The following is a 57,671-nucleotide window of genomic DNA, read 5'->3' on the forward strand; positions in this document are numbered from 1 at the left end:
GTTATTTTGTTGCAACTTGTATCATAACACGGTTAGAGCTATTCTCTTTTTTCATCCAACAAAAATTCTACACTAAGCGAGATCTCGGCAAGGAGTAGCTCAAAAGGTCTAGGTAATTTTCATACGTCTTTCATTTTTAGCTTGCCGAATAGAAAAAGGTCTGTTACACTAAGTAAGTGCTTACTAACATTAGGAGGATTACGATGAAGACATCGATACGCATGACCCGGGAAGACCGGCGAATCCAGATCATTGAGCGTGCCCTGGGGTTATTTCGGGAAAAGGGCTACCGGGGAACGACCACGGCGGAGATTGCTGAAGCGGCCAACATTAGTGAAGTGACACTCTTTCGATATTTTAAAAGTAAACAGGAAATTTTTCTGGCGGGGGTAGCGCCCATACTTCAGACCACCCTGGCTGAGGTGGAGATTGTCCCCGGAAAGAGTGCTCCGGAAGTTCGTCTGCAGGCGCTGCTGCTTAACCGCATCACCTTTCTTGCCGAGCATCATGAGACGATTCGCCTCATTCTGAATGAGGCCTCGGTGCTTCAGAGCATGGGACAGACGGATTTTACCCAAGAAATCCGTCGGCTCATCGGAAGTATTCTCGGCGCTTCCGGCATCCCCGAAGAACGGAGCGATGAAGCAGTACGGATGATCATGGGGACCCTGTTGTCCTATCTCTATCTTCCGGAAACCGATCCCCAGCGAATCCGGCGCCATGTGGAACATCTGGCCCTAATTCTCACCACTGCATACAAGGAGTGACGTATGAACAGAATTTTTACATTCATCGGAAAAAGTATAGAGAATCATCCTTTTCGGGTGCTCTTTGCCACCTTGGCCGTGGGCATCGTCATGATCGCTGGTGCCCGGGGAATCAGCATGGCCACGGGAAATGATACCCTGGTGGGCTCGGAGACGAAGGTGTACCAAAACCAAACGGACATGGAGGCTACCTTTGGCGGCGACTCTATCCTGGTCTTATTTCAGGAAGAACAGCCAGGAGCCATTCTCGCCGTGGATAATCTCGCCCGTATGTGGCGGGTGGAGAACCGGCTTCAGTACAAAGCGGGGATCTACTCCCTCATGAGCCCTGCTTCCCTGATCCATGAAATGACTGTAAAGCAGACGGAAATGATCACGGGTAAAATGGGAGAACTTACCCAAGGACTTACTGGCATGGGTGGTGCACTCACTGACATCGGAAATACTCTTCTGGAAAAGGAACTGCCTGATCCTGCGCTTTTGGAGGCGAAGATCCAGAGCCTTTCCTCCGCCACGGCGAACTTTGACCGGCTCATCCAGGGTCAGACCACCCTGGGGCAGGGCATGACAGGGATTTCCCAAGGTACAGCTGCCACAGCTGCTGGACTCCAGGAGATGGGCCAGAAGCTTAGTGATCTGGGACAGACCGCTACCGGAAATTCTGCTCTTCAGATGCAGCTGGGGGTTCTTTCGGAGAATCTGACAAAGAGCGCAGAAGGGCTTCAGAATCTGTCAGCCAAGGCCGCACTCCTGGTGGGGGGTACTCAGGATACGGCAACTGCCTTGGGCATCATCAAGGAAAAGATTGCCACAGAAACGCAGGGCATGGCCTCGAGCTTCAGTGGCGGGATCACAGTGACAGAGCTGCAGACCATGGCTGAAGGGTTCACCACTATGGGAGGCAATCTTCAAAATATCGCGGGAGCCCTCTCCACCTTCCAGGAAAAGTCTGCCATGTTGGAGCCGACCCTGCCGAAGACCCAGGAAGAAGCCGATCTTCTTCTCTATGAGGAGGGAGAGCTTCGTTCCGCCTTCACCAATGTGGTGCAGAATGAGGACACGGCCATGATGATCGTGAAACTGGAAGGGGGACTCACCGACGTCCAGAAGGAAGATGTCATCGCCTCGCTGAAGGAAGCCCTCACCGCTGAAAAGTTTGACACCTTGTCCTATGTGGTTTCGGGAAAACCCGTGCTGGATACGGCCTTGAAGTCGGAAATGAAGATCAACATGATGACCATGGTGTTATTTGCCCTCATGATCATGCTGGTAGTACTGGCCCTAGTCTTTAAGGTTCAGTGGCGGATGCTCAGCCTACTGGTGATCACCGTATCGGTCATCGCCACCCTAGGCTTCATGGGCTGGATCAGCGTGCCCGTCACCATGGTGTCCATGGCGGTGTTCCCCATTCTCATTGGTCTGGGCATCGACTACTCCATTCAGTTCCATAACCGGTACCAGGAGGAAGGATCTGTGGCCGACACGGTGAAGTATCTTGGAAAAGCGGTCTTCATCGCAGTTCTTGCCACGGTGCTGGGCTTCCTCTCCCTCTACATTTCTCCGGTACCCATGATCCGGGACTTCGGAAAGATGCTCACCCTGGGGGTGATAATCAGCTTCCTGGGCAGTCTCTTCCTGCTTCTTCCTATACTCCAGATCCGAAAAATCGTCACGGTTCCCCAGCCAAAATCCAGGATTAACCCGGGAAGTCAGTTAGCCGCTTTCCCGCAGAAAAAACGCCTTGCCCAAGGATTCACCCAAGGGATTCTGAAACTTCGATACCCTGTGATTCTCCTCATTGTTCTCCTCTCCACACTAGGTTTCCTCATGGATTCACGCATTGGAGTGGAGACGGATATGGAAGCTTTCATGCCCCAAGATATGCCTGCTTTGACGGATTTGAAGACTGTACGGGAGGTAATGGGTTCCACGGACCAGGTAGTGCTGTATTTTAAGGGCGATGATTTAAGCAGCGCTCATAGTCTGGCCTATCTGCTGTCTCTGGGGGAGGACCTGCAGATGGAGTACCCGGAAATCATCACTGATGTCCGTTCTCTGGCAGACTCGGCTATGACTTTGGCCGGCCCAGGAAGTCACACAGCTGAAGATTATGCCGAAACGGCAAAGACACTGCCGGAAGCCATGGCTCGTATGTTCATCACTGAAGATAAAACTCAGGGCGCCATGCTCCTCAATATTAAGCATCTCTCCACAGAGGAACTTTCCGCCTTTATCGACAGTCTGAAGGTGACGCTGTCGGAGCATAACTTCACCGGCGAAGTCGCTGGTAAGAGTGTTCTGGATGTGGAAATGGTGAAAGGGCTTACATCAGGGCGCATCGCCATGACAGGACTGGGACTTCTTCTCATCTTTGCCATCCTTCTTCTGATTTACCGGAATCTTGTGAAGGCCCTGATCCCTATCCTTCCGGTGGTCAGCATCATCGGCCTTTCCAGCGGCTTCATGTACCTATTCGGGATCCGTTTCACGCCCATCACGGCCACCTTGGGTGCATTGGTTCTAGGCATGGGCACAGAGATGACCATCATGCTCATGGAACGCTATGTGGAGGAACGAAATCGGGGCGTGGCAAAAGTGGAGGCCATGGGTATTGCCGTGGAGTCCATCGGAATGGCGATCCTGGCATCGGGCCTCACCACTGTGGGTGGATTCTCAGTGCTTCTCTTGTCGGACTTCGTCATCCTGAAGGATTTCGGGATTATGACGGTGGTAAATATTTCCCTGGCCATTTTGTCCACCTTTATTCTTCTTCCGCCCCTTCTCTACATTTTAGATCGATTCCTCTTTTCTAGAAAGGAGATGGCAGCCATGGAGAAATCCGCGGAACTGCAAACGGAGGACCGGGCAGAAAGCGCATAAACCAACTCGAAAGGCCGGCCTCACTCATGGACCGGATAAGTGTTTAGGAAAGGATCCTTCAGCAACTGATTCTATCAAAGTCAGAGGCGGGGTTCCTTTCGGCTGTTTGGGAAACCGTGGAGGGAGGAAAAAATGTTGGAATCAGGGGAAAAATGAAATGGATAAATGCTCATTATAGCGAAATAAGGAAATATTATTTCGATAATATATTGACTTTGCTGCAACAGAAGGTGTATTTTGACGAGAAGGCATGGGTTCCATGAACCTGAAGAATTCAACGACAACTTTGGAAAACGAAGAAAGGATGCGAAAAGATGAAGAATTTTGTGTATGACATTCCCACAAAAGTATACTTTGGGGAGAATCAGCTAGGCCATCTGGGTGAGGAGCTGAAAAAGTATGGAACTCGCGTTCTGCTGACCTATGGCGGAGGATCCATCAAGAAAAGCGGACTCTATGACAAGATTTTGGGGGAAGTGAAAAACGCCGGACTGGAGCTCTTTGAACTGTCCGGCATTGATCCCAATCCCCGGGTGGAGTCGGTGAATGCTGGGGCCAAGATCTGCAAAGACGAGAAAATCGATGTCCTGCTGGCAGTGGGTGGCGGTTCCGTCATTGACTGCACGAAGTTCATCGGAGCTGCCACCTACTATGAGGGCGACGCCTGGGATATTTTGGCGAAGAAAACTGCAGTGGAACAGTGCCTTCCTGTCTTCACCGTCCTGACGCTGGCCGCCACGGGTTCGGAAATGAATGCCAGCGGCGTTATCAGCAATCCGAAGACCCAGGGATCGGCCTGAACTTCCCCGTCATGCAGCCGAAGGTTTCTTTCCTGGATCCCACGCTGACCTATACTGTCCCACCCTACCAGACCGCCTGCGGATCGGCGGATATCATGAGCCATATCTTGGAAGTGTACTTCACTCCGGAAGAGGACCTCTTCATGCTGGATACGGTCATGGAAGGGCTGATGAAAACCGTCCTGAGATATGCCCCCGTGGCCATGAAGGAGCCGGAGAACTATGAAGCCCGGGCCAACCTCATGTGGGCATCCTCCTGGGCCATCAACAAGTTTGTCAACGGAGGGAAAACCCACACCTGGAGCTGCCACCCCATGGAACATGAGCTTTCCGCCTACTATGACATCACCCACGGCCTGGGACTGGCCATCCTCACCCCCCGCTGGATGGAGTACACCTTGAATGAAACCACGGTGAAAAAATTCCGGCAGCTGGCCGTGAATGTCTTTGATCTGGATGCTTCCTTGCCGGATATGGAGCTGGCCAAGGCCGGAATCCAGCACATGGGCGCATTCTTCTATGACACTTTAGGGCTTCAGCGTACTCTCACGGAACTGGGGATTGATGACGCTCTCTTTAAGACCATGGCCGAAAAAGCTGCAAAGATTGGGGGCACAAAGCAAGCCTTCCAGCCGCTCAATGCTGCGGATATCGAGAAGATTTACCAGATGTGCCTCTAAACTGGAAGCATTCATGTCTCCTCGCCTCCATAAAAATATGCGCAAGAGAATTTAGCATCATCGACGGGACAGAAAAAGATCGGGACCTCTTTTGGAAAGGGGCTCGATCTTTTGCGTTCAATTGGGAAATCTTTGGGTGGGAACATCTCCTGCTAAGCAAGGAAAGAGCGGGAGGGTCCTCCCTTCACGAACGCCAAGAGAGGAGATCCCCGATTCGTTATCCATGAGTTAGAGAGTCGCCCTTTAGAAGAATTCAGCATGAGGTTTGCGATAGAGGAAGAGTAAAATCAACGTTGTATTTGGAATCAAAAAAATGCAACAATACATAGTTTGAGAATCATGTGAGAAAATTCCCATACGATTGCTTCAGCTCATCGGGGTTAGAAACAAGATTTAGAGGGCAGGAATACCATCTATTCTGGTCCAGGGGGATGATGAGCTAAATAATCAAAACTTTTACAGCAAAAGATTGTTTAGTTAAAATAGTTTTGATAACATCAAACTATAAGTAGAAAAACTTAGTTTTGAATATAATATTTTGAAAAGGGGATCAAATGATGAGAGAAACGGTAACGATGGAGGAGAAATTTTTCGAGACGCTTTCGGAAAAGATGGTGAATGGGGGAGAACTGAGTCTAAGAATGATTTATTCGCTATTTCCAGAGACGAATCGAAAGACCATTTCCTGGAGGCTGTATTCTTTAGTCCAGCGTGGAAAGCTCTATAAAACTGGACACGGGATGTATTCTTTACGAAAAAATGTCGATAATGTATCCGCAGGCTACTCATATTTGCAGGAAAAATCCAAAGCGATTTATGATAGTTTGGTGGAGTATGGATACAACTTTTATATTTCAGGATTAGACTCCTTAGTTGGAGAAATTCTCCATATACCGGAAAGTTTCCCGGTGATTGTGATTATCGAAGAATCAGGCATGAAAGAAATTCAAGAAGTCTTAAATGGCAGAGATATGATCGCACTGACTGAAAAGCAACGGGATTTCTTTGAAAGCCCTGTTCTAAGGAATAAAGTGGATGTAATATTGCTGAAAGGCAAGGATTTCTCCTTAGCCACGAACAGTATCGCACAGAAAGAAAAGGGATTTATCGATTTGTACTATGCCATTACTCGTCTGGAATACGGTATTTCCGTTCCTGAATTATCTCGAGTATATGAAAGCTTGGAAAGAAATCACACGATCACTAGGACAAAAATCAAATCTGCTGCTAAAGACAGAGGGATTACAGTGGAGATAAACTGGCTTTTAGAACTGAATAAAGCCACTAAAAAAACCATTGAGTTTATGCGTTATCAGATGAAGGAGGCAGATGGTACTGATCAATACTAAAAATATTATTTTAGAAAAAGACGTCTTTTTGCGAAGTGAGATTGAAAAACGAATGGCAGAGTTTGGTTTCAACTCGCTCTCAAAGTTTGAACTTTTTATCTGGGATTTAGAGATATTCCTTCAACTGCAAAAGAAATTAGGCGACAATATTATTTTAAAAGGAGGAGCTGCGACACAATTTTATGTTCCTATGGCATCGCAGAGAACAAGTGTTGATATTGATATGATCTGCCAAGCCGATCGGGATGAAGTTCACCAAATTATTGCTGAAATTGAAGATGAGTTTGATGGTGTTGAGGATTACTTTAAGTTTCGATATTATGTTCCGAAAAATCCTAAACTGGGTTTGAATGCCCTTGAAACCTATTATCAGACAGTTCCTAGTATATGCAGTGAAAAAGAACTGTACGCCTCGAAAGGAAAACAGGAAGTAAAAATTGAGTTCAATTTTTCTAAGGACCAATATGACATCAACAAGATCAAAGAGCCAAAGCTCTTTGCGTTAGAAACGACGAAGGAGTTTAATATCTTAGCCTTCGAAACCCTCTTTGCGGATAAGCTGACGACGTTAGGTCCCAATACCATCGGGATTTCCGACGAAAGATCGGATGAACAAGTGAAGCAAATCTATGATGTGATCACGTTATTTATTTCTAATGTCGAACAAGTATTAAATCATAAAGAACAGATCAGAAAAATCTACGAGAGATTAGCCAAGGTCGAATGTCAAATTCATAACATCGCATATGATGAACAGATCCTCTTTGAGGATATGAAAGGATTGATCAATAGAGTAAAGAATATCGAAAGTGACCGACCACTGCTTCAACGAGCAAAAGATTTTCAAGCACTATACTTACGAAAATCTGTGAATCGAGACAAAACAGAATGGGCAATCGTGGGGTATCAACTTGATCTCCTGGCAGATTTTATTTTTTCGGATGACATGAAAATTACTCAGTTTAGAGAATTTGAGCAGCTCATTGGAAGGCTAAAATTTGAACTTATTCAGGGGGCGGAACGTCAACGGCTTATTCGTGAAGCCAGGTCGGTTCTAGAAGCTAATTTTAAAAGTACGAAGGGGTTAAGCCAAGATTTATTTAGAAAGCGAATAGATAGAATCCTATGGGAACTCGCAGTCGTTGTTGACATTCCGCAGATCCTGCACGTCCTTGGCGAAACGTCGATGGATGATCTAAATTTTAAAAGAGTTTAATTAGTCGGTTGGTCTTCTGATCTCGGATATATATAGAGTTCATTGACCAGATGAAAAGATGAGAAACTTAAGATCCTGAACAGTTTTTTCTATTGGTTTTACTTTCGAGTGGACTGCGAAAGTTGCTTTCGGTTATCGAACTTACTTATCTAAAAGATCATCAAAAGAGTTCACTGGGGAAAGACTTTTAGCCAGCGGAAGATAAAATCCAGGGGTCTTATGATGATGCAGTGGTTATGGAATGAAGTACCAAAAAGGAGCCTTGCCTCACATTTTAAGAGGGCAGGCTCCTTTTCGGTTTCAAAAAACACGCCGTATACCGGGCTTGGGCAAAGCCCTGGGCACCGGCGCTATCCAATTTGGGATTGGCACATTTAGGGTAGGGGATCAGGCGGAGAAAGCCTTCTTCAGACGAGTCTCCAGATGCTGCCGGATGAGGGCAATCATGTCCTCCGTGCGGGTGATTTCATAGGTTTCCCGGGTGTACTGCCGCTTCAGGTCCGGTGTGATGTGTCCTTCATCGACGGTGTCGATGACCGCGGACTTCAAGGCCTGGGCATAGGTCACAAGATCCGGCGTGGCATCCAGGTTTCCCCGCTTTTCCAGGGCATTGGCCCAGGCATAGATGAGGCTGGTGGGATTGACGTAGGTGGGCTTTCCCGACAGATGGTCCTGGTAGAGATCCGGCATGGTGCCGTGGGAGGCCTCATATTCATAGCTGTTGTCCATGCCGTAGAGCTCCGAAGACATCATGGCAGAGCTGCCAAAGCCCGAGGCAATGAGATCCCCCAAGACATCGCCCTCGTAGTTCTTGCAGGCCCATAAAAGGTTGCCGGGACTGCGAACGATCATGGATGAGGCTGCATCGATGAGCATATAGCGGTAGGTGAGATTTTTATCCTTAAAATCCTGAGCATAGGTGCTTTCATAGAGCTCCTGGAAGATTTCTTTGAAGCGGGCATCGTAGGTTTTGGAGACGGTGTCCTTGGTGGAGAAAATGAGATTAAGATGCTCATCCAGGGCATAGCGGAAGCAGTCATCGGCGAAACGGCGGATGGAGTCGTCCAAGTTCATCTGCACCATGACCACCCCGTCACCGGGGAAGTACTCAAAGGGGAGGACCTCCTGATGGCCATCGGCATGGTCCACCATGAGGGAGACCTTTGCGCCTTCCGGCACCACCCGGGAGAAGGATTTGTAGATATCTCCGAAGGAATGACGGGCTACCACGATGGGACTTACCCAGCTGGTCACCAGGGGCTTCACGTAGGGGGAGACCACGGGTCGGCGGATAATGGTGCCGTCGATGATTTCCCGAACCGTGGCGTTGGGGCTCCGATAAATGGCCTTCAGCCCATACCGCTCCATTTTCTCCCTGTTCACAGTAATGGTGGCACACTTGATGCCCACCCCGTTCTTCCGAATAGCCCATCCGGCTTCGGTGGTTACGGCATCCTCGGTTTTGTCCCGGTTCATCATGCTCAGATCATAGGTTTCGGTTTTCAGCTCCACATAGGGTTTCACCAGGTCTTCCCGGATCATGGTCCAGATGACCGCAGCCATTTCATCACCGGTGAGCTCCACCACAGGATTTTTCATTTCAATTTTTTTCATGCTCTTGCTCCTTCTGCTTGAAGTTTGTATTTCACCGCATTGACGGTCCCGCCATGCTTCAGGGCATCAATATCCTCCTGGAAGAGGGGAAGATTGACGAAGAAGGCGGTCCCCTGGGTCAGATTTCGTACGAGGACAAGCTGACCTTCCTGAAGCTCTCCCGTGTTTTCGATCTGGAGAACATCCTGGGGCAAAATTGCCTCATAGTCCTGGTCTTTCTGGAAGATCAAAGGGAGGACGCCCCAGTTGACGAGATTGGCCAGATGCAGCCGGGCAAAACTCTTGGCGAGGATGGCCTGGATCCCCAGATAGCGGGGGATGATGGCGGCCTGTTCCCGGCTGGAGCCTTGGCCGTAGTTGGCCCCGGTGACCAGGATACTTCCCTGAAGCGCCTTGGCTCGGTCATGGAAGGTGGGATCCACCAGGTGGAAGGACACCTTGGAGATTTCCGGAATGTTGGAGCGGATGGGCAGATAGAGCGCTCCCGCCGGGCAGATGATATCCGTGGTGATGTCATCTCCTGTTTTCAGGACCACGGGAAGGGACACGGTGTCCGGCAGGGTCCCAAACTCCGGAATGGGGGTGATGTTGGATCCCTTGATGATCTGGGCTTGGGGATTTCCGGGGAAATGGAGGTAGTCCTTTTGGTGATCATCAAACCGCTCCGGAAGGGTGTAGACGGCGGGCTTTTTCCCCAGATCCCGGGGATCCGTGATGACACCGCGCAGGGCAGACGCGGCGGCGGTTTCGGGAGCCGTGAGATAGACCTGGTCATTCTTGGTTCCGCTTCGCCCTGGAAAGTTCCGGGGTGTGGTGCGCAGGGATATTGCTCCTGTGGCTGGGGCGAAGCCGCAGCCATTGCAGCCTCCGCAGCTGGGTTCAAAGATCCGGGCGCCAGCCGTCACCAGGCTCCGGTAGGCAGGGCTTTTCAGAAGTTCTCGGATAACCGTGCGGGAGGAGGGGTAGATTCCCAGTTCCACAGAGGAAGCCACATCCATGCCTTCCAGGATCTTCGCCACCTGAAGAAGGTCCTGGGCAGAGGTGTTGGTACAGCTGCCGATCATGACCTGATCGATGGGGGTGCCTTCCACCTCCCGAACCCGGACCACCTTGTCCGGCAGGCTGGGGAGGGCGATGAGGGGCTCCAGGACCGTGAGATCAATATAAATGTCCTCATCATAGCGGGCATCGACGTCGGCGGATAGGGGCACATAGTCTTCCTCCCGGCCGAAGGCCTTCAGCCACTTCAAGGTTTCCTCATCGCTGGGGAAGAGGGAGCTGGTGGCTCCCGTTTCCGTACCCATGTTAGTGATGGTGGCCCGCTCGGACACATTGAGGGTGAGGACCCCTTCTCCGGAATATTCGAAGACCTTGCCCACACCGCCCTTGACGCCGACGCGGCGCAGAAGCTCCAGCACCACATTCTTGGCGGAAACAAAGGGCTGAAGCTCTCCCGTGAGGGTCACCCGGACGATTTTGGGCATGGAGATGTACACCGGTTCTCCGGCAATGGCCAAGGCATTGTCAAATCCCCCGACGCCCAGGCCAAAGCTGCCCACACCGCCGCAGGCGGGTACGTGGGAGTCACCGCCGATGAGCACCTTTCCGGGTTTGGCATAATGCTCCAGATGCATAAAGTGACAGATCCCGCTGCCGGACTTGGCCAGGGTGATCCCCAGCTTTTCTGCCATGCCTTGGATATAGCGGTGATCGTCGGCATTTTTAAAGTCCGCCTGGATCATGTTGTGATCCACATATTGGAAGGCCTCGGGAACTTTTTTCTTTTCCAGGCCCATGTTCTCTAGGGCCAGGTAGGTCATGATGACATTCAGGTCATGGGAGAGGGTCTGGTCGGCATAGAGGCCAATGCGGCTCCCCCTTGTTAGGTTTTCGTTCTTCACCGCATGCTGCAGTATTTTTTCTGTTAAGGTTAGTCCCATCTTTATTCTCCCTGCGCTCTTGATTTTGACTCGCTGACGAAAAACCGATTAAGAAAAGGAAATGGCGAAATCATTGACTGTTTTTCTTCTCTTTGTCATCGTACGCGATAAGCAGGAGTTTGACGAATACCCAGATTCAATGACCCCCATAAGGAAAACCTTATGACATGAAAAAACCGCCGATTTGTGTCGGCGGTTAGAAAAAACAGGTTACAGGGTGACGTCGGAGAATTCCTCCTGCATGAGCTGGATGAGATACTCTTCGGAGCGGGTGAAATAGTGGTCCTTCCGGGCGATGACATCCACATCCCAGGTCTCGTGATTTATTCCGATGGTGTAAGCCTGAAGCTGATCCTTCACCGCCAGGACATCGATGGTCCTTTTGGGTACAATGGCTAACCCCAGCCCCCGGGAAGCCATCTGGGCTGCGGTGAGGTTGCTGGCAGTTTCCAATAGAATTCTGGGGGTCACCCCACTGCGGCGGAAGATTTCATCGGTGCGAAGGCGGATGGCATGGCCTGGTTTCACCAGGATGAAGGGGTAAGCCGCCAGGTCCTTCATCTCCACATAATCTTTCCCCTGGGTCTCGGGGAGAGGTTTCTGGGCGAGGACAAAGATTTCCTCCGGGTAGATAAGGCGACGCTGGAATTTATCCTCCTGGGATTCTTCGCTTTTTGGCAGGATCACCAGATCCACGTCATGATTTTCCAAGAGATCCAGAATGCGTTTTCCGCCGCCTTCTTCCAGCAACAGGGAAACCTGGGGAAAGGTCTTCTGAAATTTGGCCAGAACCTCCGGAAGCATATAGCCGCTGCGCTCCACGGGAAGTCCCAGGGTGATTTTGCCCTCGTTGCCTTCAGCCACATCGGCCAATCGTCGCTTCATGGTCTCGTAGGAGGCGAGGATTTCTTTGGCCGTGGCCACATAGAGTTCCCCTGCATAGGTAAGGCGAAGGGGAGATTCCCTTCGGTCGAAGAGCTTCACCCCCACTTCCGCTTCCACCTGGGCCAGAACCTGGGAAAGGGCAGGCTGGGAAATGTAGAGCTTATGGGCAGCGGCGGTGACTGAGCGGGCTTTAGCCACTTCCACAATATAGGTGAGCCTTCGAAAATCCATAGGGAACCTCCTTCTCCAGCCCAAGGGCCGGCTGTTGAAGACAGTATAGCCTGAAAGAACGTTCAGGGGCAAGGGGAAGTGAAGAATGAAATATCCGTGAACGGCTTGAGATGGGCTCTGGGGAGACCTATAATGAAGCCAAATGAAGGGAAAGAAGGGAAACACCATGGAAAAGGAGCAATGGTCTTACTGGAGCCAGCCTGCCGAAGAAACGCTAAGGAGACTCAAGAGCGTTCCGGAAGGACTCCCATCGGGCGAAGCCCAGGAGCGTCTCGCGGCCCAGGGGGAGAATGTTCTCACCCAGGAGAAATCCACCTCCAAGCTCCTGGCCTTTCTCGCCCAGTTTAAGAACCCCATCATCCTCATCCTTCTTCTGGCCACTGGAATTTCCGCCCTCACGGGAGACTGGATCGATGCGGGGATCATTCTCCTCATCATTCTGGCCAGCTCCGTTCTGAGCTTTTTCCAGGAGTACAGCGCCAGCGAAGCCTTACAGGAACTGCGGGAAAAGGTCCAAGTGAAAACCCAGGTGCTGCGAGGCGGTCAGGTGGTGGAACTGCCCTCCCGGGAACTGGTGGCCGGGGATGTCATTCTGATCTCCACGGGGAGCCTCATCCCCGCTGACGGCCTTCTATTGGAGAGCCTGGAACTGCGGGTGAACCAGTCTATTCTCACCGGCGAATCTCTGCCCACGGAAAAGGCCCCGGGGGAGGTTCCGGAGGAGACGCTTCTGAAGGACCGGACCAACTGTGTCTACATGGGAACCAGCGTGCAGAACGGCAGCGGGAAAGTGCTCTTGGTGAAGACGGGAAAGGAAACGGCCTATGGCGCCATTGCCCAGAAGCTCACGCTGCGTCCGCCGGAAACGGAGTTTGAACGGGGAATCCGCCATTTTGGATATCTCCTCACCCAGATTATGCTCATCCTGACCCTGCTGGTCTTTGCCATCAATGTGCTCTATGCCCGGCCTGCCATCGACTCCCTGCTCTTTTCCGTGGCTTTGGCCGTGGGGATCACCCCCCAGCTTCTCCCCGCCATCATCAGCCTGACCCTTTCCCAGGGGTCCCGAATCATGGCAAAATCCGGCGTCATTGTACGTCGGCTCAACGCCATTGAGAATTTTGGCAGTATGGATATTCTCTGTACGGATAAAACCGGCACCCTCACGGAAGGGATCATCCGCATCGACGGAGCCAGCTCCGCCTGGGGTGAACCCTCCGATGGGGTGTTCCGTATGGCCTATCTCAACGCTGCCCTGCAGTCCGGCATGGCCAATAGCCTCGATGACACCATCAAGGAAGCCCAGACCCTGGATCTGTCCGGAGTGGTCAAGGTGGGGGAGGTCCCCTTTGACTTTGACCGGGGACGGCTCAGTGTGGTGGTGGAGGAATCGGGGAGGCAGCAGCTGATCACCAAAGGCTCCCTCAACGGGATTCTCCATCATTCCTCCCGGGTGGCCTGGAAAGGGGAGGAACGAGAGATGACTGCCGAAATCCAGGAGGAGATCCGAAAGCTCTTTGCCAGCTGGAGCGGCCAGGGGATTCGCGTCCTGGGGGTGGCCTCCAAGGAGGTTCCTGTGCAGCCCCGCTACACCGTGGAGGACGAAACGGAGATGACCTTCCAGGGATTTCTACTTCTTTTTGACCACCCGAAGCCTGATGTGCAAAAAACCATTGAGGATCTTGCCCAGAGCGGCGTGAGCCTTCGGATCATCACTGGAGACAATCCCCTCATTGCGGTCCATACGGCGCAGGCCGTGGGACTCCCGATAACCGGAGTCCTTACCGGCGAAGAACTCCGGTCCATGAGCGATGAGGCCCTGTGGCAAAAAATCGGGGAAACCACCATCTTCGCTGAGGTGGATCCCAACCAGAAGGAACGGATCATTTTGGCCCTGAAGAAAAAATCCCACGTGGTGGGGTACATGGGGGACGGCATCAACGATGTGCCGGCGCTCCATGCGGCGGATGTGAGCATCTGCGTGAATAATGCCGCAGACATCGCCAAGGAATCCGCCGATCTGGTGCTCCTGGAAAGCGGCCTCGATGTCCTTCACCGGGGAATACTCCTGGGCCGGACCACCTTCAACAATACCCTGAAGTACATCCAGGTGACCACCAGCGCCAACTTCGGCAATATGTTCAGCATGGCTGGGGCGTCGCTGTTCCTGCCCTTCCTTCCACTATTGCCCAAGCAGATACTGCTGCTCAACTTTCTTTCGGATTTTCCCGCCATGACCATCGCCCAGGACAGTGTGGATGCCGAAGTTTTAGCCAAACCCCGGCGATGGAATGTCCGCTTCATCCGGGACTTCATGTTCGTCTTTGGCTTCATCAGCTCCCTTTTCGACTACCTCACCTTCGGGGTGCTGCTTCTCTATTTCCGGGCCCATGAGGCCACCTTCCAAAGCAGCTGGTTCACCATTTCCGTCTTGACGGAGATCTTGATTCTTCTCGTCATGCGCACCCGAAAACCCTTCTTCCGGAGCCGGCCGGCGCCGCTTCTTCTTCTTTCCTCCCTGCTTGTGGGGCTTTTCACCCTCATCCTGCCCTTCCTCCCCTTTCGCAGCTTCCTGGGCCTGGAGCCCCTGAAACCCGTGGTGCTGCTGACACTTTTCGGCATCACGGCGCTCTATATCCTCACCACGGAAACGGTGAAAGTCTGGTTTTTCCGAAGGAAAGCCCAGGACTGAGAAGATTGAACACTAAAACCAAAAATCCCAGCGCTTCACAAAAAGCGTTGGGATTTTTCATGGGAGGATTAAAGCAAAGTGAGGCTCTCTTCCTGAAAAATCGTTTTGGAAATTTCGATGAAATCCCGGGCGGCATTGGAGAGGGCGTCCCGGTTGAGATATCCCGCAATGAGCTCCATCTCGGTGCGGGGACTTCCCACGGAAAAGAAGACGGCGTTTTTCTCCTGGACAATGTGGGCCGTATGGCATTCGGAGATGAAGGTGAGGCCGTAGCCGTTGGCCGCCAAATGGTAGGAGGCTTCCAGGTTCTTGGTCTCCAGCACCACATGGGGCTTCACCCCGGACTTTTTGAGCAGATCCCGTTCGATCTGCCCCGTATGCTGGCTGGGCAGATGCATGATGAAGGGCTCGCCCTGGCACAGGGAGAGGTCCATCCACAAATGGGAAAGTCCCGGGATCTTTTTTCCCTTTTTCGCCAGGGGGTTTTTCTTGTTCATGACCAGAAGCATCTCCTCCTTGTGGAGGGACTCATAGGGAAAGGGCAGCTCATGGGAAGGCTTGTTGTAGATGACCAGATCGCAGAGGCCTTCCCGGACATGCTTTTCCAGTTCCGGAGAGCTTCCCTCCGTGAGGAAGATTTCCACATTGGGGTATTTTTCATGGAATTTGGGAAGAATCATGGGGATGAGGTAGCTTCCCCGAAGGAGGGGAATGGCGATTTTCAGCCGGCCCCGCTGACACTGGAGGGAATCCAGCATGCGGTTCATGAGGTTATCCCGTTCCGCCAGGATTTTCTTGCCTTCTTCGATGAAGAGTTCGCCCTCATAGGACAGGGTGAATTTGTTGCCGTCGCGGTTGAAGAGCACGATCCCCAGGCGCTTCTCCATGTTTTTGAGATAGGTGCTCAGGGTGGGCTGGGTGATGTAGAGGGAGTCTGCAGCCTTGGTGATGGAGTGATACTTAGCCACAGCCAGAGCATACTCGATATCTTTGAATTCCATGATAATTCTCCTTTGGTCAGCAGGGATTGAATCAGCTTTAGCTTAGCGGAAAATCCCTAGAATATCAAACTTTTTTTAAGATTTTGCCTTTGAAATATTGATGAGACCTATGATTCGTATAAAATTCTGCAATTTGATTAAGGTTCGTTAAAGATTTATTATAAATACAGTTGAAAACGGTGACAGGAATTTTCAGGGCCCGAAAATTTTGCCCCGTCAACAAATTTAACCAATTTGGGATATTGGAGGAACAACATGTCATTAGAGACTATCTTAGGCGCCCTTATGGTGCTCGTCTTTATCTTCGCCATCTACAAAAGAGCGTTAAGCCCCTTTGCTGCACTGATTTCCATTCCCCTTATTTTTGGACTTCTCTACCTGGCTATCACCAAGCAGCCCCTCACCGATGTATTTGACTGGATCTATGAAGGTGTCTTCTACAAATCCGCCCTGGTGGACGGAAAAGTCAAGGTCACCGCAGGAACCATGCGTTCCGCCCTCATGGTCCTCTTCGCCTGCACCTACTTCACCCTCATGATGATGGCCGGACTTTTCGATCCGCTGGTTATCGCCATCATTAAGCTGGTGAAGGGTGATCCGCTGAAGATCATCGTGGCTGCTACCCTGACTGCTGCCATGGTTTCCCTGGACGGAGATGGAACTTCCACCGTTCTTATCACCACCGCAGCCTTTATGCCCCTCTTCAAGCGTTTCAACATCAAGGGCATTTATCTGGCGATCCTCATCGCGCTGCCCACTTCCGTCTTCAACATGACACCCTGGGGCGGACCTCTGGCCCGAGTCCTTTCCGCATTGGATCTGGACGTTACCCAGCTCTTCCCCAAGCTTCTCCCCGGCATGGCCATCGTCATGATCTACGCTGTGGTTGTGGCTTACTTCATCGGACAGAAGGAAAGAAAGCGTCTGGGCTATGATCTCAGCAAGGCAAAGACCATCACGGCCGAAGAAATGGAATCCATGTACGATGCCGTTCGCAACAACAATCCTGAGCTGAAGCGCCCCAAGGCCTTCTGGTTCAACCTTGTGGCCACCGCCATCATCATGTACATGCTGGTTGCCGGTGTGGCGAACTCCGCACTGCTCTTCCTCATCGGAATCGCTTTCGCTCTCGTGGTAAACTACGGTTTCAACTTCAAAGAGCAGAAGGATATGCTGGCTGATGCGCTTCAGGAAGGAATTCCTGCTGGTGCCATGATCATCGCTTCCGGATTCTTCATGGGAATCCTCAATGGCAGCGGCATGGGCAGCAACATCGCCCAGGGACTGGGATCCCTCGTGCCAAACGGCATGGGCAACTGGCTCCCCATCGTTACTGCAGTTCTCGGTATCCCTGGCCTGATCTTCCTCAGCTCTGACGGATACTATTTCGGAATCCTCCCCGTCCTGGCTCAGCTGGCTGCCACCTATGGTGTCACTGCCACAGCTATGGGTGTGGGCGCCATGATTCCGCTGGCTACCTACTATGCCACCCCGCTCATCGCCTGGATCTTCATCCTCTGCGAGCGCTGTGAAGTGGAATATGTAGATTATTCCAAGATGATTCTGGCTGTTGGACTTCCAGCATTCGTGCTCTATGTCCTCACCTTTATCATCACCGGAGCAATTCCGCTATAAAATTTTTGGAAGGGAGGGGCTTCCTTGGCGGACCGTCAAGGAAAGCCTGCTCCAATCCGAGTAATACAAGAGGGGGGAAGTTTCCCCCTTTTTTAAACAAAGGAGAAAGACCATGATTACACTGTATAATTCTGGGGTCTACCTGCTGAATGGACGGGAAATCCTTCCGGAAGGCCAGGGCGAAGTTCCCCATCACCTTTCTAAAGAAACCGCTCGGAAGAACACCATAGCTTATCGGATCATGGAAAAGCACAATACTTCCGGGAATATGAACAAACTGAAGTTAAAATTTGATGCCATGACTTCCCATGACATTACCTATGTGGGCATCATCCAGACAGCCAAGGCCAGCGGACTGGAAAAGTTCCCCCTGCCCTATGTGCTGACAAACTGCCACAACACCCTGGCTGCAGTGGGTGGGACCCTCAACGAGGATGATCATCGGTTCGGTCTTTCAGCCGCAGTGAAGTATGGTGGAATCTACGTTCCTCCCCATCAGGCCGTGATCCACACCTACATGCGGGAAATGATGGCCGGCGGCGGGAAGATGATTCTTGGTTCAGACTCCCATACCCGGTACGGTGCCTATGGCACCATGGCCATCGGCGAAGGCGGCGGCGAGCTGGTCAAGCAGCTGCTGAAGCAGACCTACGACATGAACTGCCCGGAAGTGGTGGCCGTGTATCTCACAGGAAAGCCCACCCACGGCGTCGGTCCCCAGGACATCGCCCTGGCCATCATCAAGGCAGTCTTTGCCAAGGGCTATGTGAAGAACAAGGTCATGGAGTTTGTGGGGGATGGCATCGCCCATCTGTCCATGGATTACCGCAACGGCATCGACGTCATGACCACGGAGACCACCTGCCTCTCCTCCATCTGGAAAACCGATGAGGTGGTTCGTCAGAATCTTCGCGTCCATGGCCGAGAGAAGGACTATGTGGAGCTTACACCCGGCGAAGTGACCTACTATGACGGAATGGTCCATGTAGACATGAGCACCGTAAAGCCCATGATCGCTCTGCCCTTCCATCCCTCCAACGCCTATGAGATTGACGAGCTCAACGCCAATCTGGAAGACATTCTCCGCCAGACGGAGCTGGAAGGCCAGAAGCTCTTTGAGAAAAATGTGGTGAAGTTCAGACTCCTGGACAAGATCGTCGATGGAAAGCTGAAGATCGATCAGGGTGTCATCGCCGGATGCGCCGGCGGCATGTATGAAAATGTCGTCACCGCGGCGAAGATCCTCCAGGGAAAGAGCCTGGGCAACGGAGACTTCTCCCTGTCCGTGTATCCTTCCTCCCAGCCCGTGAACATTGATCTCACGAAGAAGGGCTATGTGGCGGATCTCATGACCACTGGCGCCATCATGCGCACCGCCTTCTGCGGACCCTGCTTCGGCGCAGGAGACACCCCCTTCAACTCGGGACTCTCCATCCGCCACACCACCCGAAACTTCCCCAACCGGGAAGGATCCAAACCCGGATTCGGACAGATTTCCTCCGTGGCCCTCATGGATGCCCGCTCCATTGCGGCCACCGCAGCCAATGGCGGATTCCTGACCTCGGCCGCCCATGTGGACTATGAGGAAAGCATTCCGGACTATGAATTCAACAAAACCGTCTACGACAACCGCGTCTATAACGGCTACCAGAAAGAGGAGCTGTCCAAGGACCTGCAGTACGGACCCAGCATCATCGACTGGCCGGAAATCCCGGCCCTGGAAGAGCATGCGGTCATGAAGGTTGTCGCCTATATTGATGATGTTGTCACCACCACCGATGAACTGATTCCATCGGGCGAGACCTCCACCTACCGTTCCAATCCCTTGGGACTGGCGGAGTTCACCCTGTCCCGCAAGGATCCTTCCTATGTGGGCAAAGCCAAGGAAGTTCGCGCCCTGGAAGAGACCCGGCAAAAGGGTGAAAACCCCGAAGCCACCGACGAGGCGTTCAAGAAGGTCATGGACACCGTCCGTACCATCCCGGGATTTGAGTCCCTGGATACGCTGAAGACCGGCATCGGCAGCCTTGTCTATGCCAAGAAGCCCGGCGACGGCAGTGCCCGCGAGCAGGCCGCCAGCTGCCAGAGAGTTCTCGGCGGCAGCGCCAACATCGCCGAAGAGTACGCCACCAAGCGTTACCGCAGCAACCTGATGAACTGGGGAATGATTCCATTTATCCTCAAAGGGGAAACTCCATTTAAAAATGGGGACTACCTGTTCATTCCAAATATAAAAAATGCCATCTTGGAAGGAAAACCATCTGTCACCGCCTATGTCCTAGACGATCTAGCCCATGGATTTGAGCTGGGTATCGGCGAAATGACCGAGGATGAACGTAAGATTATCAGCGCAGGATGTCTGATCAATTTTAACCGGAAGTCATTAGGTTAGCATTACTTCACTGGAAGAACACCGCTGAATTGAAACACCAGCGGTGTTCTTCGCCTGTCCGGAAAAAGAAATTCTGGCGAAGCCCTGCTTTGCCAGGGGGACCTTGGGCAGAGTATAATAAGGAAAAAGAGGAGAAGGAGTGACACCATGGAGAAGGAAGAAAAAGTCCGGGGACTGGAGATGAAGATCATCGCCCGGATCCATACGGCCCTGCCCACCAAGTTCGGCGTGCCCCGCCAGAGCGGCCTGGTGGATGAGTTTGAAGCCACAGTGGTCTTTGAGCCGGAATACCGCAATGCCGATGCCGTAAGGGGGCTAGAGGAATACTCCCACATCTGGCTCATCTGGCAGTTTTCCGAAGCGGTGAAGGACACCTGGTCTCCCACGGTGCGGCCGCCTCGCCTGGGCGGAAACACCCGCATGGGCGTCTTCGCCACTCGTTCCCCCTTTCGGCCCAACGCCCTGGGCCTTTCCTCGGTGAAGCTGACCCGGATCACGATGGATCCCCAGCTGGGGCCGGTGCTCCATGTGCGGGGAGCGGACATGATGGACAACACCCCCGTCTTTGACATCAAGCCGTACCTGGCCTATGGGGACAGCCATCCCGAGGCCACGGGAGGGTTCACGGACCATGTGGCGGAGCGGAGGCTCTTAGTGGTGATCCCCCCGGATCTTCTGGAGGCCATTCCCCAAGACCAGCGGGAGACCCTTCGGGGACTCCTCGCCCACGACCCCCGGCCTTCCTATCAGAATGATCCCCAGCGGGTCTATGGCATGCGCTTTGGCGACTTTGACGTGCGGTTTTTGGTGGCCGAGGGGGTACTCACCGTCTGTGAGGTGACGAAGATCAGCTAAAAAGGGTGGAGGAGCTGGACGATCTCAGGCTCCGGTGGATCCGGGAAGCCCATGCTTTTTCGCAGCTTAAAGGAAAAAAGAGTAAGCTAGAATTCTGTCCCCAGATGAAGACAGCCCTTGAGTGCTGACGGATCTGGGGACTTTTCGCCGGTGGGATACATTCAAGAAAGAATCTTCGCGGCGTGGATCTCCCAGCTACGCTCCAGGGAAGGCGAAAGATTCGCTTCGTTCTTTATATGTTTTTCATGTTTTAGCGATAGGATGAAGGGAAAATGGGTGAGGAGGGATAGCTATGGCCGAAAAAATACTGGTGGTGGATGATGAGGAGAACCTGCTGGATGTGGTGGGGGATTATCTTCGGCTGAATTCTTTTGAGGTGTACACGGCAACCCGGGGGCAGGAAGCCCTTCGGCTCTTTCAGGAGCTGGAACCGGATCTGGTGATTTTGGATCTTAATTTGCCGGATCTCTCCGGGGAGGAGATCTGCACGGCCATCCGCCGCACTTCCGATGTACCCATCATGATGCTGTCAGCCAAGTCCGCAGAAGAGGACAAGGTGACGGGGCTTTATCTGGGGGCCGATGACTATATGACGAAGCCCTTCAGCCCCCGGGAACTGGTGGGTCGGGTCAACGCCATCCTTCGCCGTACCCGGAACAAGGGAAGTCTCTCCGAAATCTATGCCTATGGTGATGGGGATCTGATCCTCGACAATCAGCTTCGCACCGTGAAGAAAAGAGGAGAAGAGGTGAGCCTCACCCCTAATGAGTACCGAATTCTTCAGGTGCTGATGCAGTACCCGGAGCAGGTTTTTTCCCGGGGGCGACTCATCCATCTGGCGCTGGGCTATGATTTTGAAGGCTATGACCGGACGGTGGATTCCCACATCAAGAATCTGCGGCAGAAAATCGAGGATGATCTCAAGGAACCCCGCTACATTCTTACCGTGTATGGGGTGGGCTACAAGTTTTCCGGAGGTTCCCGATGATTCCCATTACGAAGCACCTGGGACGGTATTTTTCCCTGATTTCCCTGATTTCCGTGCTGATCATCACGATTTTGTCCAATGTGGGCATGAATATCTTTTTTACTCGATATCTGCAAAACGCCCAGCGTTCCCAGGACCAGACCATTGTCAGCTATGTGGAGGATCTGGCGGAGCAGGAAGGATTCACCCCGCTGACCCTCATGGGGATTGAACACTATGCCTTTACCATGTCTGCCGAGGTCATCCTGGAGGACCCATCGGGGAAGGTGATTTTGGGAACCAGCGATCCCCAGGGCGTGGAAAAGGGGAAGACGTCCCGGGAAGACTATATGGATTCCTCCAAGTACTTGTATCGGATTTATCCCATGGTCATAAAAGGGAGCTCCCAGGGGAGTCTTCTCATCGGTCGTCCCCAGAGCATCTTCGCAGTGAAGGAGGACCGGATGTTCCTCCTGACCATTAACGGGATCTACCTTTTGGCGGCTATGATTTCCCTCAGCATCGGTTTTCTTCTCCGGCATAAGGTATCGGGCAATTTTCTTCGGCCCATCTTCGCGATTCAAGAAAATACCCGAGTGATTGAACAAGGGGCCTATGATGCCGTGAAGCCTGTTTCGAGCCGGACCATTGAGCTCAATGCCCTGTCAGACTCCATTAACACCATGGCTCTTCAGCTGAAGGAGCAGGAACACCTTCGTCGAAGACTAACGGCGGATATGGCCCATGAGCTTCGCACTCCCCTTTCCACCATCAACAGTCACCTGGAAGCCATTATTGATGGGGTCTGGGAAGCCACACCGGAGCGGCTGGCCATCCTCCAGGAAGAAATCGCCCGCCTGACCGGACTCATGAAGGACCTGGGGGATTTAAACTACCTGGAAAGCGGAGAAATCCGGCTCCAAGTCCAGGAAGTGGACCTGACCCTCTTGGTGGGCTCTGTTCTGGAGAATTTTCACCCGATTTTTCATGCCCAGGGAAAGAAACTGGAGGCGGAGCTTCAGGAAGGGCTCATGATCAAAGGGGACAAGGACCGGCTGACGCAAATTCTGGTGAATCTCCTCTCCAACGGGCTGAAATACACCAACTCCGGAGGGCGCGTTCAGGTGATCCTGAAAAGGAGCCCCCAGGGAATCCTCCTGGAAGTGCGGGATGACGGGATTGGGATCAGCACCCAGGATCTGCCCTTCATCTTTGAACGGCTATACCGGGGAGACCGGTCCCGAAGTCGGGAGTCCGGAGGCAAGGGCATTGGCCTCACCATCACCCGGGCCCTGGTGGAAGCCCATGATGGGCGAATCTGGGTCACCAGTGAGGAAGGAAAGGGAACTTCAGTTTTTGTGGAACTGCCCGAAAAATAAGAGTAAAGAAACGGCAAGAATCCGGGACACGACGAGGTGTCCCGGATTCACTTTAGTTCTTCAGGTTAAAGGCGATGCGGATCTGGTCCGGATTGGGAACCATTCCTTCATTCCCTGAGGGGACGAACTCCCATCCCCCGGTGAGTTTCGTGAGATCCAGGCCTGCACTGACCAAAGGGGCAGCGTTCAGAACGAGGAGCATGTCTTTTTCATTGAGGGACAGATCCTCCGTCCAGATCACTTCATTGCCGTCTCCGAGATTCAGAATGTAGTGCTGACCTTCCGGGTGGTACATGATCAGTTCCGGATCCAGGGCCATGAGGGAGGAAAAAGCCTCTCCGGAGGATTTGGATTCGGTGGCCTTTTCGCTGAGTTCATAGGGGAAGATCAGCCGGTCGGCCTGGGCCATTCCCATGGAGTCTGTGCCCCCGGGTTCAAACAGGAAGATCGAAGGATCCAGCTGGTCCACCTTCAGGCCTGCACTGACCAGGGCTTCCGCCGGGAGTACCAGGGCAAAGTCGGCTTTATTCGCCGAAGCGTTGCTGCTCCATTCAAATTTATAGCCCTCTTCCGGAGTAAAGCCCCAGTGACTGAGCTCTTCATGGTATCCCACCTGTTTCGGATATTTCTCCAAAAGGGTTTGGAAGGCCTTCACCCCGTCCTCCAGGCCGGGAGTTTCGGGGGTGGCAGGGGGCGGCGACGCCTGTTTGGTGCAGGCGGTAAATACAAAGAGGGAGAAAAGGGTGAGCATGAGGATCAGGGGTTTGCGCTTCATAGAAAGTCTCCTTCATGGGATTCAGATTTCTCCCTTATTGTAGAGGGCAATTATGGAGAAATCATGGAGAGACTTTTCCAGATAAAAGAGGACACTTACTCCAAGGGCGTAGATGATCCCTCGGGGAGAATCTCCCCCTCCTTGGGATTTTCCGCGGGAAGTGGATGAAGCTCCTCTTTTGACAGGGAACGACATTCCCCTTCCGGAAGATTGTCCAATAAAATTTTGGCCATGCGCACCCGCTGAAGATCCGTCACCGTATACCCCAAGGCAAAGGCCATGCGGCGGATCTGGCGGTTCAGCCCCTGGGTGAGGATGATGGAGAAGGTGTGGGTCCCCGTGAGAGTAACGGTGCAGGGACGGGTTCGGGTTCCCAGAATGTCCACGCCCTCTGCCATGGCCAGGGCAAAGGATTCTGTCAGCGGACGATCCACCGTCACGGCATACTCCTTTTCCACATGGTGCTCATCGGAAAGGAGGTGATGGGCCCAGTCGCCGTCATTGGTGAGAAGAAGAAGTCCCCGGGAGTCCTTGTCCAGACGGCCCACGGGAAAGACATACTTGGGCAGGGACAAGTTCAAAAGAAGGTTGTCCCGGGCGAAAGGGGACAGGGTGCAGACCACCCCCGGCGGTTTATGGTAAGCCAGATAGATCTTCTCCTGGGGTTGTAGCGGGAGACCATCCAAAAGGAGATCATCTGTTTCCTCCACCCACTGGCCAGGTATGCCGGGGAGACCGTTGATGTTGATGCGCCCCGCTTCCAGAAGCCGGTTGGCTTCCTTGCGGGAACAGTAGCCGTAGTTAGAGAGCAGTTTGTTGATCCGCATGGGGATTCTCCTTTTCATGCCAGCGGAGTATCGTCTCCGCTGGTTCTGGTGCGATGGGGGAATCGGTATTAAAGGGCTGGGGGAGAGCCCCCACGAGGGGGACTGTTCAATCTGACAAAGCAGTGCTACACTGAACTTAAGAACTGATCCCATGGAAAAATTGTCCAGGAGGGGATGAAGATGAAAATCATCGTCAAGGATGTCCTGTTCGGTTTGCTGATCATTATTCTGATCACTGCGGCGGAATTCATTGTGACGTTGCCCTTTGACGTGAGTCCGGATCTCAGTAACGCGGAGCTCGTTCCGTTACTGAACCGGGAGTTTCTTCTGACGGCGGTTCCCGCCGGCATCATCACCTATTTCTTTGCCGAATTCGTGAAAACCACCACGAAAGGCGAGGCAATTCGGCGAAGCCTCCTGTGGACGGCAATGGTGGTGTTAAACTACTTGGCCATGGCCCTGGGGAATGACCGATTGGGCGTCATCTTCGGCGCCTGGGGGCTCTATGTCCTCTTTCTTTTCACCCTCCTGGGACCGCTGATTTTTGCCCGGGTGATGAAACTGCTCTGATTGTTGAAAGCCCTGTTGGAAGACGGGGCTTTTTAATGGCAAAAACCATGGAAAGGAACGATGAATTTGAATCTGCTGTCTTCCCCCCGGGAGCTCATCCGGGAACGTAAATCCACAAGAACCTATAGCCCCCGTCCGCTGGAACCGGAAAAGAAGGAGCTCCTGGAGCGCTTTCTAGAGGAGCAAACCGTCAGGAGCGGCCTTCGCGGCCGGTTTGTGCTCCTGGACACCCTGGGGGAGGGGAAACAGAAAATGGGCACCTATGGCTTCATCACCGGGGCCACCACCTACGTGGCGGGCATCCTTCACCAGGAGGAGACCGATGCGGTGCGCTTTGGCGAAGTCTTTGAGACCATCATTCTCTATGCCACCTCCCTGGGACTCCAGACCTGCTGGCTGGGAGGAACCTTTCAGCGGGAGGCCTTTGCCCGGTCCCTGAAGCTGGAAGAAGGGGAAAGGCTTCCCATCATCTCCCCTGTGGGCTACGGCCAGGAGAGTCCCCGCCTGGGTGAAACGATCCTTCGAAGCGCCATCGGCGCCAACGGTCGAAAATCCTGGGACAAGCTCTTCTTCCATGAAAGCGAAGAGGTTTCCCTGACCAAGGGGGAGGCCGGCGCCTATGCCGAAGTCCTGGAAATGGTCCGCCTTTGTCCTTCCGCGTCCAATAAGCAGCCCTGGCGCGTCGTCATGGACCATGACTGTTTCCGCTTCTATCTTGCCCGGACCCCTGGCTATGGCGTCACGGGTTTTGATCTGCAGAAAAACGACCTGGGCATCGCCAAATGCCATTTTGAACTGGCTGCCCGGGATCTGGGGCTCAAGGGAGAATGGCTGGTGGAGGCACAGGCTCCCTCAGGACCAGGCGAGTATCTCTTCACCTGGCGGATGAACGCCTAGCAAAGAGACCGCTTCTGGAAAGATCGCCTTCTTCAAGACCTCTTCATTGAGGGAGTATACTTAAGGATGAACCCCTCCGAAGAAAGGTGAAGCATGGCTGCGCCTTTATCGGAGGGGTATTATTTTTGTCAGTAACGCTGAAAGAGGGACTGGAGGAGGGGGTAGCTTTCTTTCAGCCGCTCCTTCACCTGGGGCTCATTCCATTCCGTCCAGGTATAGAAGGGAAGAGGCTCCGAAAGGCTAGGGCTGAGGGCCTTGGCGGGAAGGGCAGTGAGCTCTTTACCGGTTTGGGCCAGGACGAGGAGCTGGATCCCCTCGATATTCTTTCGGCTGGCCAGGCCGTCCTTCTGGAAGTCCCCCTGGACCTCCAAGGTGCTGGGATCGGTGAAGCCCAGGAGGAGCCAGGGAAGGCGAATCTCCAGGAAAGCCTGGTCCTCCTTGAAGCAATAATCTGCCAGGGAGTCATAGTCCGGGCTCTCCGGATTGGCGTTGCCTTGGCGGAGGAGTCCCGTCTCATCATCTTTGTAGGGGACTTGGAGCCCCGTGGCGGGAATAGTCAGGGCCTTGTTCAGGGGAAGCATGATGGGACTGAAGATACCGGAGTCAGGCACCGCAGCATCCTCGTCCTCGGGGATCAAGCCCAGGATCTTTCCATACTGGTAGTGGTAAACGTCGCTGTAGCGATCCACCGTCACCCGGGAAATACCATCTCTTTGTACTGTGATCCGAAAATCCGCCCCCAAGGGGAGGGAAAGCCCCAGATCCTTCAGATTTTGGTTGCCCACTCCGGGGAGGTTGTCCAGGAGAATTTCCAGGGTTTCCGGCCAGGGTCTGGCGGGGTTCCCCTGGATCCCCAGATAGAGATACCGCTCGTCATGGTCCACATAGAGGGCTTGGAGGTCCTTCGTCCCGTCTTTTTCCAGAAACAGGGGTTCACCCCAGTCACCTTTTTCCCCGTCCACCCGAATCTTGTGGCGGTCAAAGCTGAGGATGCCGAACTGCTGCTCGTTGGTCTGGGCATTGGACCAGTAGGGACGTCGGTCCGGATTGTCCAGATCCATGGTGTTCCAGGTTCGTTTAAACCATTCGTCCTGCCAGGAGAAGATGAGGCCGCCCATATAGCCATAGTGGACGATGTCCTCATAGAGGCCCGCCACGATTTCTCCCTGTTCCTTTTCGGTCATGAAGCCCTGATTCTTTCCGTGAACATTTTCATGGGTGAGTCCCCGGGAGGAGGGGATGCCGAACTCGGCCACCAGCACCGGGATGCTGTGGGCGTCCCGCAGGTCCTTCAGGTAGCCGGCATAGCTGTTCTTTTCGCCTCGCCAGTCGAGAAACTCCGTATACTTCGGGTCATAGTTCTGAAAATCAGGATAATAGGGATAAATATGGTAGGAGGCAAAATAGCCCGTGGGGGAGTTCTTCAATTTTAGGTGCTGGGGATTCACCGTGACCAGATCTTCCTGGTCAAAGGGCTCGTAGGGGTGGGACAGAAGATCCGTACTCACCCAGTTGGTAAAACTCACGGGTCGGGACCAGCCATAGGTCTTTTTCTCCGTGGTCAGGGTATGCTCCAGCATCTGGGCCAGCCACACCTCAAAGGGTGAAGCCCCTTCGGTGTAGACATGGTCTCCGGAAAAGGCCGTCTGGTCCGGGTGGGTCCTATTCACCGAATCCACCATATCCGGCAGCCACTCGATGCCCAGGATCCAGCCCAGGACATAGGGGGAAACATCGGCGGTGTAGGTTCCGGAGGCGTGGCCGGGCCGCGTGGGGATGACGGCATTTCCGTGGATGACATCCACCATGGCGGAAATGTCCCCTTTGAAGGCTTCCGTGGACTCTTCCGGGTAGACGTCCAGATTTTCTGTCAGGGGGCCTTCATCGATCCAGACCCCCTGGAAGAGGTAGATCTTCTTTTTGTGGGTGGTGTTGTAGTGGAGAAGGGCCTCATAGAAGGCCGGAGGATGGAGGGTGTAAGTCCGGATGGTGTTGGCGTTCATGGCGCCGATCATCTCCAGCCAGCGGCTGTATTCTCCGGCGGAAATTCCTGCCTCTCCCGGCCAGGTGCCCGGACGGGTCATGCCCAGATTGACACCCTTGACCAGAAGATCGTTCCAGCGCCCGTCCTCCAGCACCTGGAAACGGTCCCCCACGACCCGGGAGGAGAAGAAAAAATTTTCCTGAGAAGCAACCTCAGGGGGATAGGTCCGGCAGGTGGCCGGAAGAAGGAGGGCCAGGAGAACCAGACTCCAGGCCAGGATTCGTTTTATCGTCATTGCTGCCTCGCTTTATCCCCTGTTCCCAGGGGTTATTGTCATTTTACTCATTTTACTCTATCATAGAGGGGAATGTTTTTAAACTTCAATATGGAAGAATTATTTAAAAATAGCAGGATGGTATTTTATGCTGATTGAACTGATTCTTGTGGGCGTGGCCGGGATGGCCCTGGTGAACGGTCTTTTGTTTACTTTAGTCCTCCTGAATAAACTTCAAAAAAAGAAACGAAAAAAACACGCCGATGAGATCCGGGCTGCCTTTGCCATAAAGGTGGCGGATCATGTGGCGGGCGTCCATGGAGAGATTCCTTTGCCGGCGGGGAAAAAGGAAACGGAGATCCTGAAGGATGTCCTCCTGGAGGCCTTTGACCGGGCTGAACCCAAGGACCGGGAAAAGCTCCTGAACATGGCCCGGGTGTCGGGCATCGTCATGGCGGAACTGAAGGAACTGCAAAGTCACCAGGATTCCCGAAAGGCCATTGCCGCCTATACCTTAGGCGTCATGCGGGCACCGGAGGCCCTGGAAAGTCTTCTGCGGGTGAGAACGGAAAACCGGGAGCTCACCCAGTGTGTGGCGCGAGCCATTATCCTCATCAGCGGTACCCGATACCTCAGTGAAGTGCTGAAAGCCCTGGGGGCCACAGCCCTTCCCCAGAAGGCCATGGCCCTGGAACTTTTGTCTCTCATCGAAGAGGATCTTTATCCCAAGATGAGCACCTACCTGAAGGATACGGATGTCTCCAAGCGGATCCTGGCCCTGGAGGCCTTGGGCTCCCGCGCCGATGAGCGGGTATACCCCTTTGTGGTGGAGGAGCTGAACTCCCCGGACAAGGAAGTCCGGCTGGCAGCGCTTAAAGCCCTCATGGGCCTTAAGGGCGCAGCGCGTCCGGAGGTCCGGGAGAAGATCCATATCCTCGGGCAGGACCCAGCCTGGGAAGTCCGGGCCTTCACGGCGAAAGCCCTGGGGGCTTCCCCCGGGGTGGGGTATGGGGCCATTCACCTGCTCCAGAAGATGCTGGAGGATCCCAACTGGATGGTGCGGTTCAACGCCTCAGAAAGTCTCCTGGCCCAGGGGGAAATGGGGGTTGTGGCCCTGGCGGAGACCCTTTTCTCCCCGGACCGGTTCGCCAAGGATCGCGCCTGGGATGTCCTATCCCGGGAACTGACCCTTTATGATCTGAATCAGCGGATCGCAGGGTTTAAAACCAAGGACTATATTCTGGATAAACTGCAGCAATTTGGGCAGGCCCGAAAGGAGATGACCATCCTTGACGCTTAGAACTTTCTTGGAGGACCTGGTCCTCTTCTACAACCATTTTTCCCTTTACTATCTTCTGGTGATCAACGCCGTGAACACCGTTTTGTTTGTGCTGGCCGTCCGGGGAATCCGGCAGTACCGCAAGAAGCGGAAAAACTGGCCTTATCAGAAGATGATCTCCTCCATCCATGTGCCGCCGGTGTCCATCCTGGTGCCCTGCTACAATGAGGAGAAAACCATCGTGGACAATGTGGAGTCCCTCCTCAGCATTGAGTACAGCGAGTTTGAAATTCTGGTGGTCAATGACGGCAGTCAGGACCATTCCCTGAAGAAGCTCATCCTGGCCTTTGACCTGAAAAAGCTGGACAGCCCCTACAAGAAGGAGATACCCACGGCGAAGGTCCGGGGAATCTACCAGTCGGCCTCCCGGCCACGGCTGAAAGTGGTGGACAAGGAGAACGGCGGCAAGGCCGACGCCCTCAATGCGGGGATCAACATCTGCCGATACCCCCTCTTCACCGCCATTGACGCGGACTCCATCCTGGAGAAGAGCTCCCTCATGAAGGTAATCCGGCCCTTCATCGATGAACCCGACAAAGTGGCCGTCACCGGGGGCATCGTCCGGGTGGTCAACGGTTCCAAGATCCACGAGGGATTCATCGAGGAGGTGGGCCTTTCCCGGAAGCCTTTGGCCATCTTCCAGACCATCGAGTACCTTCGGGCCTTCCTCTTCGGCCGCATGGGCTGGAGCGAGTTGGACAGCCTTCTCATCGTCTCCGGGGCCTTCGGGGTTTTCCGAAAGAGCATCGTGCTCCAGGTGGGGGGCTACACCCATGATACCATCGGCGAAGACATGGAGCTGATCTTAAAGATCCATCGCCATCTCCTGGAGGAGAAGAAGGATTACCGCATTGTCTTTGTCCCGGATCCTGTGTGCTGGACCCAGGCACCGGAGGATGTTCGGTCCCTCCGGGGTCAGCGGATCCGCTGGCATCGGGGACTCATGGATTCCCTGCTGAATAACCGCGGCATGCTTTTCCGCCCCAAATATGGCGTCGTGGGTATGCTGGCGCTGCCCTACTACTGGCTCATCGAGATGATCGGCCCCATCATTGAAATCCTGGGTTATGTCTCGGTGCTGGCTTCCTATTTCCTGGGCCTTCTCCATGTGGAGTTTGCCCTGATCTACTTCACCTTTGCCGTGCTTTACGGAATCTTCCTCTCCCTAACCTCGGTGATGCTGGAGGAGTACAACTTCATGAAGTACGAAAAGGTCTCCGACTATCTCCTCATGGCCCTCTATGCCGTCTTGGAGAACTTCGGATACCGCCAGTGGACCACCTGGTGGCGGTTCCGGGCCTTTTTCGGGTACCGGAGACGAAAAAATTCCTGGGGGAAAGTCCAGCGGCAGGTCTTTACGGAAGGGGCCGCGGAGAGTCCCTGATCCGCGAAACCATCCTTTTCTGCAATTCGCCGTTTCTTCGGAAACGGCTTTTTTCATGGGCATTTATCTGTTAGAAAAACGAAAAATCAGGACAGTTTTTTTCTCCTACGGTTCTTTTCCCCTTGCGAAGGCCCGGGGGAGAGGGGTAGAATAAATCCCAACGACAACCGCAAAAGGAGGAGCGTCATGACCACGCTGTTTGAACTTCAAGAGGTCCGCTTTGGCGGGATTTTAAGCTATCCCAACCTGACGGTAAGGGAAGGGGGCTTTACCTTCATCCAGGGCGAAAGTGGAGCGGGTAAGAGCACCTTACTGAAGCTCTTTAACGGAAGCCTTCCCCTGGAATCCGGGAATCTCCGGTATCGGGGAAAAGATCTCCAGGAATGGGATACCATCGCCCTGCGCCGGGAAGTGCTCCTGGTGGGGCAGACCGTGTATCTTTTTGAGGAGACTATTCGGGAGAATTTCCGGGAATACTATGCCTACCGGGATCTTCCGGCTCCCAGCGAGGAGCTCATGACCCGGTTTCTTCGGCTCTGCCAGGCGGATTTCCCTTTGGATACCGCCGCTGCCACCATGTCCGGCGGTGAACGGCAGAGAGTCTACATCGCCATCTGTCTTTCCTTCGGCCCCTCCGTGGTCCTTTTGGATGAACCCACCTCGGCTCTGGACGAAGGCACAGCTCAGCGGCTCATGACCGGACTGAAGGCCCATGGGGAAAAGGAAGGGATCACCTTCATCGTGGTGAGCCATGATCAGGCCCTGACGGAAGCCTTTGCTGATGAACGCATTCTACTGGAAGGGAGGGAACGCTGATGGCTGGTGCTGTGGAAATCAATCTCGTTCAGTTTTCCCTGATCTATGTTCTTCTTCTGGTGGTGCTCTTTCTCATGCGAAAGAGTAAAATTAGCCAAACAAAGCTTCTCCTACTCGCCAGCTTCCGCATGACGGTGCAGCTGGTACTGGCGGGGCTGGTCCTCACCTACATCTTTAAAAATCCCCACCCGGTCTTCACGGTACTGTATCTTCTTTCCATGACCACCTTCGCCACGGCCCGGGTACTGAAGAAAAATCCCGGACTCAATCCGAAGTTCAAACTGGCCATTGCGGCCTCCTTAGCCGGAGCAGGCTCCCTCATTGTCCTCTTTTTCGTGGAGGTGGTGGTGGGCATGAACTTTTTCAATCCCCAGTACACCATCCCCTTAAGCGGTATGATCTTCGGCAATGCCATGACGGGGCTGACGTTAGCGCTGAAGACCTTCACGGATCATCTGAAGTCCCAGCGAAACCGCATCGACACCCTCATCAACCTGGGGGTCACCCCCAGGAAAATCCTCCTGCCCTTTGTGAATCAGGCCCTGGAGACGGCGCTTCTGCCCACCATGAACTCCATGCTGGGCATGGGAATCATTTCCCTCCCGGGGATGATGACGGGTCAGATCCTGTCGGGGACGCTGCCCATGACGGCCATTCTCTACCAGATTGCCATCATGATTGCCATCACCACGGTGGTCTGTCTCACGTCCTTCAGCGCCCTTTATTTTGGGTACCATACGCTTTATAATGAACGGAATCAGATTTTATTTTAAGTCCAATGCATCATCGGAAAGGAGGCTCCCCCATCATGGATGAGGAGCAAAAAATCACCGAATCTTCCAATGCAGAAGCCTGGAAGGATAAGTCCTACGACGCCTGGGTCCTGAAGTACGGCCCGGCTCCGGCGGTGGCTAAAAGGATCCGCCAGAATCCCGCCCGAACCCTGGGCGTTCTCCGGGAGGTCTTGGGGGATCCCCAGGGCCGAAAAATGGCCAATCTCATGGGATCTCATGGCATGAAAGCTGTGGCGGTCGCCTGCCTGGGCGCCCAGGCGACGGTCTTTGACTTTTCCGAGGGAAACCGCCGCTATGCATTGGAACTGGCGGAAGCTGCCGGAGTTTCCCTTCGCTATGTCCTGGCCGATGTGGTGCGCCTTCCTCAGAAAGAGCTCACGGGGGACTACGATGTGGTCCTGGCGGAAATGGGGATTCTCCACTACTTTTCTGATCTTTCCCCCTTCATGGCCACGGTCCGGGAACTTCTTTCCCCCGGGGGGCACTTCATTCTTCGGGATTTCCATCCGGTAACCACGAAGCTGATTTCATCCAAAGGCTCCACGGCGAAGGTGCGAAAGCACAAGGTGGACGGAGACTACTTCGATACTTCTCTAACCCAGACTCCCGTCTCCTTTGCCAAGTACCTCCAGGATGACACGGCAAAACCCGTGCTTCTTAGAAAGTGGACCCTGGGGGAAGTGGTCACGGCGGTGGCCCAGGCAGGGCTCCATGTGGAAATGCTTCTGGAGGAGCCTAATCTTTCCGGTGAGGCCTTTGACAAGGGAATTCCCAAGACCTTCACCCTGGTGGCCCGGAAGCTCTAGAAAAAAAGACTAACAATTCGCCTGGAGATATGGTATACTTGTCAGGCAACTTTCCAGGTAGTGACCAGTCGTGTTGTCCTCACAAAGGAGAATTCTTGGATTTGGTCCTCCAGGAACAAACATCGGACTCGAACAGAGAACGCGTTGAGCTGTTCTCTTTTTTTATCCGTTCCGGGAGTATACCCAAGACCGAGAGTTGACATTAACTGTCATGGACGAAAACGTCATGCCAAAGGAGACACTATTGTTATTTAAAGAACTCAATTTATCCGTTCCGCTGCAGAAAGCCCTGAAGGATGCCGGCTACGAGGCAGCGACGCCCATTCAGGAAGCCGCCATTACCCTCCTTTTGGAGGGCAAGGACCTGCTGGGCTGCGCCCAGACCGGCACCGGAAAGACCGCAGCCTTTGCGCTGCCGATTATTGAAGCGCTGGCCATGAAAACCGGCCAGGGTCCCAAGCGGCCCATCAAGGCGCTGGTCCTGGCTCCTACCAGGGAACTGGCCATCCAGATCGCTGACAGCTTCAAGCTCTACAGCAAATACCTGAAGCTAAAGACCGCTGTGATTTTCGGCGGAGTGTCCCAGAACCCCCAGACAGCAGAACTGGGACAGGGCGTGGACATACTCGTTGCCACTCCGGGCCGCCTTCTGGATCTCATTAACCAGCGGTTTGTTCGTCTGGGCGAAGTGGACCACTTTGTCCTGGATGAGGCGGACATGATGCTGGACATGGGCATGATCCATGATGTGCGCAAAGTGATCACCCATCTGCCGAAGGTACGCCAGACCATGTTCTTCTCCGCCACCATGCCTCCGGAGATCGCCAAGCTTGCCGAGTCCATTCTCGTGAAGCCCGTGAAGGTGGAAATTACCCCCGTGGCTTCCACGGTGGATACCATCCAGCAGTCCATGTACTTCGTGAACAAGAAGAACAAGACGGAGCTTCTGAAGCACCTGCTGAAGAATCTTTCCATTGAAAGCTGTCTCGTCTTTTCCCGCACCAAGCACGGCGCGGACAAGATCGTGAAGGCGCTGGAAAAGGGAGGAATCTCTGCCCAGGCCATCCATGGAAACAAGTCCCAGGGAGCCCGTCAGCTGGCCCTGAAGAACTTCAAGGAAAGAAAAACCCGCATCCTGGTGGCCACGGACATTGCAGCCCGCGGTATCGATGTGGAAGAGCTATCCCACGTCATCATCCATGACCTGCCGGAAGTGCCGGAGACCTATGTTCACCGCATCGGACGTACAGGTCGTGCCGGACTGGGTGGCGTCGCCATTTCCTTCTGCGGTCAGGAGGATCAGAATCTTCTCCGGGACATCGAGAAGCTCATCCAGAAGAAGATCCCCGTGGTTTCCGAGCATCCCTTCCCCATGGTTCCGGAAGCTCTGGAGGACAAACCCGTGTCCAATTCTGCAGCCTTTGGCAACAAACCTTCCCGTCAGGGCGAAGGCAAAAGGACGGAAAACACCCGTCAGCCTAAGTCCCAGGGAAAGAGCTGGGGAAAATCCCCCGCAAAGGGCAGCCGAAAAATCGGTTAACTGAAAATCAGCGAAAATAATTAAGCACCCGCTTAGGGTGCTTTTTCCTTTGTCTGGAGTGATTGTTAAAGACTAGGGCAGGGGAGCTTCATGGTAAGGAATCCGGTAGAGCTCCTGAGCGGCCTCTTTAGCGGAGGCTTCCATTTCTACCAGGGTGTCCTCAAAGGTTTCCGGCGGACCATGCCCCGGGATCACCTGGAGAGGGTTTAGGGACTCTAGGACCTTTCTCAGATTGGAGAGTTCTTCTAAAAACTGCCGGGCAGGTACCCGAAGCAGGGGATTGCCATCGGCATCGCCGAGAAACAGCGTCTTTTCCTCCGGGATATGGACCAGGACCCCATCGGGGGTATGGGGGCCGTTTATCTGGTGAAGGTTGAGGGTGATTCCGCCCAGATCCAGGGTCAGGAGATCCTCAAAGACCAGATCGGCAGGAACAATCTCCAGGGCATCATAGGTGCCATATTCCTCAAGAATCATGGTGGTACAGAAGGGAACATCCAGCCCCCGGCGGAGCCGGTCCGCCACGGCTTCCTCGGTCCAGGACCACAACGCCATGTTCTGGAGATCCTCCTGGGTTTTCCGGCAGGCTATGGTGTAGACTCCTCGGTGCCTTAGCTCGGCTAGACCGTAGGTGTGGTCCCAGTGGCTGTGGGTGAGGACGCAAAGATTGGGCTGAGGTAGCCCTTGGGCTTCCAGAGCCTGAAAAAAGAGCAAAGCATGGGCCGGGCTGTTTCCCGCATCCACCATGACGCGGTGGCGGTCGCCCTGGATATAGCCCAGGGAGGGGCGGTCCGTGGCGGGATCCGGGGGCAATACCCAGATCCGTTCTGTACATTTATTCAGCATCATAACCTCCTAATACAAATTGGGGTTTTCACAAGGAAAAGGAGCCCGAAGGCTCCTTGGCGAGGGGCTAACCTACCAAAAGAGAGCCGGAATCCTAGGGCTATTCCGGGGATTCCGGGGGAGAATCAATGGATGCGATGTCCGGCGCCGAGGGATCCTCGTGGGGTGTTCCGGTACCGGGCTCAGGAGCCTGCCAGTATTCCTCCCGCTTGGGATTCTTGGAAGGATCCTCGTGTTTCTTATCCTTGACGTTCTTCTTGTCGGCCATGGTCTTTCCTCCTTGAAGGGGTGAACTCATTCCCCTTTTGTAGTTTCATTATAGGGGGAGGGACCGGAAAGAGTATGAGCATTATTTGAATATTGCGTTAATCTTATGGCGGTGCGGCTCTTCGGAGTGCTATCATGGGGGTGAAAGAGGTGAGCGTCATGCTGGAACTGGAGGTTCTGGAAAGCTATGCCCAATCCCTGGACCGGTCGCTTTTTCTCGATGAGGAGTATCAGTCCTTTGCTAGCCTCAACCGGCCCCTGCCCATTGGTTATGGCCAGACCATTTCCCAGCCAACGCTGGTGGTGGAAATGACCTATCTGCTTTCCCCGGAACCGGATTCCCGGGTGCTGGAAATCGGTACGGGATCCGGTTATCAAACGGCATTTCTGGCCCATTTCGCCCGCCGGGTCTACACCATGGAACGGGTGGGTCCCCTCCTGCGCCAGGCGAAAAAAAGACTGGCAGCTTTGAAGTTTACGAACATTCTATATCAGGAAGGGGATGGCAGCGGAGGCTGGTCCGAGCACGCTCCCTATGACCGGATCATGGTCACCGCCGCCGCCCGGACCATTCCACCGGAGCTTCTCGAGCAGCTGGCTCCCTTGGGGCGGATGGTCATTCCCGTGGGCCCGCCGGATCTTCAGGAACTGATGCTGGTGACGAAGGATCTTGCGGGAAACGTGAAGAACCAGGTGGTGGAGCTGGTTCGATTTGTGGAGCTTCGGGGAAAGTACGGCTGGATGGAAGAGAAAAAGCGGGAGTAATTTCGGTACATCGCCACAGAATTCAAGATATGGACAAAGAAGCTTGAAGATTGGACGGGATTCTGATCAAACCTCCCCTGGGGATTAATTTCCCAGGAAGTCCATGAAGATCCCCCCATGGGCTTTGGTGTGATGGGGGATGAAGGGAAGATTCGCCATGGGAAAAAGTGGAACATTGGGATGTCTCCTCGTTCTGTCGCTGCTGTTTTCGTCCTGCTCCAACGGCCGGGTGAGCGGAGAGTATCTGGATATTATGGCAAAGCCCACGGAAGAGCGGTATGCCCCCACAGAAATCCGGGACTACAAGGGAGTCCGACTGGATGCCTCCATCGGTCCCCGGGACAACTCCATCTCCGGGATTCCCCGGATGGATCCGAAAACCTATCGGCTGGCGATCACGGGCCTCGTGGAAAACCCCTTGCAGCTCACCTATGACGAGGTGTTGGCTTTCCCGGCGGAGGAACGGCTCATTACCCTCTACTGCGTGGAAGGGTGGCAAGCCACCATTCTCTGGAAAGGAGTGAAACTTCGGGATCTTCTTCAGGAAGCATCCCCGACAGCTGCGGGAAAAGTGGCGATATTTCGCTGTCTTGACGGCTACACCACGTCGCTGCCCCTGACAGAAATCGAGGCCAAGGATATGCTGCTGGCCTATACATCCAACGGGATCCCCCTGCCCGAACCCTTAGGGTACCCTTTCATCGTGGTGGCCCAGGACAAGCTGGGCTACAAATGGGCCCGGTGGGTGGAAACCATCGAAATCAGCGACAACCCGGACTATGAGGGAACCTGGGAGAAAAGCGGATACGATAATGAGGCCAATGTTCCCTAAGAAGAGGATGAAGGAGGAGTAAGTGCCATGAACAAGTATGCTGTGGCGCCGGAGGCGCTTCGGAAGGTTTGCGATCCCCATAAGGAACTGCATTTTTGCCATACCACAGAGGATGCCCCCGCCTTTGAAGGGGTCATTGGCCAGGATCGAGCGGTGCGGTCCATGAATTTTGGACTGCAGATGAAGGTGCCGGGGTACAATATCTTTGTGGTGGGTCCCCACGGCACCGGGAAAACCACCTATGCCGAAGCCGTGGTGGCCGCCGTGGCCCAAAAGGGAACCCCGCCTCTGGACTGGTGCTATCTCTATAATTTTGCCGACAAGGACCGGCCCAGGATTCTATCGCTGCCGGCGGGAAAAGGACGGGATTTCCAAAAGGAGATGAGTAACTTTTCCGCGGACCTTCCCCGGATCATCGCCCAGGCCTTCGAGAACAGCCAGTACGAGAAAGAACGGGATGACATTATCCACCGTCTCCAAGAGAAACTGGATGCCCTATCCGGGCACCTGAAAACCGAAGCCCAGCGGGCCGGCTTCATCATGAAGCCCATTCCGCCCCGGTTCGTGTTCTTCCCTGTGAAAGACGGCGCACAGCTTCCCCAGGAGGAGTATGAAAAGCTCACGGAGGAGGAGAAGCGGGAGCTGGATGAAAAGGGAAGACGGCTCACCAAGCTTTTGGATGAGAGCATGAAGGAGAGTCAGCACCTGGAGGAGGCGGGGAAAGAAGAAATGCAGAAGCTGGAAAGCCAGATTGTCCAGGCCGCCCTTCTGCCGCCCATGGAGAGACTGAGAAGCCGCTACAAGGAGGAGCCGGGAATCCTTGAGCATCTGGAGGAAGTGCTGAAGGATGTGACCAGCCACTACAAGAACTTCTTGCCCAAACCCCCGCAGCCCAATGCACCAGCCTCTCCCTTCGAGGAGGAGGCACCGGATCCGGCCATGAAGTATCAGGTGAATCTCTTTGTCCACAATGGAAGCTGCCCGGGAAGCCCCGTGGTGGTGGAGTCCAATCCCACCTATTATAACCTCTTTGGCAAGCTGGAATACAAGAGCCATTTCCTCACCATGAGTACAGACTTTACTATGATCCGTCCCGGTGCTCTTCATAAGGCCAACGGAGGATTTCTCATCCTCCAGGCCCGGGATCTTCTTCGGGATGTCTATGCCTGGGAGACGCTAAAAAAAGCGCTGAAGTACCGAAAAGCCGTGGTGGAGAACATCGGAGAGGAGTACCGGCTGGTTCCTTCCGGAACCCTTCGGCCCGAACCCATGCCGTTGGACCTGAAGGTGATTCTCGTGGCGGATCCCGAAGTATACAGCTTCCTGTTCTCCCTGGATGAAGATATGCAGCGCCTCTTCAAGGTGCGGGTGGACTTTGACGTGGATATGCCCCGGACACCGGAAAATCTCCGGAAGTATGTGGCCTTTGTCAGCGCTCTCTGCAAAAAGGATGGGCTTCTTCCCTTTGAGCGCAGTGCCCTGGCCAGGCTGGTGGAACACGGTTCCCGGCTGGCCGGAGATCAGCGGAAGCTCTCCACCCGGTTCAACAAAGTGGCGGAGCTCATCTATGAGTCCTCTGCCCTGGCAGAAGCTGCCGGAGAAACCCTGGTCCGAGGAAAGCAGGTGGAGGATGCCGTGCAGGAGCGAAAGGGCAGGGAGGATATTCTGGAGGAAAGAATCCGGGAGGAAATTCTCCGAAGGACGATCATCATCAACACCGAGGGGGAAGAGGTGGGCCAGATCAACGGCCTCTCGGTGCTAAGTACCGGAGGTTACAGTTTTGGGATGCCCTCCCGGATCACCGCCCGGACCTTTGTGGGCACCGAAGGGATCATCAACATCGAGCGGGAGACCCGCATGAGCGGCAGTATCCATACCAAGGGTGTCCTGACCCTTTCGGGCTATCTGGGTGGAAAATTTGCCCAGAAGAGCCCCTTGGGCCTCACGGCCCAGATCACCTTTGAACAGTCCTATGGCGGGGTGGAAGGGGACAGCGCATCCAGCGCCGAGCTTTATGCCATCTTGTCCAGTCTCGCAGGGGTCCCCATCAAACAGTCTCTGGCGGTGACGGGCTCCGTGGATCAGCGGGGAGACATTCAGCCCATTGGCGGGGCCACGGAAAAGATCGAAGGATTCTTCGCCATCTGCAAAGCCCGAGGGCTCACCGGGGAGCAGGGGGTGATCATTCCTCACCAGAACGTGGAGAACCTCATGCTAAAGGAAGAGATCCTGGAGGCGGTGCGCCAGGGAAAGTTCACCATCTATGCCGTAAAGCAGATTGAAGAGGGACTGGAGATCCTCACGGGGATCCCCGCGGGGATCCTGGGGCCTGAGGGGACATACCCCCAAGGCACGGTCTTCCAGCGCGTGGCGGATCAGCTGGATCAGTTCAGCGCCGTCCTCACCAACCGAAAACATCCCGAGGAGGAAAGTCATGACGGAAAATGAAGGCGAAGAGATTTGGGATATCTATGACCGGGAGCGAAACCCCACGGGGCGATTTCACCGACGGGGAGAGCCTCTGGCCGAAGGGGACTGCCATTTGGTGGTCCATGTGCTGATTTTCAGCAGCGACCATCGGCTGCTCATCCAGCGGCGCCAGCCCTGGAAGCGGGGGTGGCCGAACCGGTGGGATGTATCCGCTGCCGGCGCTGCCTTGGCGGGAGAAACCAGCCGGCAGGCGGCGGAGCGGGAAATTCGCGAGGAACTGGGGGTACAGCTGGAGCTCTCCTCCCATTGGCCCCGGTTCACGGTGAATTTCCCCCAGGGCTTTGATGATTTCTGGTTCCTGGAGGAGGATATCCCCATGGCGGAGCTTCATCCGCAGCCCTCCGAAGTGGCTGAGGTTCGCTGGGTAAACGAAGAGGAACTGCGAGACCTCGTCCGAAGGAAACAGTTTGTTCCCTTTTATTGGGCCGAGGATTTCTTTCGGCTAAGGTTTCAGCAGGGGGCCATCTCCCGCGAAGAGGGTTAGCCCAAAGATCAGATTTACGATCGAACGCGAATAAAGGAAAGGGCCCCCGAGAAAACCTTGCGGTTTTTCCGGGGGCCCTTTCGGTTCGGTCAGTCTTCGTGGATTTCCACGCCCTTCCAGAACGCGATGTGGTCTTTGATCATCATCGCCTCTTCAGAGGGCTCCGGGTAGTACCAGGCCGCGTCTTCGTTGAGGACTTCGTTGACATCCAGGGTGTAGTAGCTGGCCAGTCCTTTCCAGGGGCAGCGGGTATGGTGATCCGAGGGCAGGAGAAAAGCATGATCCACGTCGGCATCGGGGAAATAGTGATTTCCCTCCACCACGATGGTGTTCTCGCTGCGGGCAATCTCCACGCCATTCCATAGAGCTCGTACCATAATGACACCTCCTTTTTGTCGTCACCGGCAAAAGGGCGAACGAAGAAGGAAGAAAATCAGGCGGATCGCTTCCAAAGTTTGCCGACGGCGTTTCTCTACTTTCATTATACCACTTCAGGCAGAAGTGGTTACAGAATCTTTCGCATAAGCTGACGTCCGCCCACGGAACCCAGGTCCTCAAAGCCCAGCTTTTGGAACATGGCATAACGGCCGGAGTACTGGCGAGCCACGGGAACTTCGGGATTGAGGGTGGAAAGGCCCAGCACCTGGGTAAAGCCTTCCGCCTTGAATCCGTCCAGGGCTTTTTCCAGCATTTTTGTCGCCAGCCCTTTTCCGCGATGGTCGGGGTGCAGGACAAAGCAGATGACTACACCGGTCTTTTTTTCCTGGGCATAGGGGGCTAAATCGGGGAGGAGACGGTCATAGGTTTCCAAGGCATTGGCATTGAGCCAGCCCACGCAGGTTTCACCGGAAAACGCCAGGTAGCCTTTCATTCGGCCTTCTTTGATCGCTTCCACGGATTCGCTGCGGTTCTTCAGCGCGGATCGCTCCATCCATGCTTCGTCGGAACAGGCCACATGGTAGTATCGGCAAAAGCAGGAGGAGAAATAGGGAGCATGGCTGAAATCCAGATGGGCAAGATAATCCGCGAAGGTTTCTCCGTCTTGGGGAGTCAGGGGACGCAGGGTATATTCCATGGACAGCACTCCTTTGGCTTTTTGTTTAAGCATAACACAGGACAGAAAGGGGCTCAATGCAGGTTTGATGGGAGCAAATAGGGAAGGGGGAAGCATCGTTCGGAACTGAAGAATTGGGAGGATTTCCAGGAACTTCCAGGACAGGAACCGGGGATCGGGAAGAAAAAAAGGGGAGTTCTTCAGGGGCTCTCCCTTGACGGCGGAAAGGGAGAAGCTTATACTGAACTTAACATATGAATGATTATTCAATCGTTCAATTGAATGGAGGAAATCCCATGGAAAAGACCCTGAGTACAGCGGAACGCTGCGACTGCAATATCATCCACGAAGATGTCGTCCGAAAAGTCACGGAAAAGATGCCCGGAGAAGAGACTCTCTATGATCTGGCGGAGCTCTTCAAAGTCTTTGGGGACAGCACCCGGGTGAAGATTCTGTGGGCTTTGGATGAGGCGGAGCTTTGTGTCTGCGATCTGGCTACCACCCTCAATATGACCCAGTCCGCCGTCTCCCATCAGCTGCGCATCCTAAAAAATGCCAAGCTAGTACTGAACCGCCGGGAGGGGAAGGTGGTCTATTACCGACTCTCCGATGACCATGTGCGGACGATCTTTGACCAAGGCCTGACCCATATTCGAGAACTGTAGGAGGAATACCCATGGAAGGACAGGAAAAACGAGAACTGCTGCTGGAGGGCCTCTCCTGCGCCCAGTGCTCTGCAAAAATTGAAGCAGAAACCAATGCCTTGGAGGGCGTCACCGCCCGGATGAATTTTGCCACCCAGACCCTGCAGCTGGAATACCCCCGGGCGAAGAATGGGGAAGACGTGGTGGAGAAGGTGCGTAAAATTGCCCTCGCCCATGAACCGGATCTCCTTATCCGGGAAAAATCACCCCGGCAGGAGACGACGGAAACCTTTATCCTGGAAGGGTTAGGCTGCGCCAACTGCGCCATGAAGATGGAGGATCGCATTGGCCGTCTCTCCGGCATCGGGTCGGTATCCATTGATTTTGCCACTCGGAAGATGAAGGTCACGCCCTCGGCGGGAACCTTATCTCGGCAGACCCTGGAAGAGATGCAAGGAATCATCACCGACTTGGAACCGGAAACAAAGATCCTGTCGGAGGAAAGTTCCCTGGACGAGAGGCGCCAGCCGGAGAAGGACCATAGCGTCCGGAAAGATGTCCTGCTCATCCTTCTTTCGGGATTCATTCTTCTGGGAGCCTCCTATGTCCCCATGAACGAAACGCTGAAGCTTGGCCTCTTCCTTTTATCCTATCTCCTGGTGGGAGGAGAAATTCTTCTCCGGGCTGGACGCAATCTGGTACGGGGACAGGTCTTTGACGAGAATTTCCTCATGAGCGTAGCCACCATGGGCGCATTCCTTGTGGGGGAATACCCCGAAGGGGTGGCGGTCATGCTCTTTTATCAGGTGGGGGAGCTCTTTCAGCACCTGGCCGTGGAACGCTCCCGAAAATCCATCGGCGATCTCATGGATATCCGCCCGGATTATGCGAATCTCCTCCAGGGAGAAGAGGTTCGGCGGGTTCTTCCCCAGGAAGTGCGGCCTGGCGATCTTCTAATGGTGAAGCCCGGAGAGCGTATTCCCTTGGATGGGGTCATCCTTTCCGGAACCTCCTCGGCAGATACCTCGGCCCTCACGGGCGAATCCCTGCCCCGGGATCTGGCGGTGGGAGACGAGGTCCTCAGCGGATTCATCAATCTCCAGGGGGTTCTCCGGATGAAGGTGGAGAAACCCTACGGAGAGTCCACGGTGACGAAAATTCTTGAACTGGTGGAAAATGCGGCAGGCCGAAAAGCCCCCACGGAGAACTTCATCACGAAGTTTGCGCGGTACTACACCCCTGCGGTGGTGCTTAGCGCCCTAGCCATTGCTTTCCTGCCGCCTCTCCTCTTCCCGGGTGCGGAGCTTTCAGACTGGGGCTACCGAGCCCTGGTCTTCCTCGTCATCAGCTGCCCCTGCGCCCTGGTAGTTTCCATTCCTTTGTCCTTTTTCGGCGGTATCGGGGGAGCCTCTCGCCAGGGGATCCTGGTGAAGGGTAGCAATTACCTGGAAGCCTTGGCCCACCTCGACCAGGTGGTCTTCGACAAGACGGGAACCCTCACCCACGGAAAGTTCCAGGTGACCCAGGTGGTTCCAGCGCCCCACTTTAGCGCGGAAGAGCTCCTCCGGATCGCTGCCCATGTGGAAAGCCAGTCCAATCACCCCATTGCCATGTCCATTCTGAAAGCCTATGGCCAGGATGTGGATCCTTCCAAAATCACCGCCTATGAGGAAATCGCCGGCTACGGCATCCGGGCCACCCTGGAAGAAGGGGAGGTTCTGGCGGGCAATCACCGGTTCATGGTGAAGGAAAGCATTAACATGGATGACGCGAAGGTGCTGGGCACCGTGGTTCATCTTTCCGTCAATGGGCAATATGCCGGTCATCTCGTCATCGCCGATGAAGTGAAGAAGGATTCGGCGGAGGCCATCACCCAACTGAAAGCCTTGGGGATCCGAAAAACCGTCATGCTTACAGGGGATCGCCGAAGTGTGGGGGAAAAGGTCGGAGAGCTTTTAGGCCTCGATGAAATCCACACGGAGCTTCTTCCCGGGGACAAGGTGATGGCCCTGGAAAAGCTCATGGAAAAGAGCACCGCAGACACCCCCGTAGCCTTTGTGGGGGACGGCATCAACGATGCTCCGGTCCTGGCCCGATCCCATGTGGGGATCGCCATGGGTGGCCTGGGTTCCGATGCGGCCATTGAAGCCGCCGATGTGGTCATCATGTCCGATGAGCCGCTGAAGGTGGCCACGGCGGTGAAGATCGCCCGACGCACCCGACGCATCGTGTGGCAGAATATCGCCTTTGCCCTGGGGGTAAAAGGACTCTTTCTTCTCCTCGGCGCCCTGGGCTTTGCCACCATGTGGGAGGCCGTCTTTGCAGATGTGGGGGTCACAGTGCTGGCCGTACTGAACGCCATGCGGGCCATGAACACTAAGGGACTGTAAGAAAATATCCCCTGGATCCGGGTAGGCTATAGCAAGCCCAAGGTCCAGGGGATGTTTTGGCTAATTAAAGTAGATTTCGCTGGGGATGATCTCCAGATAGTCTCGGGATACCGCGGGGACGAGGTAAATGCCATAGGTTTTCATTCCCGGATACTCGACTTCCTCGTCCAGCTCCACATAAAACTTGTAGACGGGCTGATGGTAGATGAGGAAGTCCGAAGTCTCATAGACCAGCTCAGCACCGATGATTTCCTCCGCCTCCAGCACCTCATCGTAGGGAACGGTGGTGAGATAGTTCCCGTGGAGGAGCTCCTGGCGGGCTTCATCCAGGGTGAGGATGGGATAGTTTCCAAGAAGAACGGGAGGGGAGAGGTAGGGGAGCCAAAAAACCACCGTATTATCCTCGTGGAAGCTAGTATACACATGCTCCGCGGAGCTTTTCCACGCGTCCTCCTCGGGAGAGCCGGAAGCATCATAAATCCACCCATAAAGATGCGGGTCACCTTCAAAGGAATAAGACCGAAAGACTTCGGTCCCAATTTCAGAAAAGGGAAAGAGATTCGGAAAGGCTTTTCCAAACTCCACCAGGGCCGCTGCAAAGGATTCTGGTGTCATGGGATCATTCTGAAAGGGATAGGGGTAATCCAGGGTTACGGAGGTTTCGAGATAGTCCGTCAGGTACAAGGACCCTCCGTTGAAATTAAAGTGGGATAACTCCGGGATCAGTTCCTGACCAAGCCTTTGGCCCAGGGAGGCCAATAGGGCTGAGCGCTTTTCCTCCGTGAAGAGCTCCTGGGGAGCGACTCGCGGTGTCTGAAAGAGTACGCGGAGGGGGTTTTCATAGACGGGCAGTGTGGCGGGAAGCTGATCCAGGGGCCAGAAGGAACTGAGCTGGAGCTCCTGGGGATCCCTCAGGAGAATGCCGGAGTATCCAGCACCTTCACTGAATAGAGCATAGGTGATTTTTTTCAGCGGTGCTGGTGAGGGTAGGGGATTTTCCCGGGGCAGCTGAGTGAAAAGGACAAGGGCCAAGAGGAGCATGACCGCACCAAAAGCTGGCTTCCAGCGGTTTTTTGCGGCTTGAGGAGCGGTGTTCTCCAACCGTTCCTCAATTTCCTTTTTCCGCTGGGGATCCAGTCGAAGTTCCTCAAAGGCTTGGATCAGATTCTCTTTCTTCATGGTCATCCTCCTCCAGCTGGAGTCTGAGAAGCTTCCGGGCCTTGGCCAGCCGGCTCCTCAGGGTCGATTCGTTGATGTGCAGCATGTCCGAGAGCTCCCTGGTGGTGTAGCCTTCGTAATAGTAGAGGTAAAGCAGCTGCCGGTGCCGTGGCGCCAGCCCCATGAGCTCCCGAAGGGTATCATCGGTGTCCGTGTTCTTTTTTGGGAGATCGTGAACATCCAGATCCGTGCGTTTTGCATGGAACCAGTATTTCAGGCTCCGTCGGCATTCATTGGTGGCCGTGATGACCAGCCACCCCTCTTCATGGGCAAGGTTCTCGAAGGGCTGCGTCCGGGAAAAGGCTTTGAGAAAAGTGTTGTGCAGCATGTCTTCCGCATCGCTGCGGTTGCCCATGAGGAGATAGCAGATCCGGTAAATCCGGTCTGCATGGGTTTCGTAGAGAGCTTGGCGGTCTGATGGGTGATCCATGTTCTCGATTCCCCCCTTCTACTCCTTAAATCATTGAGGCAGGCTTTTTGTCCAAGGTTTGGAAAATATTATTTGGAAATCATAGGACCCTCTGAAGGCGAGAAAACACCGGATGATTCAAGCTCATCCGGTGTTTCGATCCCCAGCTCTTAGTCCCGGTGGAGAATTTTTTCCGCCTTTGGTGCCCGCAGCATGCTGGCAGAGGGCATATTGGAGCCCAGGAGGGGAGTGAGGTAGTATTTGAAGGCCTCCGTGACATTGTTGCCCTGGGCGTTGATGAACTCATCGGGCATGTGCTTGGTTTTAGCGGCCACTTCCTTCAGGTTTGTCAGCTGGTAGTCCACGGAGTAGAAGCCCGTCCGGTGAATGGTGATGGAACCGTCGATGTTATGCCAGATGGCATACTGGGCCGCTTTTTCGCCCACTTCCCGGGCTTCTCGCTGATCCACGTCGGAGACGCAGCCCAGGAAGGAGCGCTGGAGGTAGCCAAAGGTGTCGGAGCGGACCCGGCTGATCTTCAGCTGTTCCTTGATGTACTGGGTGAGAAGGTCCCCCAGGGCTCCGGTGCCGGAGAGGGAGACATTGCCGTGGGAATCCTTTTCCCGGGCGCCCAGTTTGGCCATGATCGGCACACCGAACTCATCCTGGATCCCTTCGGAGACGGCGATGACGCAGCGGCCATGCTGATCATAGACCCTTTTCACATCCCGCAGGAAGTCTTCGGTTTTGAAGGCCCGTTCCGGCAGGTAGATCAGGTGGGGACCATCGTCGGGATACTTCTGGGCGATGGAGGAGGCTGCCGTCAAAAAGCCGGAATGACGGCCCATGACCACGCCCACGTGGACGCCGGGCAGGGCGCGGTTGTCCAGATTGAGGCCGATGAAACTCTGGGCTACAAACCGGGCGGCGGAGCCGTAGCCGGGGGTGTGGTCGTTCACCATGAGGTCATTGTCGATGGTTTTCGGAATATGGATGGCCCGGAACTCATAGTTGGAGCGTTCTGCCTCTTCGTTGACGATCCGCACCGTGTCCGCGGAATCATTGCCCCCGATGTAGAAGAAATACCGGACATCGTGGGCTTTGAAGACTTTGAAGATTTCCTGGCAGTAGGCTTCATCGGGCTTATCCCGGGTGGAGAAGAGGGCGGAGGAGGGGGTTACGGCCACTCGCTCCAGGTTATGGGTGGTTTCCTGGGTAAGGTCGAGGAAATCCTCATGGAGAATTCCGGAGACGCCGCCTAAAGCGCCATAGACTTTGGTGATCTGGGGGAACTTCCGGGACTCCAGCACCACGCCCACCAGGGACTGATTGATGACTGCCGTGGGTCCGCCCCCTTGGGCCACCACGACTTTTCCTTCCAGTTTCATGATTACACCTTCCTCATTCTGGGGCTTGATCCAGGGGTCAAGACCTGCTAAAGTATAATTGTGTGAATTTTCTTATATTATAGCATATTCCATGCCGAAGAAAAATGGGAAAACTCCGAATTTTAGGGTTTTTTCCCCAAGAAGGAGCCGCCATGAACGAAATATTGAGAACCCCTCGCCTGATCCTGCGGGAACTGACCTGGGTGGATCTGGAAGACCTGAAAGTGATCCATCAGGATGAAGAAACCATGACCGCCTATGCCCATGCCTTCAGCGACGAGGAGGTCCGGGCTTGGCTTTTGCGAAATCTGGAACGGTACGCCCAGGACGGCATCGGTCTCTGGGCGGTGATTCTCCGGGAAACGGGAGAGTTTGTGGGCGAAGTGGGACTCACCTGGCAAAAGGTGGAGGAAGAAACCCTCCTGGAGGTGGGATACTTGCTCAAAAGGTCCTGCTGGCATCAGGGATATGCCACGGAAGCTGCCAAAGGCTGTATGGCCTACGCTTTTCGGGTTTTGGGCGCTGATCGGGTGGTGTCCATCATCCGGGACACCAATACCGCGTCGCGGCAGGTGGCCCGAAGAAACGGCATGGCGGAGACGAAGACCTTCGTCAAACACTACTGGGGACAGGAGATGCCCCATGTTGTCTATGAGCTGACGCGAGCTGAGGCCGAGGAACGATTCGGAAGGGATTTCTTTCTCCCGGACCTCGACAGTACCCCGGGGGAAGGACTAGAATAAAAGATAACAGGAACATTAGTCAATATCGGGAAAGGACGGATTATTATGAGTAAGGAACTCGGCGGATTTTTTGGCTGGCTCATCGTCATCAGCTACGGACTAACCCTTCTGAATTACGGCGTGAAGTTCATCAACCGGAAGTATGGGAAAGCGTTGGGGAAATACCCCTGGTTCAAGAAATACTTCCCAGGCCTCATGAAGTTTATCATTCAGAATCACCGGTATTTTGGGATGGCCACCGTGGTGGGTATCGTGGGTCACTTTCTCATTCAGTACAGCCGCTGGGGCTTCGTCATCAGCGGAGCGGTTCCGGCGGGGCTGATGCTCCTCCAGGGCTTCTTAGGCGCCTATGGCACCTATGTGAAGAAAAAGAAGCGGGGACCCTGGCTGGTGGTTCACCGAACCCTGGCCGCCGTGCTTTTTGTCGCAGTGGTTTTCCATCTCCTCTATGTGAAGATCAATTACTAATTCATTTCCACGAAAGAAGAATATTTCAAGGAGAAAGTGCGAAAAGGAATCTTTTTGCACCGAAGAGGCCATGACCCTGACGCGAGGAGACCGCCTGCACTGGGGGCTAAAGCCCCTGGTCCGCTTATACCTGAATCAAAAATTTCATCTCCAGATTCTGGAGAATCCCCTGGAAAGCCTGGAAGGGCCCTATCTACTTCTGGGTCATCATGTGACGGCCTTTGATCCACTCATGGCCAATCTGCTCTCCGCCCGGCTCATTCGGTTTGTGGCCAGCGATGTCAATTATGATGCACCGGTGAAAAAGTTCTTCCTAGAGCATCTGGAAGCCATTCCCTTTTCCAAGAACCATGCAGACTCCAAAGCGGTGCGGCTTCTCCTGAAACATGTAGAAGCCGGGCATCCCGTGGGGCTGTATCCCGAGGGGGGAAGAAACTGGGATGGAGAAACGGAACGGCTCATCCCGTCCACGGCGAAACTGGTGAAGCTTTTGAAGGTGCCGGTGTACCAGATCCGCTCCTTTGGCGGATACCTGAGCAAGCCCCGGTGGGCTTCCCATTTCCGAAAAGGAAAACTTCAGCTGGCGGTCCGAAAGATTCTCGATCCCGAGGAGATCCGCATAAAGAGTGCGGAGGAGATCCGGATCCTTCTGGAGGAGGCTTTAGCCTACAATGAATATGACTGGCAGCGGAAGGCCCGGATCCCATTTTTGGGTAAGCAGCGGGCAGAACATATCCAGCGCCTTTTATATCTTTGTCCCCAGTGCGGAAGCTGGAATACCCAGAAATCCCAAGGGAATGCCTTTCAATGTACAGCCTGCGGTCTACACCATGAGGTGGATGTTTATGGATTTCTTCAGGGCTCCGGGCCCTTCGCCGATGCGGCCGCCTGGAACCGATGGCAAAGAGTAGCTTTGGGGGATCTTTTAGAGAAGGGCTTTACCTTTGAAAATCCGGAACTATCCCTGGAAGTCATCCCTGAAGGACGCCCCCGGACGAAGGAAAAGATTACCCTCATTTTCCAGCGGGACCACCTTACCCTGAAAAGACCTTCCTCGGAGGAGATTCTTCGCTTTGAGGATTTAGGCAGCCTCAGCATCACCCTTCTCGATGTGGTGGAGTTCTATCAGGGGACCACCAAGTACCGGCTGGTGTTTGAACCGGAGAAACATATGTCGGTGAAACTCTTCTATGACCTGCTGGCCCTGCTCCTGATGAAGGGAAGCGTGTAAACGTTGTGTTTTCGCTGGATTTCCTTGTTATTTTTATGACAACTCTTGTATTTAAACGATTAATCAGGTAGACTAAGCAAGTATTAGGGAGTAGCTTACCCCATTTGCATGGGGCTTGAATAATCGTCATGACGATGAAAATCCGGTTATTCATTCAGCAATGATAGCGAGACTTTTACCTTTCAAGGTAAAAGTCTTTATTTTTTTATTCGACACAAAAAGGGGAGTATTTGATGAAAACCGTGGCCATTGTTCTCTTCATTCTCACGTATGTCCTATTGCTGTCCCTGCCCAGGCACCGGGCGAAGGTGGCCCTGATTTCGGCCACCGTCTTTGTTGTTTTGGGAATCATGCCTTTGGGTAAGGTCATGGGGACCATTGACTGGAATGTTATTCTCATGATTGCCGGAACCATGGGAATCGTATCGCTTTTTATTGATTCCAAGATGCCTGCGCTCTTGGCAGATCTCATCATCGCCCGGACCCCCAACGTCAAATGGGCCATCATCGCCCTATCCATGTTTTCCGGATTCATCTCGGCCTTTGTGGACAATGTGGCCACGGTGCTCATGGTGGCCCCGGTGGCGCTGACCATCTGCAAGAAGCTGAAGATTTCACCAGTATCCAGCATCATCGCCATTGCTGTGGCGTCCAACCTTCAGGGAGCCGCCACCTTAGTGGGCGACACCACATCCATCCTCTTGGGCGGTCACATGGGGATGAATTTTTCTGACTTCTTTTTCTACAAGGGATTACCATCCCTTTTCTGGATCGTCCAGATCGGTGCTCTTGTGGCCACCGTCATCCTTCTTTGGATCTTCCGAAATGAGAAGCAGAAAATTGACACCATGGAACGCACCGTGGTGACGAACTTTTTCCCCTCAATCCTACTGCTCAGCATGATCATCCTGCTCATCACCGCTTCCTTCCTCCCCGATATGCCGAGGACCATCAACGGCATGATCTGCATGGGCCTCTTTGCCCTGGGCCTCCTAAAGAGCGTACTGGACCGTCGCGAGAAGGCCTTCTTTGTGGAAACCTTCCGGGAAATCGACTATGTGACGCTGACCCTTCTGGCCGGACTCTTCGTCGTGGTGGGGGGCATTACCCAAGTGGGCGTCGTCGACGATATCGCGAAGCTTTTCGTGAAGCTTTCCGGCGACAACCTCTTCCTGATCTACAGCCTTTTGGTGTGGTTCTCCGTACTGGTTTCCGCCTTCATCGACAACATCATCTATGTGGCCACCATGCTGCCCGTGGTGGGCTCCATCGCCGCACTGTTGGGCGGTGACCCCACGATCCTCTACTTCGGCCTCATCATCGGAGCCACCTTAGGGGGGAACCTGACGCCGGTGGGAGCCTCCGCCAATATTGCCGCCATCGGCATTTTGAACAAACAAGGCTTTGAAGTGAGCACCAAGGACTTCACCCGCATCGGCGTGCCCTTCACGCTGGCGGCGGTGATCTCCGGCTATGTGCTGACCTGGCTCATCTGGGTATAGAATTTTTGGAGCGGCTTTGCCGCTCCTTTTAATTTGTGAAATTCTTGTATCGATATTTGATATTTACAACTGTGTGGTATTCTGAATTTATCAACGAAAGGAGGTGGTGGAATGTTCAAATTTCTAGCAGGTTTTCTCATTGTCGCCATGACCGGCACAGGGGCAGCGCTGCTGAATCCGGAAAATCGTCACGAGGAACTCCTCTTGGCAAAACTGGAACGCGCCGCCATAAAACTGGAAAATAAGGATACGGAAACAGAACTGGACGAGGAGGTTCCGGAAACGGAAGCCGAACCGGTGGAAACTCCGGCAGAGGAAGAGGTTTTCGAACCCAAGGCCGCTTGGACCAAGGAAGAAGTTGCCCTTCTGGACGGTGTTGACGGGGAAGAAGTTCTCACCCTGGAAGCCGGAACAGAAGTGCTGATTCTGGAACACCTGGAGAAGAGCTTTGTGAAGGTATCCTATGAGGGACAGGAATATTTTGTTTCGGTTCGTCATCTGGCCAGTGAAGCCCGCGCCAAGGCCATGGAGAAAAAGGAAACCCGCCAGGAAACGAAAGAAGCGAATAAGACAGAGAAGGCAAACACCCCCAATCCCGCCGGAAAAGGCAAGAAAGGGAACTAACCCAATCCGTCAGGCTTCAAGACAGCATGGAATCCATGCTGTCTTTTCCTTGCCAAGAAATAAGTATCCGGTCATATGGGAGAAATAGCATTCAGATTCTGCTTGTGATAAAATCACTACAAGAGGCCTTTCCTTGGGGAGGATCCTCAATCGGACAGAAGAGGTGTACATATGAGCGATCGGGCTGGAATCAAAATATCCAGAAAATCCTTTTTTTCTTCCATGGGGATCCTGCTGTTTCTCATGGTCCTAGTGGGAGTCCTCACGAAGACCATCCCGGCAGGAGTCTATCAGCGGGTCATCACCGATGGCCGTGAAACCATTGTTCCCGGATCCTTTCGGCTGGCCGGCACTGTGGATTATCCCATCTACCGCTGGTTCCTGGCCCCCTTGGAAGTGCTGCGGGGCAGTGACTCGGCCATGATCATCGTCATTATTCTCTTTCTTCTCTTCATCGGCTCCGCCTTTACGCTGCTGGACGGCAGCGGGATCCTCCGCTACATGATGGAAACTTTGGTTTCCCGGTTCAGCAAGAAGAAGTACCTTCTCATGGGCGCCCTGATTCTCTTCTTCATGCTTTTTGGCGCGCTCTTCGGGATTTTTGAAGAACTCATTGTGCTGGTTCCCTTAGCCATCGCCTTGTCCTACTCCTTTGGCTGGGATTCTCTGGTGGGCTTGGGCTTCAGCGCCATGGCTTCGGGCTTTGGCTTTGCCGCCGCCATCTTCAATCCCTTCACCTTGGGGGTGGCCCAGACCCTGGCGGGTCTTCCGCCTTATTCCGGCACGGCTTTTCGGGTGCTGATATTCATCACGCTGTATCTCATGCTCTATGGATTTTTAGCCTTCTATGCCCGGCGCATTGAGAAAAATCCGGAGCGTTCCTCCGTCTACAACGAAGACCGGGAGGCGCGCCGACGCTACCAGTTCCTAGAAGAAGACTCCCTTCTGGGAAAATCGGAAGTGGGGAAGGCCGCCAAGATCTTCGGGGGATTCATGGGCGGCATTTTGCTCCTGATCCTTCTGGGCTTTTTCGTCCCGGCCTTATCTTCCGTGACGCTGCCTCTGGTGGCGGTGATTTTCCTCACCGGGGGAATTGTCAGCGCTCTCACCAGCGGCTATGCGCCGGGGAAGCTGCTTAAAAATCTTTTCGCGGGATTTTTGGGCATGCTGCCGGCGGTGGTCCTCATCCTCATGGCCATGAGCATCAAGCACATCATGACCGAAGGAAAGGTCATGGACAGCATCCTCTACTACACTTCCGGAAGACTTGCGGATCTAGGCGCCAATGAGGCCGTGGCGGGACTCTTTTTCCTCATCCTCTTCCTGGATTTCTTCATCGGCTCCGGCTCCGCCAAGGCGTTTCTCGTCATGCCCATCCTGCTGCCCCTGACGGATATGGTGGGCCTCACCCGGCAAACCGCTGTGCTGGCCTTCTGCTTCGGTGACGGTTTCTCCAACCTCATGTTTCCCACCAATCCCACGCTGATGATCGCCCTGGGGCTCACCGTGGTGAGTTATCCCAAATGGATGCGGTGGTCCCTAAAGTTCCAGGCAGCTGTTTTCATTGTAGCCCTGGGCTTCCTCTTTCTCGCCAACCGCATGGCCTATGGCCCATTTTAGGAGGAAACCATGGACACGATGATCCTGGCCCGGCATCTGGCAGAGGCCCTGACGTTTCCCACGGTGGAAGGAAATGAAGAGGCGAAGGAAAACTTTTTGGCATTTTTGACGCGAACCTATCCCCGGGTCCATGGCGAGCTTTCCGTGGAGGTCGTGGGAACCTACAGTCGGATCTACCGGTGGAAAGGAAAGAACACCGAGCGGCTTCCGGTGCTTCTCACGGCCCATTATGATGTGGTTCCTGTGGAGGAGGGCACCCAGCACCACTGGACCTGTCCGCCATTTTCCGGAGAGATCCGGGAAGACTTCGTCTACGGCCGGGGGGCTCTCGATGATAAAAACCAGGTGATCTGCATCCTGGAGGCCCTGGAAAGGGCGCTGGAAAAGGGCGAGGAACCCCAGCGGGATGTCTATTTCGCCTTGGGGCATGATGAGGAAGTGGGGGGAAAGGAAGGCGCCCAGGCTATGGCGAAAGTCTTCCAGGCGCGGGGGCTTTCCTTTTCCTATGTCCTGGATGAAGGGGGCGCAGTGGTGGAAGACGCCCTGCCCGGCTTTTTCCAGCCCTTTGCCTTTGTGGGGGTGGCGGAAAAAGGATCCTCCATGGTGGAGCTTCGGGTCCAGGGGGAGGGGGGACATTCATCCATGCCTGCAGGCCCTTCTTCCGTGGCGATTTTAGCCCAGGCCATCGCCCGGCTCACCGATCATCCCATGAAACTCCGACTGACGCCGGCGGTGGAGAAGCTCCTTCAGGAGCTCTCGGGTGTGGGGGGCGTTCAGGGGTTTCTCCTTCGGCGGCCTCGGCTGTTTTTTCCGCTTTTGGGGCGATCTCTGGAAAAAATATCGACCATGAATGCTATGCTTCGAACGACCATGGCGGTCACCCGGATTCAGGGGGGGGAAGCGGATAATCTCCTGCCCCAGGAAGCCTGGGCTCTGGTTAATGTGCGGCTTCTCCCCGGGGATACCCTGGAGGAGGTGCTGCAAGAGATGAAGAAGATTGTCGAGGATCTGCCTGTGGTGATGAAACGGATCACGACAGAAGAGGCTTCCTCCCTTTCCCCCACGGATACGGCGGAGTTTAAGGCGCTGAAAGAACTCATCGGGGAGATTTTCCCGAAGATTCCGGTGCTGCCCTATATCATGGCGGGGAGCTCCGACTCCCGGAAGTACGAGCCCTGCTCCAAAAACATCTTCCGCTTCAGTGCGGTGAAGCTGACCTCTTCGGATCTCACCACGGTCCACGGCACCGATGAGCGGGTGAGCCTGGAAAATCTGGAGACCATGGCCCGATTCTACGAAGAGCTTCTTCGAAAATAGGAAAAAGATGAGGCGGATGCCAAACGATCATCGTTTTGCATCCGCCTCATCTTTTTTGGCGTCCGGAAATGCCTAGAGCAGCTCTCCGTAACGCCGGATATAGAGTTTCTTGAGTAGCGTCGCCAGGAGCATATAGGAGAAGACGATGAGGAGCAGCCAGGCGAAGTACACCGGGGGCAGCGGAGCCAGGCCCAGAAGCTTGCCCCAGGGGGTAAAGGGAATGACGGTGAGGAGGCTGATGCCGGTGAAGGTGAGAAGAATCACCGGTGCTGATGCGCGGCTTTGGATGAAGGGGATTTTGGGCGTTCGGATCATATGGATGACGGACATCTGGGTCCACATGGATTCGATGAACCAGCCCGACTGGAAGATGGCCATGTAGAGGACCTTCTGGGCGGGATCCGTGAGCTGGGTAAAGAGGAGTCCTCCCGTGAAGAGGGGACAGATGACAAAGTAGAGGAGAAGATAGGTGAGGATATCAAAAACAGAGCTTGCCGGACCCAGCCAAAGCATGAACCGACTGACGGAGGTGGCATTCCACTGGCGGGGTTTCTGGAGATATTCCGCATCCACATGATCCCAGGGAATGGCGGTACAGGAGACGTCGTAGATCAGGTTGAGGAGGATCAGGTGGACGGACTCCATGGGCAGAAAGGGAAGAAAGGCACTGGCAGCCAGGACGGAGAACATGTTGCCGAAGTTTGAAGATGCGGTCATCTTGATGTATTTGATCATGTTGGCGTAGGTTTTTCGTCCTTCCAGGATGCCATCCTCCAGCACCATGAGATCCTTCTCCAGGAGGATGACATCGGCGGACTCCTTGGCGATGTCCACGGCGGTGTCCACGGAAATGCCCACATCGGAGGCCTTCATGGCCGCTGCATCATTGATGCCGTCGCCCATGAAGCCCACCACATGGCCCTCATCCCGAAGAACGCGGACGATGCGGGCCTTCTGGCTGGGGGAGAGTTTGGCAAAGACGGCGGTGGTTTCAGCGGTTTTGGCCAGGTCCTCATCGCTGAGCTCGTCCACTTCTGTTCCCAGGAGCACATGGCCATTGGGCAGCCCCACCTGACGGCAGATGCTGGCCGTGACTTTCTCATTGTCTCCCGTGAGGATCTTCACATCCACCCCGTGGTCTCGGAGGGCTGCGATGGCCTGGGCCGTGGTTTCCTTGGGCGGATCCAGGAAGGCGAGGAAGCCGATGAGGACCATTTCGCACTCGTCCTTCACGGAAAACTGTCCTTCCGGCGCCGGATTGTTTTTCTGGGCCACGGCGATGACGCGCATGCCGCCGCCGTTGAGCTCCTCTGCCTTGGCCAGAATAAAGCTCTTGATCTCTTCCGTGATGGGCACCACTTCTCCCTGATACTCTGCCAATGCGCAGCAGGCGAGCATTTCCTCCACGGCTCCCTTGGTGATGAGCTGGGTCTTTCCCGTGGGATCGGCCACCACGACACTCATTCTTCGGCGGTTGAAGTCAAAGGGGATCTCGTCGACTTTTCGATAATGGTCTTCCGGCTGACCGGCTTCCAGTTCCCGGTGCTTACGGATAATGGCGTGGTCGATGAGGTTTTTCAGTCCCGTCTGGTAGTAGCTGTTGAGGAAGGCATGGCGGAGGACCCGGACGTTTTCTTTGCCCTCGATATCCAGATGGTATTCCAGCACCACCTTGTCCTGGGTGAGGGTTCCGGTCTTGTCCGTACAGAGGATCGTCATGGATCCCAAGCTTTGGATGGCATTGAGATTCTTGAGGATGACCTTTTTGCGGCTCATGGCCATGGCGCCTTTAGCCAGGGAGGTGGTGACGATCATGGGGAGCATTTCCGGGGTCAGCCCCACGGCCACGGAGATGGCAAAGAGCGAAGCTTTCAGCCAGTCGCCTTTGGTGAACCCGTTGATGAAGAGCACGATGGGCACCATGACCAGCATAAAGCGGATGAGAACCCAGCTCACGGAATTGACGCCTTTTTCAAAGCTGGTCTTTGGGGGCTTCACGGCCAGGTCTTTCGCCATCTGGCCCAGGAGGGTTTCATCCCCCACCGCAATAACCAGGGCTTTTGTGCTGCCGCTGATGACGTTGCTCCCCA

General features: G+C 54.3%; 46 protein-coding genes and 1 pseudogene (1 of these 47 running past the window's edge). 32 read left to right on the forward strand and 15 right to left on the reverse strand.

Annotation, left to right across the window (positions count from 1 at the left end):
* Positions 1 to 203 precede the first annotated feature (203 nt).
* The 5 genes and pseudogenes from KCG48_RS06730 (at position 204) to KCG48_RS06750 (ending at position 7,692) form a co-directional block, all read left to right on the forward strand.
* Entirely contained in the window at positions 204 to 767 is a 564-nt protein-coding gene (locus KCG48_RS06730; protein WP_211800773.1) for a TetR/AcrR family transcriptional regulator, read from the forward strand.
* Positions 768 to 770: 3 nt separating this feature from the next.
* Complete coding sequence (locus tag KCG48_RS06735) at positions 771 to 3,647, forward strand: hydrophobe/amphiphile efflux-3 (HAE3) family transporter (RefSeq protein WP_211800774.1); 2,877 nt, start codon at positions 771 to 773, stop codon at positions 3,645 to 3,647.
* 314 nt (positions 3,648 to 3,961) lie between these two features.
* Positions 3,962 to 5,127: pseudogene (locus tag KCG48_RS06740) on the forward strand (iron-containing alcohol dehydrogenase).
* Between the two features lie 554 nt (positions 5,128 to 5,681).
* Positions 5,682 to 6,476, forward strand: coding sequence for a DUF6577 family protein (locus tag KCG48_RS06745; RefSeq protein ID WP_211800775.1), 795 nt, complete (start codon positions 5,682 to 5,684; stop codon positions 6,474 to 6,476).
* The gene (locus KCG48_RS06750; protein WP_211800777.1) at positions 6,457 to 7,692 is read left to right on the forward strand and encodes a nucleotidyl transferase AbiEii/AbiGii toxin family protein; all 1,236 of its coding nucleotides are present in this window, start codon (positions 6,457 to 6,459) and stop codon (positions 7,690 to 7,692) included. The genes KCG48_RS06745 and KCG48_RS06750 overlap by 20 nt, the downstream gene beginning before the upstream one ends.
* A 387-nt stretch (positions 7,693 to 8,079) precedes the next feature.
* Here the strand turns inward: KCG48_RS06750 and KCG48_RS06755 are convergent, their stop codons facing one another.
* The 3 genes from KCG48_RS06755 to KCG48_RS06765 form a co-directional block, all read right to left on the reverse strand.
* Entirely contained in the window at positions 8,080 to 9,306 is a 1,227-nt protein-coding gene (locus KCG48_RS06755; protein ID WP_211800779.1) for an NADP-dependent isocitrate dehydrogenase, read from the reverse strand.
* The gene (locus KCG48_RS06760) at positions 9,303 to 11,246 is read right to left on the reverse strand and encodes an aconitate hydratase (RefSeq protein WP_211800781.1); all 1,944 of its coding nucleotides are present in this window, start codon (positions 11,244 to 11,246) and stop codon (positions 9,303 to 9,305) included. The genes KCG48_RS06755 and KCG48_RS06760 overlap by 4 nt, the downstream gene beginning before the upstream one ends.
* Before the next feature lie 210 nt (positions 11,247 to 11,456).
* Positions 11,457 to 12,362 carry a LysR family transcriptional regulator gene (locus KCG48_RS06765; RefSeq protein WP_211800783.1) on the reverse strand — a complete coding sequence of 302 codons (906 nt, stop codon included), beginning with the start codon at positions 12,360 to 12,362 and terminating at the stop codon, positions 11,457 to 11,459.
* A 166-nt stretch (positions 12,363 to 12,528) separates the two neighbouring features.
* Here KCG48_RS06765 and mgtA (KCG48_RS06770) point away from each other — a divergent pair, with 166 nt between their 5' ends.
* Positions 12,529 to 15,054, forward strand: a complete 2,526-nt coding sequence (mgtA, locus tag KCG48_RS06770; protein ID WP_211800784.1) for a magnesium-translocating P-type ATPase — start codon at positions 12,529 to 12,531, stop codon at positions 15,052 to 15,054.
* Positions 15,055 to 15,122: 68 nt separating this feature from the next.
* Here mgtA (KCG48_RS06770) and KCG48_RS06775 read toward each other — a convergent pair whose 3' ends face one another.
* On the reverse strand, positions 15,123 to 16,055 hold the full coding sequence (locus KCG48_RS06775) for a LysR family transcriptional regulator (protein WP_211800786.1): 933 nt from the start codon (positions 16,053 to 16,055) through the stop codon (positions 15,123 to 15,125).
* Positions 16,056 to 16,310: 255 nt separating this feature from the next.
* Between KCG48_RS06775 and KCG48_RS06780 the strand changes: the two genes are divergently transcribed.
* The 5 genes from KCG48_RS06780 (at position 16,311) to KCG48_RS06800 (ending at position 23,283) form a co-directional block, all read left to right on the forward strand.
* Positions 16,311 to 17,690 (forward strand): citrate:proton symporter, encoded by a 1,380-nt coding sequence (locus tag KCG48_RS06780; protein ID WP_211800788.1) that lies wholly within the window; start codon positions 16,311 to 16,313, stop codon positions 17,688 to 17,690.
* A gap of 112 nt (positions 17,691 to 17,802) precedes the next feature.
* Entirely contained in the window at positions 17,803 to 20,082 is a 2,280-nt protein-coding gene (locus tag KCG48_RS06785; protein WP_211800790.1) for a hydratase, read from the forward strand.
* Between the two features lie 147 nt (positions 20,083 to 20,229).
* On the forward strand, positions 20,230 to 20,937 hold the full coding sequence (tsaA, locus tag KCG48_RS06790; protein WP_211800792.1) for a tRNA (N6-threonylcarbamoyladenosine(37)-N6)-methyltransferase TrmO: 708 nt from the start codon (positions 20,230 to 20,232) through the stop codon (positions 20,935 to 20,937).
* Positions 20,938 to 21,229: 292 nt separating this feature from the next.
* Complete coding sequence (locus KCG48_RS06795) at positions 21,230 to 21,925, forward strand: response regulator transcription factor (protein ID WP_211800794.1); 696 nt, start codon at positions 21,230 to 21,232, stop codon at positions 21,923 to 21,925.
* Positions 21,922 to 23,283 carry a sensor histidine kinase gene (locus KCG48_RS06800; RefSeq protein WP_211800796.1) on the forward strand — a complete coding sequence of 454 codons (1,362 nt, stop codon included), beginning with the start codon at positions 21,922 to 21,924 and terminating at the stop codon, positions 23,281 to 23,283. Before KCG48_RS06795 ends, KCG48_RS06800 begins: the two co-directional genes overlap by 4 nt.
* A gap of 52 nt (positions 23,284 to 23,335) precedes the next feature.
* On the opposite strand, the gene KCG48_RS06805 is transcribed toward KCG48_RS06800, so the two are convergent.
* Positions 23,336 to 24,058 carry a hypothetical protein gene (locus tag KCG48_RS06805; protein WP_211800798.1) on the reverse strand — a complete coding sequence of 241 codons (723 nt, stop codon included), beginning with the start codon at positions 24,056 to 24,058 and terminating at the stop codon, positions 23,336 to 23,338.
* Positions 24,059 to 24,153: 95 nt separating this feature from the next.
* Positions 24,154 to 24,885 carry a pseudouridine synthase gene (locus KCG48_RS06810; RefSeq protein WP_211800799.1) on the reverse strand — a complete coding sequence of 244 codons (732 nt, stop codon included), beginning with the start codon at positions 24,883 to 24,885 and terminating at the stop codon, positions 24,154 to 24,156.
* A gap of 180 nt (positions 24,886 to 25,065) precedes the next feature.
* Between KCG48_RS06810 and KCG48_RS06815 the strand changes: the two genes are divergently transcribed.
* Together KCG48_RS06815 and KCG48_RS06820 are read left to right on the forward strand one after the other, a co-directional pair.
* Positions 25,066 to 25,455: a hypothetical protein gene (locus tag KCG48_RS06815; protein WP_211800800.1), complete on the forward strand. Its 390-nt coding sequence runs from the start codon at positions 25,066 to 25,068 to the stop codon at positions 25,453 to 25,455.
* A gap of 60 nt (positions 25,456 to 25,515) precedes the next feature.
* Positions 25,516 to 26,352, forward strand: coding sequence for a nitroreductase family protein (locus KCG48_RS06820; RefSeq protein ID WP_211800801.1), 837 nt, complete (start codon positions 25,516 to 25,518; stop codon positions 26,350 to 26,352).
* A gap of 128 nt (positions 26,353 to 26,480) precedes the next feature.
* On the opposite strand, the gene KCG48_RS06825 is transcribed toward KCG48_RS06820, so the two are convergent.
* Positions 26,481 to 28,631: a family 2 glycosyl transferase gene (locus tag KCG48_RS06825; RefSeq protein ID WP_211800802.1), complete on the reverse strand. Its 2,151-nt coding sequence runs from the start codon at positions 28,629 to 28,631 to the stop codon at positions 26,481 to 26,483.
* A gap of 127 nt (positions 28,632 to 28,758) precedes the next feature.
* Here KCG48_RS06825 and KCG48_RS06830 point away from each other — a divergent pair, with 127 nt between their 5' ends.
* The 6 genes from KCG48_RS06830 (at position 28,759) to KCG48_RS06855 (ending at position 35,289) form a co-directional block, all read left to right on the forward strand.
* The gene (locus KCG48_RS06830) at positions 28,759 to 29,910 is read left to right on the forward strand and encodes a HEAT repeat domain-containing protein (RefSeq protein ID WP_211800803.1); all 1,152 of its coding nucleotides are present in this window, start codon (positions 28,759 to 28,761) and stop codon (positions 29,908 to 29,910) included.
* A complete protein-coding gene (locus KCG48_RS06835) occupies positions 29,900 to 31,333 on the forward strand; it encodes a glycosyltransferase family 2 protein (protein WP_211800804.1) in 1,434 nt (477 codons plus the stop codon). Before KCG48_RS06830 ends, KCG48_RS06835 begins: the two co-directional genes overlap by 11 nt.
* Positions 31,334 to 31,519: 186 nt before the next feature.
* Complete coding sequence (locus KCG48_RS06840; RefSeq protein ID WP_211800805.1) at positions 31,520 to 32,149, forward strand: ABC transporter ATP-binding protein; 630 nt, start codon at positions 31,520 to 31,522, stop codon at positions 32,147 to 32,149.
* A complete protein-coding gene (locus KCG48_RS06845; RefSeq protein ID WP_211800806.1) occupies positions 32,149 to 32,922 on the forward strand; it encodes an ABC transporter permease in 774 nt (257 codons plus the stop codon). Before KCG48_RS06840 ends, KCG48_RS06845 begins: the two co-directional genes overlap by 1 nt.
* 35 nt (positions 32,923 to 32,957) lie before the next feature.
* Positions 32,958 to 33,749, forward strand: a complete 792-nt coding sequence (locus KCG48_RS06850) for a class I SAM-dependent methyltransferase (RefSeq protein ID WP_211800809.1) — start codon at positions 32,958 to 32,960, stop codon at positions 33,747 to 33,749.
* Between the two features lie 244 nt (positions 33,750 to 33,993).
* Complete coding sequence (locus tag KCG48_RS06855; protein ID WP_211800810.1) at positions 33,994 to 35,289, forward strand: DEAD/DEAH box helicase; 1,296 nt, start codon at positions 33,994 to 33,996, stop codon at positions 35,287 to 35,289.
* A 72-nt stretch (positions 35,290 to 35,361) separates the two neighbouring features.
* Here the strand turns inward: KCG48_RS06855 and KCG48_RS06860 are convergent, their stop codons facing one another.
* On the reverse strand, positions 35,362 to 36,138 hold the full coding sequence (locus KCG48_RS06860) for an MBL fold metallo-hydrolase (protein WP_211800812.1): 777 nt from the start codon (positions 36,136 to 36,138) through the stop codon (positions 35,362 to 35,364).
* 97 nt (positions 36,139 to 36,235) lie between these two features.
* Positions 36,236 to 36,403, reverse strand: coding sequence for a hypothetical protein (locus KCG48_RS06865; RefSeq protein WP_211800814.1), 168 nt, complete (start codon positions 36,401 to 36,403; stop codon positions 36,236 to 36,238).
* Between the two features lie 134 nt (positions 36,404 to 36,537).
* Here KCG48_RS06865 and KCG48_RS06870 point away from each other — a divergent pair, with 134 nt between their 5' ends.
* The 4 genes from KCG48_RS06870 (at position 36,538) to KCG48_RS06885 (ending at position 40,973) form a co-directional block, all read left to right on the forward strand.
* The gene (locus KCG48_RS06870) at positions 36,538 to 37,167 is read left to right on the forward strand and encodes a protein-L-isoaspartate(D-aspartate) O-methyltransferase (protein WP_230977040.1); all 630 of its coding nucleotides are present in this window, start codon (positions 36,538 to 36,540) and stop codon (positions 37,165 to 37,167) included.
* A 157-nt stretch (positions 37,168 to 37,324) separates the two neighbouring features.
* Positions 37,325 to 37,999 carry a molybdopterin-dependent oxidoreductase gene (locus tag KCG48_RS06875; protein ID WP_211800815.1) on the forward strand — a complete coding sequence of 225 codons (675 nt, stop codon included), beginning with the start codon at positions 37,325 to 37,327 and terminating at the stop codon, positions 37,997 to 37,999.
* Positions 38,000 to 38,026: 27 nt separating this feature from the next.
* A complete protein-coding gene (locus KCG48_RS06880) occupies positions 38,027 to 40,447 on the forward strand; it encodes a Lon protease family protein (protein ID WP_211800816.1) in 2,421 nt (806 codons plus the stop codon).
* On the forward strand, positions 40,434 to 40,973 hold the full coding sequence (locus tag KCG48_RS06885; protein ID WP_211800820.1) for an NUDIX hydrolase: 540 nt from the start codon (positions 40,434 to 40,436) through the stop codon (positions 40,971 to 40,973). The genes KCG48_RS06880 and KCG48_RS06885 overlap by 14 nt, the downstream gene beginning before the upstream one ends.
* An 89-nt stretch (positions 40,974 to 41,062) precedes the next feature.
* Here the strand turns inward: KCG48_RS06885 and KCG48_RS06890 are convergent, their stop codons facing one another.
* Positions 41,063 to 41,350 (reverse strand): DUF427 domain-containing protein, encoded by a 288-nt coding sequence (locus KCG48_RS06890; RefSeq protein WP_211800821.1) that lies wholly within the window; start codon positions 41,348 to 41,350, stop codon positions 41,063 to 41,065.
* Positions 41,351 to 41,478: 128 nt separating this feature from the next.
* Positions 41,479 to 42,048, reverse strand: a complete 570-nt coding sequence (locus KCG48_RS06895) for a GNAT family N-acetyltransferase (RefSeq protein ID WP_211800823.1) — start codon at positions 42,046 to 42,048, stop codon at positions 41,479 to 41,481.
* A gap of 275 nt (positions 42,049 to 42,323) precedes the next feature.
* Between KCG48_RS06895 and KCG48_RS06900 the strand changes: the two genes are divergently transcribed.
* Complete coding sequence (locus tag KCG48_RS06900; RefSeq protein ID WP_211800824.1) at positions 42,324 to 42,692, forward strand: ArsR/SmtB family transcription factor; 369 nt, start codon at positions 42,324 to 42,326, stop codon at positions 42,690 to 42,692.
* 11 nt (positions 42,693 to 42,703) lie between these two features.
* On the forward strand, positions 42,704 to 45,061 hold the full coding sequence (locus KCG48_RS06905) for a heavy metal translocating P-type ATPase (protein ID WP_211800825.1): 2,358 nt from the start codon (positions 42,704 to 42,706) through the stop codon (positions 45,059 to 45,061).
* A 60-nt stretch (positions 45,062 to 45,121) separates the two neighbouring features.
* Here KCG48_RS06905 and KCG48_RS06910 read toward each other — a convergent pair whose 3' ends face one another.
* From KCG48_RS06910 to KCG48_RS06920, 3 genes are all read right to left on the reverse strand, one after another.
* Positions 45,122 to 46,240: a hypothetical protein gene (locus KCG48_RS06910; protein ID WP_211800826.1), complete on the reverse strand. Its 1,119-nt coding sequence runs from the start codon at positions 46,238 to 46,240 to the stop codon at positions 45,122 to 45,124.
* Positions 46,209 to 46,709 carry an RNA polymerase sigma factor gene (locus KCG48_RS06915; RefSeq protein WP_211800828.1) on the reverse strand — a complete coding sequence of 167 codons (501 nt, stop codon included), beginning with the start codon at positions 46,707 to 46,709 and terminating at the stop codon, positions 46,209 to 46,211. The genes KCG48_RS06910 and KCG48_RS06915 overlap by 32 nt, the downstream gene beginning before the upstream one ends.
* Before the next feature lie 149 nt (positions 46,710 to 46,858).
* The gene (locus KCG48_RS06920; RefSeq protein WP_211800830.1) at positions 46,859 to 48,076 is read right to left on the reverse strand and encodes a 6-phosphofructokinase; all 1,218 of its coding nucleotides are present in this window, start codon (positions 48,074 to 48,076) and stop codon (positions 46,859 to 46,861) included.
* 152 nt (positions 48,077 to 48,228) lie between these two features.
* On the opposite strand from KCG48_RS06920, the gene KCG48_RS06925 reads away from it, so the two are divergent.
* The 7 genes from KCG48_RS06925 (at position 48,229) to KCG48_RS06955 (ending at position 55,581) form a co-directional block, all read left to right on the forward strand.
* Positions 48,229 to 48,819 carry a GNAT family N-acetyltransferase gene (locus tag KCG48_RS06925; protein WP_211800831.1) on the forward strand — a complete coding sequence of 197 codons (591 nt, stop codon included), beginning with the start codon at positions 48,229 to 48,231 and terminating at the stop codon, positions 48,817 to 48,819.
* Between the two features lie 45 nt (positions 48,820 to 48,864).
* Positions 48,865 to 49,287, forward strand: a complete 423-nt coding sequence (locus KCG48_RS06930) for a hypothetical protein (protein ID WP_211800832.1) — start codon at positions 48,865 to 48,867, stop codon at positions 49,285 to 49,287.
* 70 nt (positions 49,288 to 49,357) lie between these two features.
* Positions 49,358 to 50,518, forward strand: a complete 1,161-nt coding sequence (locus KCG48_RS06935) for a lysophospholipid acyltransferase family protein (RefSeq protein WP_211800833.1) — start codon at positions 49,358 to 49,360, stop codon at positions 50,516 to 50,518.
* Between the two features lie 233 nt (positions 50,519 to 50,751).
* Entirely contained in the window at positions 50,752 to 52,020 is a 1,269-nt protein-coding gene (locus KCG48_RS06940) for an ArsB/NhaD family transporter (RefSeq protein ID WP_211800834.1), read from the forward strand.
* Positions 52,021 to 52,131: 111 nt separating this feature from the next.
* Entirely contained in the window at positions 52,132 to 52,644 is a 513-nt protein-coding gene (locus KCG48_RS06945) for a hypothetical protein (protein ID WP_211800835.1), read from the forward strand.
* 222 nt (positions 52,645 to 52,866) lie between these two features.
* Entirely contained in the window at positions 52,867 to 54,264 is a 1,398-nt protein-coding gene (locus tag KCG48_RS06950; protein ID WP_211800836.1) for a YfcC family protein, read from the forward strand.
* A 9-nt stretch (positions 54,265 to 54,273) separates the two neighbouring features.
* Complete coding sequence (locus KCG48_RS06955; RefSeq protein ID WP_211800837.1) at positions 54,274 to 55,581, forward strand: M20/M25/M40 family metallo-hydrolase; 1,308 nt, start codon at positions 54,274 to 54,276, stop codon at positions 55,579 to 55,581.
* A 72-nt stretch (positions 55,582 to 55,653) separates the two neighbouring features.
* Here the strand turns inward: KCG48_RS06955 and mgtA (KCG48_RS06960) are convergent, their stop codons facing one another.
* On the reverse strand, positions 55,654 to 57,671 hold the 3' portion of the coding sequence (mgtA, locus tag KCG48_RS06960; protein WP_211800839.1) for a magnesium-translocating P-type ATPase. It continues 682 nt past the right edge of the window; the window shows 2,018 of its 2,700 coding nt (coding positions 683-2,700); its start codon lies beyond the right edge, outside the window; the stop codon is at positions 55,654 to 55,656.

Source organism: Proteiniclasticum sediminis (assembly GCF_018128025.1).
GTDB lineage: Bacteria > Bacillota > Clostridia > Clostridiales > Clostridiaceae > Proteiniclasticum > Proteiniclasticum sediminis.

Excerpts from the sequence above, each read along its gene's own strand:
- KCG48_RS06730 (WP_211800773.1), top strand. The coding sequence starts at position 204 with ATGAAGACATCGATACGCATGACCCGGGAAGACCGGCGAATCCAGATC.
- KCG48_RS06735 (WP_211800774.1), top strand. The coding sequence starts at position 771 with ATGAACAGAATTTTTACATTCATCGGAAAAAGTATAGAGAATCATCCT.
- KCG48_RS06745 (WP_211800775.1), top strand. The coding sequence starts at position 5,682 with ATGATGAGAGAAACGGTAACGATGGAGGAGAAATTTTTCGAGACGCTT.
- KCG48_RS06750 (WP_211800777.1), top strand. The coding sequence starts at position 6,457 with ATGGTACTGATCAATACTAAAAATATTATTTTAGAAAAAGACGTCTTT.
- KCG48_RS06755 (WP_211800779.1), bottom strand. The coding sequence starts at position 9,306 with ATGAAAAAAATTGAAATGAAAAATCCTGTGGTGGAGCTCACCGGTGAT.
- KCG48_RS06760 (WP_211800781.1), bottom strand. The coding sequence starts at position 11,246 with ATGGGACTAACCTTAACAGAAAAAATACTGCAGCATGCGGTGAAGAAC.
- KCG48_RS06765 (WP_211800783.1), bottom strand. The coding sequence starts at position 12,362 with ATGGATTTTCGAAGGCTCACCTATATTGTGGAAGTGGCTAAAGCCCGC.
- mgtA (WP_211800784.1), top strand. The coding sequence starts at position 12,529 with ATGGAAAAGGAGCAATGGTCTTACTGGAGCCAGCCTGCCGAAGAAACG.
- KCG48_RS06775 (WP_211800786.1), bottom strand. The coding sequence starts at position 16,055 with ATGGAATTCAAAGATATCGAGTATGCTCTGGCTGTGGCTAAGTATCAC.
- KCG48_RS06780 (WP_211800788.1), top strand. The coding sequence starts at position 16,311 with ATGTCATTAGAGACTATCTTAGGCGCCCTTATGGTGCTCGTCTTTATC.
- KCG48_RS06785 (WP_211800790.1), top strand. The coding sequence starts at position 17,803 with ATGATTACACTGTATAATTCTGGGGTCTACCTGCTGAATGGACGGGAA.
- tsaA (WP_211800792.1), top strand. The coding sequence starts at position 20,230 with ATGGAGAAGGAAGAAAAAGTCCGGGGACTGGAGATGAAGATCATCGCC.
- KCG48_RS06795 (WP_211800794.1), top strand. The coding sequence starts at position 21,230 with ATGGCCGAAAAAATACTGGTGGTGGATGATGAGGAGAACCTGCTGGAT.
- KCG48_RS06800 (WP_211800796.1), top strand. The coding sequence starts at position 21,922 with ATGATTCCCATTACGAAGCACCTGGGACGGTATTTTTCCCTGATTTCC.
- KCG48_RS06805 (WP_211800798.1), bottom strand. The coding sequence starts at position 24,058 with ATGAAGCGCAAACCCCTGATCCTCATGCTCACCCTTTTCTCCCTCTTT.
- KCG48_RS06810 (WP_211800799.1), bottom strand. The coding sequence starts at position 24,885 with ATGCGGATCAACAAACTGCTCTCTAACTACGGCTACTGTTCCCGCAAG.
- KCG48_RS06815 (WP_211800800.1), top strand. The coding sequence starts at position 25,066 with ATGAAAATCATCGTCAAGGATGTCCTGTTCGGTTTGCTGATCATTATT.
- KCG48_RS06820 (WP_211800801.1), top strand. The coding sequence starts at position 25,516 with ATGAATTTGAATCTGCTGTCTTCCCCCCGGGAGCTCATCCGGGAACGT.
- KCG48_RS06825 (WP_211800802.1), bottom strand. The coding sequence starts at position 28,631 with ATGACGATAAAACGAATCCTGGCCTGGAGTCTGGTTCTCCTGGCCCTC.
- KCG48_RS06830 (WP_211800803.1), top strand. The coding sequence starts at position 28,759 with ATGCTGATTGAACTGATTCTTGTGGGCGTGGCCGGGATGGCCCTGGTG.
- KCG48_RS06840 (WP_211800805.1), top strand. The coding sequence starts at position 31,520 with ATGACCACGCTGTTTGAACTTCAAGAGGTCCGCTTTGGCGGGATTTTA.
- KCG48_RS06845 (WP_211800806.1), top strand. The coding sequence starts at position 32,149 with ATGGCTGGTGCTGTGGAAATCAATCTCGTTCAGTTTTCCCTGATCTAT.
- KCG48_RS06850 (WP_211800809.1), top strand. The coding sequence starts at position 32,958 with ATGGATGAGGAGCAAAAAATCACCGAATCTTCCAATGCAGAAGCCTGG.
- KCG48_RS06860 (WP_211800812.1), bottom strand. The coding sequence starts at position 36,138 with ATGATGCTGAATAAATGTACAGAACGGATCTGGGTATTGCCCCCGGAT.
- KCG48_RS06865 (WP_211800814.1), bottom strand. The coding sequence starts at position 36,403 with ATGGCCGACAAGAAGAACGTCAAGGATAAGAAACACGAGGATCCTTCC.
- KCG48_RS06870 (WP_230977040.1), top strand. The coding sequence starts at position 36,538 with ATGGGGGTGAAAGAGGTGAGCGTCATGCTGGAACTGGAGGTTCTGGAA.
- KCG48_RS06875 (WP_211800815.1), top strand. The coding sequence starts at position 37,325 with ATGGGAAAAAGTGGAACATTGGGATGTCTCCTCGTTCTGTCGCTGCTG.
- KCG48_RS06880 (WP_211800816.1), top strand. The coding sequence starts at position 38,027 with ATGAACAAGTATGCTGTGGCGCCGGAGGCGCTTCGGAAGGTTTGCGAT.
- KCG48_RS06885 (WP_211800820.1), top strand. The coding sequence starts at position 40,434 with ATGACGGAAAATGAAGGCGAAGAGATTTGGGATATCTATGACCGGGAG.
- KCG48_RS06890 (WP_211800821.1), bottom strand. The coding sequence starts at position 41,350 with ATGGTACGAGCTCTATGGAATGGCGTGGAGATTGCCCGCAGCGAGAAC.
- KCG48_RS06895 (WP_211800823.1), bottom strand. The coding sequence starts at position 42,048 with ATGGAATATACCCTGCGTCCCCTGACTCCCCAAGACGGAGAAACCTTC.
- KCG48_RS06900 (WP_211800824.1), top strand. The coding sequence starts at position 42,324 with ATGGAAAAGACCCTGAGTACAGCGGAACGCTGCGACTGCAATATCATC.
- KCG48_RS06905 (WP_211800825.1), top strand. The coding sequence starts at position 42,704 with ATGGAAGGACAGGAAAAACGAGAACTGCTGCTGGAGGGCCTCTCCTGC.
- KCG48_RS06910 (WP_211800826.1), bottom strand. The coding sequence starts at position 46,240 with ATGAAGAAAGAGAATCTGATCCAAGCCTTTGAGGAACTTCGACTGGAT.
- KCG48_RS06915 (WP_211800828.1), bottom strand. The coding sequence starts at position 46,709 with ATGGATCACCCATCAGACCGCCAAGCTCTCTACGAAACCCATGCAGAC.
- KCG48_RS06920 (WP_211800830.1), bottom strand. The coding sequence starts at position 48,076 with ATGAAACTGGAAGGAAAAGTCGTGGTGGCCCAAGGGGGCGGACCCACG.
- KCG48_RS06925 (WP_211800831.1), top strand. The coding sequence starts at position 48,229 with ATGAACGAAATATTGAGAACCCCTCGCCTGATCCTGCGGGAACTGACC.
- KCG48_RS06930 (WP_211800832.1), top strand. The coding sequence starts at position 48,865 with ATGAGTAAGGAACTCGGCGGATTTTTTGGCTGGCTCATCGTCATCAGC.
- KCG48_RS06935 (WP_211800833.1), top strand. The coding sequence starts at position 49,358 with ATGACCCTGACGCGAGGAGACCGCCTGCACTGGGGGCTAAAGCCCCTG.
- KCG48_RS06940 (WP_211800834.1), top strand. The coding sequence starts at position 50,752 with ATGAAAACCGTGGCCATTGTTCTCTTCATTCTCACGTATGTCCTATTG.
- KCG48_RS06945 (WP_211800835.1), top strand. The coding sequence starts at position 52,132 with ATGTTCAAATTTCTAGCAGGTTTTCTCATTGTCGCCATGACCGGCACA.
- KCG48_RS06950 (WP_211800836.1), top strand. The coding sequence starts at position 52,867 with ATGGGGATCCTGCTGTTTCTCATGGTCCTAGTGGGAGTCCTCACGAAG.
- KCG48_RS06955 (WP_211800837.1), top strand. The coding sequence starts at position 54,274 with ATGGACACGATGATCCTGGCCCGGCATCTGGCAGAGGCCCTGACGTTT.